At 41.8% G+C, this 57,671-nt stretch carries 57 protein-coding genes (1 of these 57 only partly in view); 10 read left to right on the forward strand and 47 right to left on the reverse strand.

The window, feature by feature from the left end:
* Positions 1-630, forward strand: partial view of a TonB-dependent receptor gene (locus tag ACYVIL_RS10020; RefSeq protein WP_460312358.1) — the 3' portion only. Its footprint begins 2,223 nt before the window's first position; only the last 630 of its 2,853 coding nucleotides appear in the window; the start codon falls outside the window, past its left edge; the stop codon is at positions 628-630.
* Between the two features lie 26 nt (positions 631-656).
* Here ACYVIL_RS10020 and ACYVIL_RS10025 read toward each other — a convergent pair whose 3' ends face one another.
* A complete protein-coding gene (locus ACYVIL_RS10025) occupies positions 657-1,124 on the reverse strand; it encodes a hypothetical protein (protein ID WP_303474671.1) in 468 nt (155 codons plus the stop codon).
* Positions 1,125-1,282: 158 nt separating this feature from the next.
* Complete coding sequence (locus ACYVIL_RS10030; protein ID WP_460312359.1) at positions 1,283-3,901, reverse strand: response regulator; 2,619 nt, start codon at positions 3,899-3,901, stop codon at positions 1,283-1,285.
* Positions 3,902-4,213: 312 nt separating this feature from the next.
* On the opposite strand from ACYVIL_RS10030, the gene ACYVIL_RS10035 reads away from it, so the two are divergent.
* Positions 4,214-4,402: a hypothetical protein gene (locus ACYVIL_RS10035; RefSeq protein WP_303474669.1), complete on the forward strand. Its 189-nt coding sequence runs from the start codon at positions 4,214-4,216 to the stop codon at positions 4,400-4,402.
* Positions 4,403-4,492: 90 nt separating this feature from the next.
* On the opposite strand, the gene ACYVIL_RS10040 is transcribed toward ACYVIL_RS10035, so the two are convergent.
* From ACYVIL_RS10040 to ACYVIL_RS10050, 3 genes are all read right to left on the reverse strand, one after another.
* Complete coding sequence (locus ACYVIL_RS10040) at positions 4,493-5,683, reverse strand: HD-GYP domain-containing protein (protein ID WP_460312360.1); 1,191 nt, start codon at positions 5,681-5,683, stop codon at positions 4,493-4,495.
* 99 nt (positions 5,684-5,782) lie between these two features.
* The gene (locus ACYVIL_RS10045; protein ID WP_460312361.1) at positions 5,783-6,124 is read right to left on the reverse strand and encodes an MGMT family protein; all 342 of its coding nucleotides are present in this window, start codon (positions 6,122-6,124) and stop codon (positions 5,783-5,785) included.
* A 17-nt stretch (positions 6,125-6,141) separates the two neighbouring features.
* On the reverse strand, positions 6,142-8,139 hold the full coding sequence (locus tag ACYVIL_RS10050; RefSeq protein WP_460312362.1) for a tyrosine-type recombinase/integrase: 1,998 nt from the start codon (positions 8,137-8,139) through the stop codon (positions 6,142-6,144).
* Between the two features lie 195 nt (positions 8,140-8,334).
* Between ACYVIL_RS10050 and ACYVIL_RS10055 the strand changes: the two genes are divergently transcribed.
* Complete coding sequence (locus tag ACYVIL_RS10055; RefSeq protein WP_460312363.1) at positions 8,335-8,955, forward strand: tRNA-uridine aminocarboxypropyltransferase; 621 nt, start codon at positions 8,335-8,337, stop codon at positions 8,953-8,955.
* On the opposite strand, the gene ACYVIL_RS10060 is transcribed toward ACYVIL_RS10055, so the two are convergent.
* The 14 genes from ACYVIL_RS10060 to ACYVIL_RS10125 form a co-directional block, all read right to left on the reverse strand.
* Positions 8,956-9,237: a hypothetical protein gene (locus ACYVIL_RS10060; protein ID WP_460312364.1), complete on the reverse strand. Its 282-nt coding sequence runs from the start codon at positions 9,235-9,237 to the stop codon at positions 8,956-8,958.
* Between the two features lie 21 nt (positions 9,238-9,258).
* Complete coding sequence (locus ACYVIL_RS10065) at positions 9,259-10,209, reverse strand: alpha/beta fold hydrolase (protein WP_460312365.1); 951 nt, start codon at positions 10,207-10,209, stop codon at positions 9,259-9,261.
* Positions 10,210-10,242: 33 nt separating this feature from the next.
* Entirely contained in the window at positions 10,243-10,656 is a 414-nt protein-coding gene (locus ACYVIL_RS10070; RefSeq protein ID WP_303474663.1) for a DoxX-like family protein, read from the reverse strand.
* The gene (locus ACYVIL_RS10075) at positions 10,647-11,054 is read right to left on the reverse strand and encodes a hypothetical protein (protein ID WP_460312366.1); all 408 of its coding nucleotides are present in this window, start codon (positions 11,052-11,054) and stop codon (positions 10,647-10,649) included. The genes ACYVIL_RS10070 and ACYVIL_RS10075 overlap by 10 nt, the downstream gene beginning before the upstream one ends.
* A 63-nt stretch (positions 11,055-11,117) precedes the next feature.
* On the reverse strand, positions 11,118-11,537 hold the full coding sequence (locus ACYVIL_RS10080) for a DUF1801 domain-containing protein (RefSeq protein WP_460312367.1): 420 nt from the start codon (positions 11,535-11,537) through the stop codon (positions 11,118-11,120).
* A gap of 104 nt (positions 11,538-11,641) precedes the next feature.
* The gene (locus ACYVIL_RS10085; RefSeq protein WP_303474660.1) at positions 11,642-12,022 is read right to left on the reverse strand and encodes a SpoIIAA family protein; all 381 of its coding nucleotides are present in this window, start codon (positions 12,020-12,022) and stop codon (positions 11,642-11,644) included.
* Between the two features lie 210 nt (positions 12,023-12,232).
* Positions 12,233-12,907 carry a 2OG-Fe(II) oxygenase gene (locus ACYVIL_RS10090; protein WP_460312368.1) on the reverse strand — a complete coding sequence of 225 codons (675 nt, stop codon included), beginning with the start codon at positions 12,905-12,907 and terminating at the stop codon, positions 12,233-12,235.
* A gap of 240 nt (positions 12,908-13,147) precedes the next feature.
* Positions 13,148-13,720, reverse strand: coding sequence for a hypothetical protein (locus ACYVIL_RS10095; protein WP_460312369.1), 573 nt, complete (start codon positions 13,718-13,720; stop codon positions 13,148-13,150).
* Between the two features lie 51 nt (positions 13,721-13,771).
* Positions 13,772-14,494, reverse strand: coding sequence for a ZIP family metal transporter (locus ACYVIL_RS10100; protein WP_303474657.1), 723 nt, complete (start codon positions 14,492-14,494; stop codon positions 13,772-13,774).
* A gap of 81 nt (positions 14,495-14,575) precedes the next feature.
* Positions 14,576-14,779, reverse strand: coding sequence for a DUF3565 domain-containing protein (locus ACYVIL_RS10105; protein WP_303474656.1), 204 nt, complete (start codon positions 14,777-14,779; stop codon positions 14,576-14,578).
* A 39-nt stretch (positions 14,780-14,818) separates the two neighbouring features.
* The gene (locus ACYVIL_RS10110) at positions 14,819-15,088 is read right to left on the reverse strand and encodes a hypothetical protein (protein WP_303474655.1); all 270 of its coding nucleotides are present in this window, start codon (positions 15,086-15,088) and stop codon (positions 14,819-14,821) included.
* Positions 15,089-15,141: 53 nt separating this feature from the next.
* The gene (locus ACYVIL_RS10115) at positions 15,142-15,543 is read right to left on the reverse strand and encodes a VOC family protein (RefSeq protein WP_303474654.1); all 402 of its coding nucleotides are present in this window, start codon (positions 15,541-15,543) and stop codon (positions 15,142-15,144) included.
* Between the two features lie 73 nt (positions 15,544-15,616).
* Entirely contained in the window at positions 15,617-15,880 is a 264-nt protein-coding gene (locus ACYVIL_RS10120) for an RNA recognition motif domain-containing protein (RefSeq protein WP_460312370.1), read from the reverse strand.
* Between the two features lie 214 nt (positions 15,881-16,094).
* The gene (locus ACYVIL_RS10125; RefSeq protein ID WP_460312371.1) at positions 16,095-17,006 is read right to left on the reverse strand and encodes a sensor domain-containing diguanylate cyclase; all 912 of its coding nucleotides are present in this window, start codon (positions 17,004-17,006) and stop codon (positions 16,095-16,097) included.
* Between the two features lie 380 nt (positions 17,007-17,386).
* Between ACYVIL_RS10125 and ACYVIL_RS10130 the strand changes: the two genes are divergently transcribed.
* The gene (locus ACYVIL_RS10130; RefSeq protein ID WP_460312372.1) at positions 17,387-19,741 is read left to right on the forward strand and encodes a TonB-dependent receptor; all 2,355 of its coding nucleotides are present in this window, start codon (positions 17,387-17,389) and stop codon (positions 19,739-19,741) included.
* A gap of 92 nt (positions 19,742-19,833) precedes the next feature.
* Here ACYVIL_RS10130 and ACYVIL_RS10135 read toward each other — a convergent pair whose 3' ends face one another.
* On the reverse strand, positions 19,834-20,103 hold the full coding sequence (locus ACYVIL_RS10135; RefSeq protein ID WP_460312373.1) for a DUF2165 family protein: 270 nt from the start codon (positions 20,101-20,103) through the stop codon (positions 19,834-19,836).
* A gap of 512 nt (positions 20,104-20,615) precedes the next feature.
* Positions 20,616-22,307 (reverse strand): C4-dicarboxylic acid transporter DauA, encoded by a 1,692-nt coding sequence (dauA, locus tag ACYVIL_RS10140; RefSeq protein ID WP_460312374.1) that lies wholly within the window; start codon positions 22,305-22,307, stop codon positions 20,616-20,618.
* 1,050 nt (positions 22,308-23,357) lie between these two features.
* Between dauA and ACYVIL_RS10145 the strand changes: the two genes are divergently transcribed.
* Positions 23,358-24,875 (forward strand): DUF3360 family protein, encoded by a 1,518-nt coding sequence (locus tag ACYVIL_RS10145; protein WP_460312375.1) that lies wholly within the window; start codon positions 23,358-23,360, stop codon positions 24,873-24,875.
* Positions 24,876-24,939: 64 nt separating this feature from the next.
* On the opposite strand, the gene ACYVIL_RS10150 is transcribed toward ACYVIL_RS10145, so the two are convergent.
* Entirely contained in the window at positions 24,940-27,255 is a 2,316-nt protein-coding gene (locus ACYVIL_RS10150) for an FdhF/YdeP family oxidoreductase (protein WP_460312376.1), read from the reverse strand.
* An 82-nt stretch (positions 27,256-27,337) separates the two neighbouring features.
* On the opposite strand from ACYVIL_RS10150, the gene ACYVIL_RS10155 reads away from it, so the two are divergent.
* Positions 27,338-28,264, forward strand: a complete 927-nt coding sequence (locus tag ACYVIL_RS10155) for a bestrophin family protein (RefSeq protein WP_460312377.1) — start codon at positions 27,338-27,340, stop codon at positions 28,262-28,264.
* Between the two features lie 67 nt (positions 28,265-28,331).
* Here the strand turns inward: ACYVIL_RS10155 and trxC are convergent, their stop codons facing one another.
* From trxC to ACYVIL_RS10180, 5 genes are all read right to left on the reverse strand, one after another.
* The gene (trxC, locus tag ACYVIL_RS10160) at positions 28,332-28,778 is read right to left on the reverse strand and encodes a thioredoxin TrxC (protein ID WP_460312378.1); all 447 of its coding nucleotides are present in this window, start codon (positions 28,776-28,778) and stop codon (positions 28,332-28,334) included.
* A gap of 179 nt (positions 28,779-28,957) precedes the next feature.
* Positions 28,958-29,332, reverse strand: coding sequence for an MliC family protein (locus tag ACYVIL_RS10165; RefSeq protein WP_460312379.1), 375 nt, complete (start codon positions 29,330-29,332; stop codon positions 28,958-28,960).
* Positions 29,319-29,570 carry a hypothetical protein gene (locus ACYVIL_RS10170; RefSeq protein WP_460312380.1) on the reverse strand — a complete coding sequence of 84 codons (252 nt, stop codon included), beginning with the start codon at positions 29,568-29,570 and terminating at the stop codon, positions 29,319-29,321. The genes ACYVIL_RS10165 and ACYVIL_RS10170 overlap by 14 nt, the downstream gene beginning before the upstream one ends.
* Positions 29,570-29,872: a hypothetical protein gene (locus ACYVIL_RS10175; protein ID WP_460312381.1), complete on the reverse strand. Its 303-nt coding sequence runs from the start codon at positions 29,870-29,872 to the stop codon at positions 29,570-29,572. Before ACYVIL_RS10175 ends, ACYVIL_RS10170 begins: the two co-directional genes overlap by 1 nt.
* A 302-nt stretch (positions 29,873-30,174) precedes the next feature.
* Complete coding sequence (locus tag ACYVIL_RS10180; RefSeq protein ID WP_303474641.1) at positions 30,175-30,537, reverse strand: DUF4870 domain-containing protein; 363 nt, start codon at positions 30,535-30,537, stop codon at positions 30,175-30,177.
* 249 nt (positions 30,538-30,786) lie between these two features.
* On the opposite strand from ACYVIL_RS10180, the gene ACYVIL_RS10185 reads away from it, so the two are divergent.
* On the forward strand, positions 30,787-30,966 hold the full coding sequence (locus ACYVIL_RS10185; RefSeq protein WP_303474640.1) for a DUF6435 family protein: 180 nt from the start codon (positions 30,787-30,789) through the stop codon (positions 30,964-30,966).
* Between the two features lie 79 nt (positions 30,967-31,045).
* Here ACYVIL_RS10185 and ACYVIL_RS10190 read toward each other — a convergent pair whose 3' ends face one another.
* The 8 genes from ACYVIL_RS10190 to ACYVIL_RS10225 all read right to left on the reverse strand — a co-directional run bounded on the left by ACYVIL_RS10190 (position 31,046) and on the right by ACYVIL_RS10225 (position 40,818).
* Positions 31,046-32,653: a phospholipase D-like domain-containing protein gene (locus ACYVIL_RS10190; RefSeq protein WP_460312382.1), complete on the reverse strand. Its 1,608-nt coding sequence runs from the start codon at positions 32,651-32,653 to the stop codon at positions 31,046-31,048.
* Between the two features lie 130 nt (positions 32,654-32,783).
* On the reverse strand, positions 32,784-33,071 hold the full coding sequence (locus ACYVIL_RS10195) for a Bor family protein (protein ID WP_303474638.1): 288 nt from the start codon (positions 33,069-33,071) through the stop codon (positions 32,784-32,786).
* A gap of 159 nt (positions 33,072-33,230) precedes the next feature.
* Positions 33,231-34,406 carry an aminotransferase class I/II-fold pyridoxal phosphate-dependent enzyme gene (locus ACYVIL_RS10200; protein ID WP_460312383.1) on the reverse strand — a complete coding sequence of 392 codons (1,176 nt, stop codon included), beginning with the start codon at positions 34,404-34,406 and terminating at the stop codon, positions 33,231-33,233.
* A gap of 94 nt (positions 34,407-34,500) precedes the next feature.
* On the reverse strand, positions 34,501-35,436 hold the full coding sequence (locus ACYVIL_RS10205; RefSeq protein WP_460312384.1) for a carbon-nitrogen hydrolase family protein: 936 nt from the start codon (positions 35,434-35,436) through the stop codon (positions 34,501-34,503).
* Between the two features lie 65 nt (positions 35,437-35,501).
* Positions 35,502-36,341 (reverse strand): alpha/beta hydrolase, encoded by an 840-nt coding sequence (locus tag ACYVIL_RS10210; RefSeq protein ID WP_460312385.1) that lies wholly within the window; start codon positions 36,339-36,341, stop codon positions 35,502-35,504.
* 300 nt (positions 36,342-36,641) lie between these two features.
* Positions 36,642-38,072: a TolC family protein gene (locus ACYVIL_RS10215; RefSeq protein WP_460312386.1), complete on the reverse strand. Its 1,431-nt coding sequence runs from the start codon at positions 38,070-38,072 to the stop codon at positions 36,642-36,644.
* Positions 38,073-38,078: 6 nt separating this feature from the next.
* A complete protein-coding gene (locus ACYVIL_RS10220) occupies positions 38,079-39,122 on the reverse strand; it encodes an efflux RND transporter periplasmic adaptor subunit (protein ID WP_460312387.1) in 1,044 nt (347 codons plus the stop codon).
* Positions 39,115-40,818 carry an ABC transporter transmembrane domain-containing protein gene (locus ACYVIL_RS10225; RefSeq protein WP_460312388.1) on the reverse strand — a complete coding sequence of 568 codons (1,704 nt, stop codon included), beginning with the start codon at positions 40,816-40,818 and terminating at the stop codon, positions 39,115-39,117. Before ACYVIL_RS10225 ends, ACYVIL_RS10220 begins: the two co-directional genes overlap by 8 nt.
* A gap of 106 nt (positions 40,819-40,924) precedes the next feature.
* On the opposite strand from ACYVIL_RS10225, the gene ACYVIL_RS10230 reads away from it, so the two are divergent.
* Positions 40,925-41,824 carry a LysR family transcriptional regulator gene (locus ACYVIL_RS10230; protein ID WP_303474631.1) on the forward strand — a complete coding sequence of 300 codons (900 nt, stop codon included), beginning with the start codon at positions 40,925-40,927 and terminating at the stop codon, positions 41,822-41,824.
* Positions 41,825-41,875: 51 nt separating this feature from the next.
* On the opposite strand, the gene ACYVIL_RS10235 is transcribed toward ACYVIL_RS10230, so the two are convergent.
* The 6 genes from ACYVIL_RS10235 to ACYVIL_RS10260 form a co-directional block, all read right to left on the reverse strand.
* Positions 41,876-42,514: a pentapeptide repeat-containing protein gene (locus tag ACYVIL_RS10235; protein ID WP_460312389.1), complete on the reverse strand. Its 639-nt coding sequence runs from the start codon at positions 42,512-42,514 to the stop codon at positions 41,876-41,878.
* 41 nt (positions 42,515-42,555) lie between these two features.
* Positions 42,556-42,963, reverse strand: a complete 408-nt coding sequence (locus tag ACYVIL_RS10240; protein WP_460312390.1) for a hypothetical protein — start codon at positions 42,961-42,963, stop codon at positions 42,556-42,558.
* Between the two features lie 176 nt (positions 42,964-43,139).
* A complete protein-coding gene (locus ACYVIL_RS10245) occupies positions 43,140-43,973 on the reverse strand; it encodes a ZIP family metal transporter (RefSeq protein ID WP_460312391.1) in 834 nt (277 codons plus the stop codon).
* 114 nt (positions 43,974-44,087) lie between these two features.
* On the reverse strand, positions 44,088-44,561 hold the full coding sequence (locus ACYVIL_RS10250; protein WP_460312392.1) for a VOC family protein: 474 nt from the start codon (positions 44,559-44,561) through the stop codon (positions 44,088-44,090).
* A gap of 84 nt (positions 44,562-44,645) precedes the next feature.
* Complete coding sequence (locus tag ACYVIL_RS10255; RefSeq protein WP_460312393.1) at positions 44,646-45,287, reverse strand: NAD(P)H-binding protein; 642 nt, start codon at positions 45,285-45,287, stop codon at positions 44,646-44,648.
* 106 nt (positions 45,288-45,393) lie between these two features.
* Positions 45,394-46,332, reverse strand: a complete 939-nt coding sequence (locus tag ACYVIL_RS10260) for an amidohydrolase family protein (RefSeq protein ID WP_460312394.1) — start codon at positions 46,330-46,332, stop codon at positions 45,394-45,396.
* A gap of 501 nt (positions 46,333-46,833) precedes the next feature.
* Here ACYVIL_RS10260 and ACYVIL_RS10265 point away from each other — a divergent pair.
* Positions 46,834-47,499 carry a cupin domain-containing protein gene (locus tag ACYVIL_RS10265; protein WP_460312395.1) on the forward strand — a complete coding sequence of 222 codons (666 nt, stop codon included), beginning with the start codon at positions 46,834-46,836 and terminating at the stop codon, positions 47,497-47,499.
* Between the two features lie 126 nt (positions 47,500-47,625).
* Here the strand turns inward: ACYVIL_RS10265 and ACYVIL_RS10270 are convergent, their stop codons facing one another.
* The 6 genes from ACYVIL_RS10270 to ACYVIL_RS10295 form a co-directional block, all read right to left on the reverse strand.
* Positions 47,626-48,060: a hypothetical protein gene (locus ACYVIL_RS10270; protein WP_303474624.1), complete on the reverse strand. Its 435-nt coding sequence runs from the start codon at positions 48,058-48,060 to the stop codon at positions 47,626-47,628.
* A gap of 111 nt (positions 48,061-48,171) precedes the next feature.
* The gene (locus ACYVIL_RS10275) at positions 48,172-48,747 is read right to left on the reverse strand and encodes a YdeI/OmpD-associated family protein (protein ID WP_460312396.1); all 576 of its coding nucleotides are present in this window, start codon (positions 48,745-48,747) and stop codon (positions 48,172-48,174) included.
* A gap of 405 nt (positions 48,748-49,152) precedes the next feature.
* Entirely contained in the window at positions 49,153-50,133 is a 981-nt protein-coding gene (locus tag ACYVIL_RS10280) for a transposase (RefSeq protein WP_460312397.1), read from the reverse strand.
* 194 nt (positions 50,134-50,327) lie between these two features.
* Positions 50,328-50,993 carry an ABC transporter ATP-binding protein gene (locus ACYVIL_RS10285; RefSeq protein ID WP_460312398.1) on the reverse strand — a complete coding sequence of 222 codons (666 nt, stop codon included), beginning with the start codon at positions 50,991-50,993 and terminating at the stop codon, positions 50,328-50,330.
* Between the two features lie 46 nt (positions 50,994-51,039).
* Positions 51,040-52,257, reverse strand: coding sequence for an ABC transporter permease (locus tag ACYVIL_RS10290; protein WP_460312399.1), 1,218 nt, complete (start codon positions 52,255-52,257; stop codon positions 51,040-51,042).
* The gene (locus tag ACYVIL_RS10295) at positions 52,254-53,489 is read right to left on the reverse strand and encodes an efflux RND transporter periplasmic adaptor subunit (protein ID WP_460312400.1); all 1,236 of its coding nucleotides are present in this window, start codon (positions 53,487-53,489) and stop codon (positions 52,254-52,256) included. Before ACYVIL_RS10295 ends, ACYVIL_RS10290 begins: the two co-directional genes overlap by 4 nt.
* Positions 53,490-54,441: 952 nt before the next feature.
* On the opposite strand from ACYVIL_RS10295, the gene ACYVIL_RS10300 reads away from it, so the two are divergent.
* The gene (locus ACYVIL_RS10300; protein WP_460312401.1) at positions 54,442-57,420 is read left to right on the forward strand and encodes a ligand-binding sensor domain-containing protein; all 2,979 of its coding nucleotides are present in this window, start codon (positions 54,442-54,444) and stop codon (positions 57,418-57,420) included.
* Positions 57,421-57,671: the final 251 nt, after the last annotated feature.

Raw genomic sequence — 57,671 nt, forward strand, 5'->3', positions numbered from 1 at the left:
CCTTTTTATAAATCGATTGATGATTTCATAGCCCCGAAAGCAAGCTCATTAACCTTTGCAGAAACTGGGTTAGAAAATATATGGGAAACTGACAACCTAACTGATAACTCTGTTATCACCCTAGTCACCAATCAAAATGCAGAATCTGTGTCTTTAGTCGGATTTGAAACAATGTTGCGTTATGAATGGTCTTATTTGCCATCTATTTGGCAACATATGGGCCTCATCGGCCACGTAAACTATACGGATGGAACAAAAAACTACTTTAACAACGATGGTGAGTTTTTGTTTAACAAGGCGTTACCTTTTTTATCCAAAAAAACCGCTGCTATCACTTTATATTACGACGATAAAACCCTTAGCGGGCGAATCTCTGCATCTTATCGAGACAATTATATTCATCAGGTCAATCCAGAGACCTTAGAAGACGAAGATGAAACCGGTTTTCATGCAACCTTGTATATTGACGCGAGTTTTAGCTTACAGTTGAGCAAACAGTGGCAATTCACTTTAGAGGCACAAAACCTCAGTAACGAACGAGAAGAGCAGTACAGTGACGCTGCTGATCGCCCTTACAATTCAACCACCAGCGGTCGTACCTTTTATCTGGGCTTATTATATAAATATTGAACTCGTATGATGTTAATTGGTTACCCCTACAAACATCTTTGCTGCTGAAATTTATTCTCACTGGCAACCCTAATTAAGCGTTTTACATTCTCAATTTTTGACATAAAGCCTTCAATCTTTTGATATTCATCTCGATAGCTCATTCTGCCGAGGACGCCTTTTTTAGCAAATAACTTGAGCTCAGGTTTTAGCTGCTCGTTAATCGATTGAATCTTAGCTAGGGTTTGATTTTGCACCTCGATGCTCTGTTTCGTAAACTTGCTAACAAAACATTGGCATAAATCGACACTTTCGGTTTTACTGGTTTTTCCATCGAATAACCCCAAAAGCTCTTCACCGCTAATATCGTTCAACACTTGAAACTGCGCCATATAATTTACAATGGAGTATTGGTTTTTATCTTTACAACTTGCGTAAAGGGTATCAACGGTGAGCTGTTTACTGCATGCGCTTACCAGGGTAGAGATGAATAATATCAAGGCCAGAACTTTCACTTTACTTCCTTTTAATGAGCCGAGTAATTACGTCGAAGGGAACGAAAAGGCAGTATAACCAATTGGTTAGGTTAGTACGAATACTGAGTGAAACCATTGTTTTTACTGACGCGATTACCCAGCCCCCCAGTGCCGAAATTCTGGTGGCTCGTTTAAGATTAACTTAATTGCGGATTACCGGCACGGGTTTCTCTCATTAATTGGGTTAGCTGTTCAAGGCTTTGAGTCGCTTTGTTGTATTGCTCTTGAGCAAGGTTATCTTCTACTTGTTTAGCTAATTCACTGATGCTGTCAAATCCATAGCTCCCTGCAGAGCCTTTTAATTTGTGCATAAGCTGCTGTACTTCATACCAATTTTGCTGATTAACGGCAACCTGGATATCGGATATTTTGCTCTCAAAGCCTGTTTTATAGTCTTCAATTAAACGCTCAAACTCGCTACTAGGCTGAAGGCCTTGTTGTTCATTTTTATTCAGCGAATCCAAGTCCATTAATTCCCTAAGTTTTGCGTAAAATGCTTCGGTCTTAATCGGTTTACCAAAATGAGCTGTTGCTCCTGCCTGCATCACTTGTTTAATACTTTCGCTGTCGACATTGGCCGTGAGCATTAAAATAGGACATTGCATACCCGAGTTTAATAATTGACGAGTTGTTTCTAAACCGTCCATATCGGGCATTTGCATGTCCATTAACACCAAATCAAAGTGATGTTGCTTGGCTAGCTCTAATGCTTGCAAGCCGCTGCTAGCTAAACTAATTTTCACACCGGTTTTTCTGAGAAGATAGGCCACCAGTTGCAAATTGTCTTGATTATCGTCTACACACAGAATGTGTCCTGACAAACTTGGTATTTTCACCTCGTTGTGCTGATACTGTAAAGCGATGGCGTCGGCCTCTTTTTGGGTTGTGAGCATTGCCTTATTTTGGGCTTCAGACCAAGGTAGATAAACGGCGAACTGGCTACCTTCCCCCTCCTGAGAGGTAACTTTAATATGCCCGCCCATAATTTCAATGAGTTGTTTGCTGATATATAAGCCGAGTCCGGTACCGCCATATTTACGATTAATCGCCGAACTTCCTTGAGAAAAAGCTGTAAAGAGGCGCAATTGTTGCTCTTCACTCATTCCCACACCACTATCAGACACAACAAAAATTAAACGTCGTTTATAGCTGTCAAAATAAACCTGTAACTCCACCTTGCCAACATCGGTGAACTTGATGGCGTTATTGCATAAATTAAGCAGTATTTGTTTTAATCGAGTAGGATCCGTATTGATAAAGCGCGGCAAAGGAAAGTTGAGTTGCAAATTAAACTCTAAGTTTTTTTCTGCTGCAAAACGCCCCATATAAGACTGAACTTCATTTAACAAACTCACAGTACAACTATCCGTATTTTGCAGGTGAATTTTTCCCGCTTCAATCTTAGACAGATCTAAAACATCATTTATAATATTTAACAAATATTGGCCGCTACTGTTTATCGCTTGTGTTGCTTGTTGCTTTTCCAGAAGGCTTGCCTGGGCATCGTCTAACACTTGGGTATAACCGATAATGGAGTTCAGTGGTGTGCGAATTTCATGGCTGACGTTGGCTAAAAACCGATTTTTTGCTTCATTGGCAGACTTTGCCAATTCTTGTTCTTTTTGCACAATTTCAATTTGATATTTCGCTTTGTTAGTTTGCCTGATTTCTTCAGCCTGATCTTTTATCTTTTGTTCACGCTCCATCACCGCTTGCTGCATATTCCCAAACTCCAACGCGAGTTCACCCAGCTCACTTTTCTCTGAGACCTGGATCTTTTCACTGTACTTACCACTGGCAACCAACTTAGCCGCATCAAGAAGTCGGCCTACTGGTCGGGTTATACTGCGTGCGATGTAGTACGAGCCGATAACCGCTAATAGTAAGCCCAAAGCGAAGAAAGGGATTAGCTCAAACATAAACTGGCGTAACGTTTTCAGCCAAGATTGAATTGAGTCTTGCAATACCACCACAAACTGACGACGGTCATCTTCAAATAATACAAATGGCAGTAATACAGTGTCATGGGTGTCTAGGGTTTGGAACTCGATGGCGCGACTTTGGTCAGGCAACATTAAGCTGGAGTTTCTAATGGCGTCATTGAGTAAATCATCATTGCTTACAGTAGATAATGGCAGCAATGCCTGATTATCACTCACAACGGTAAGGTTGATATCAAGGGAAATTAAACTTTTAATTCGGTTAAACAAGGTCAAGTTAAGCTTTTTGCCCATGATGAGCCAGCCAATCACACCGGGGGCTCTAATCGGTTCGGCAGAAACCAAAAATGGCTCATTTCCCATCATGGTGATCCAAGCTTGGTGTTTTTGTTCATCACTTAATTCTCGACCCAAGGCTTGGGCAACTTGGCTGTCTTGCCCACCATATTGAGAAATGAGGGTAAACTTTTTATCTAGCACCAAGGCGACGTCGGCGTCTATACGACTGCCAAAGTTAAATAAAATAGTGCGGATTGATTCTTTGTCTTCTCCTTGGCCAATAGCGCTGCGTAAAGCCCAGTCTTTTGACACAGTTTCGACGTTTAGATCTAACTGGGATTTAGCATTTGCCAGCTCGTTCAAAAATACATTACGGCCGACGTTCAAACGTGATAAAAACTGGCGTTCAGCTTGATTATAGGCGGCGTTGTAAATACTCAATAAGGTTAGCGTAAACACCATACTAAACAGACTCACCACCAGCACAAATATCTTAATTTGTAGCGGCGTCCAGATTAAATGTTTGCGTCTGCCCATAATTGGTTTCACTTTAAAATCGAGTAATTTAATTAACAATGAAAAGAGTTGGCATTGAAGTACGACAGGTTATTTGCCCTCTCTTTAGGTAACTCTAACAGAGTGACCCGAGCCCCTTTACATTACTTTCATTGAATTAGATGTATATTTGACACTACCTGTCAGAGTTTTTAACAGGCCCTTCAAGCACCCACGTCACCTGGAACACCTAACTCATTGTTTTTAATAGAAACACAAAACTTGGTTCGATTTATGCTGCTTTAAAATAGTACAGTTTTTTTGATTGGTAACTCCAGAAGTATCAGGTGAAGTATGTCTTGTTTAACTCGAAAATTGCAGCAAAATTTAACACGTTATGTCAAAAAGCACAGTGCTTATATTGCCGATAAGCCAGTAGAATGTGTAAAAGAAGAGTTAGTAGATAAGGGCCTTTGTCCATCACACATCACCGATGACCAAATGCGCGAAATATTACGATGTGCATATCAGTCTGGAAAATAGCCAGGAAGCAATTTACAACCAGTAGTCATTTCAGTGCACCTAGGTTGTGAATGCTCGATTAGGCATTAGCTCGGATTAGATGAGTGCGCATTAGATGGCAATATTTTCTTCGAAATAGCGATTGAAGTCGATGTCAAATTGACTAGGCTTGACCCCTTTTTCGACCTTCATTTGACTGTGCGCTAGATCGATCTCTTTAATTGGTAAATAGTTACCGGTGCGAGCAGAGTAGAATATTTTCACGACGGGTTTTAATGGCGCAACGTCATTGCAGGTCACCACCATAGCAACTTGTTCGTTATTTAGCTTCACTAAGCTGCCAACCGGGTAGACACCCACACATTTAATAAACTTCTGAACTAAAGTCTGATCGTACATCACCGGTGAATCAGCCAATAGTATTTTTAGGGCTTTTTGAGAAGACATGCCAGGTTTGTAACAGCGATCAGCCGTTATCGCATCGTAAGTATCAACGATGGCTATCATACGACCATAGGAGCTAATTTCATCCCCTCTTAGTCCTTCGGGATAACCATATCCGTCGAGACGCTCGTGATGCTCCGACATGATTTTAATAATATGTTCGGGTAGCCCCATTTCTTCTAAGGTTTGAATCCCATGAAAGACATGATCGCGCATAATATTCATTTCCGGATCGGTAAGTCGACCGGGTTTATGCAATATACTATCTGGAATTTTGATTTTACCAATATCATGTAAAAAACCCGCCAATGCGAGCTCTTGCACTTCAATTTCCTGTAATCCAACAAATTGCGCAAAATTTGCAAGCAATATCGCCACATTGAGGGAATGCTCCAGTAAATAACTGTCTTTTTCTCGGATTTTAGTTAAGCACATCAAGGCATTGGGGTTGCGATCTATTGAGCCAACTAACTGTTCAGTAAATTCTTTAGGCAGTTTCAAATCAATTGGTAAGCCTTTGGCGACCAATTTAAACATCCTATTTTGAATGACTTTACCTTTTTCGTGTAATTGCTTAGCCACAACAATTTCACTATCAAACGAAATATGATCCTTGGGTTTAGCTGGCGCTGTCTGTTCAGGAGAAGGGGGGGTATCTGGGCTTGACTCAGGTTCAGGCACAAACTCTTTGCTGGGATCTATTAACAGCCGGACAATACCTTTTTTCTTCAATTGGCCAACAATAGCGCGCTTAGTCACCTTTCCTTGGCTTTTGATTTTCATATTACCGCGCTGTTCAACAATCCCTTGAACGTACATGCCTGGCTTCAATTCATCAATTGAAATTTCTTTTAACACGGGTCAAAAACTCGTTGCTTAAAACAGTTACACTTAAACATAAACCACGCTGCTGTTTGGTACAAGAAAATTTATATAATCCTTAAATTTATCAGATATTTAGTAGGTCAATTTAAACAGCAGTTCTGCCAAGTCAGGCTGCCATTGAAATTCTTTCAGTTTCACTCTATTACTCAATACTGCAACATTCTCTTGTTGTAATAGCCCAGTTTGCTCATTCGATTTTTCACTTTGCGCCGGAAAGGCAATTTTACCGTCAGAACGAAGCACCCGATACCAGGGTACTTGCAGCGAATCAGGGGCATAACCCAAGGCTTTACCCACTAAACGAGCGCGCCCCGGTAAACCCGCTAAATCAGCAATTTGCCCATAACTGGCAACCCTACCTATAGGGATCTGTAAAACCGTATTCCAAATTCGTTCATAGTGTTGGTGATTCACGATTTTATACTTTTAAGCTAGTCTGCTAACGGATACTGCAAATTCAGTTGCTCAACGTCAACCGGCTCACCACGACGGTTAACCTGACGGTACAAACTTAGATCTGTGGGACTGACAAAACCAGCCACTTGCTCTAAATCATTGAGTCTCGCTCCCTGTAGCACCAAATAGGTTAAATAAGTATGTCGCAACGCCGCTACCGAAAACTGCTCCGCAAATGCTAACCCCGCATCATGGGCAATATTTATCATCATCTGATCAAGCTGTTGCGCGTCTAACCGTCCACCTAATAGCAGACTATCTTGTGCTTGATTCACCCTTAGGTTTTCAATTATTTGCAAACATTCAGCGCTTACACTCACGCTTCTAGCATATTCACCAGGTATCTCTAGAGACTGGGTGTCTGGGTCAATATCTTGGATTTTCACATGGAGCAATTCAGTGGGACTCACACCATTTAACATCAACGAAATAGCCAATTTTCCATCACGATTTGCCACTTTATATAAACTTTCAACTTCAGACTCAGATAACAGTCGAGCAGCGGTTGGTGTAGTGGCTTGTGCCAATTGCAAAGGCGTTTGTTGATGACCCAATTGGGCGTGTTTTTGCTGTTCTAAAGCATGTTGTGCCGCTACTTGCTGCTCCAGGGTTAGTCCAGATGAAGGCGGAACAACATTATAACTAGTCATGGTCGGTGCAGGAGTTTTTTGACGATGGATAAAACTGAATATCAACAAAGCAAATAGACTCACCAATACCGCTGCGGCAAGTGCAATGGCGGAATCACGCCAATAATTTGGCGATATAGGATAAGTGGGCACAAAAGGTTGCTCAAGGACGTTAATCTTAGCTTGGAAGGGTTTTTGGACTTCCGTTTCAACCAGTTGATCCTTTAATTGCTGAGCTTGTTCCTGTAACTGATTTAGGGAACGATTCAAGCGACCATATTCTTTTAATTTCTGATTAAAAATGAGGGCGTCTTTGCCCAATTCATCTAACTGTATTTCCAATTGCTTTTGTTTTTGCTCAGAGGCCACAACCGTGCGTTGCAGGTCTTCTAAATATCGCTTTTGGCTTTCAGCGGCTTCTGCGTCATAACGCGTCTTCAATTCTTGCAGTCGGCGCTTTTTATTCACAATACTCGGATCTAATTCCATGTACTCAGGGGTATACCGTTGCGACAACTCGTAAAGCTCAGCTTCTCTATCTCCGATGGTAGTGCGAATACCGTCTAGCCTATTTTTATCCCCAGGATGAATAACTGAATCTCCTTGGGCGATACTTTGTTTCACACTTTCTAAGGTGGCTGTCGCTTCCGCTTGTTGGGTCTCTGCCGTGTCTAACGCTGCTCCCATACTTTTAATCTTTGACAACGCGCGGTTTTCATCGCGCTCCATAGAAATAATGTTATTTTCTTCGCTATACTGCTCAACTAAATCACGCTGCTCAATGATCTTTTGTTCTAACGCTAGAAGCTTTTCCTGCCCTAATGATAAGTCCTCTACGGTGTTTTCCTGAGTTTCTTCTTCTAATCTGGCTAAATACAAAGCTAACCACTGTTCAAGCACAGGTTGTAGATGATTTTTATTTTCACCGGTTGTAAACAAATTAATAATACGGCTATCAAGGTGCTCTTCGGTAGACACCATATTGGCCAACTCTTCGGTGCTTAAATTTAGCGAATATGATTGAGCAAGCTCAGTACTTAAACTGTCTAAAATTCGGTTGCTGGTGAGGCGTTTATTGTTGAGGGTTATTTGCTCTTCAGGTACTGCAGTTTGTTGATTGTTAAGTTGTTGAGCATAGCTAAAGTGGATTATTGCTTGGCTTTGATAGATAGGTGAACGGCTCCAAATCCAAATCATAGCGACCACAAATACCAGTAGGAAACTGAGACTCAACACCCACCATTTTTGTTTTTGTAGCTTTTTACTTTCTTCCTCTGAACGCCGATCCGAACTGTCCGTTCCGAATTGTGGCGGGATCACTTCCACGTTTTCACTAAATGACATGTTTTATATCCATATTCCATAAGCGTAGGTTTGAGTTTAAAACAAACACACGAAGATTTTTATACCCAATAGATTATCAGCTATAGTAAGGCTCTGCGAATGATATTAAGTTCCCGAAAAAATAACTCTGGATTCTGACTCAAGATAGATAAACTTTACGCTATTTAATCACAACCCGTTACGGAAAAACATGCTATGAAAAAGCGTCCAATTTGTACACGCTGTCACTATCCGAAAACGGTGTGCATATGCGGATTTATCAGCGAAGTAAAAGTGCCACTGCAGTTAACTATATTACAGCACCCGCTGGAATCTAAGCATGGTAAAAACACTGCCAGGTTGCTGCCTTTGTGTATTGAGAATTCGGAAATAATCATAGGCGAAAACCAACAGGACTTTGCTAATATAAAAGCGTCAATTAACGCCCTTGATAACAAGACTTGGGTTTTGTATCCCAATGCTCAAAGTCAGCCCCTCGAAGAGTGTGATAAACATTACCCAAATACGCTCCCCCATAGGTTAATCGTAATAGATGCCACTTGGCGTAAAGCCACTAAAATGTGGCAATTGAATCCATGGCTACACGAATTACCAAGCTGGCACTTTGATGCTTTACCTGAGAATCAATACCGTATACGTAAATCGACACTTGAGCATAGTCTGTCTTCATTGGAAGCCACAGCCCAAGCACTGAAGATCATATGCAATACAGACACCCAACCTCTGTTAACTTTATTTGAGGCTATGCAACAGCAGAAAGAAAGATACTCCCCATCACAGCAACGTGCTAACAAGGACAATATCGATGGCAACTAATCACTGTTGTTTTTGACGTTTAAAATGAAACCAAGTTGGCAGTCGACCAACCAAAACAACATAGTAGGCAAATATCCCCAAAGCAGAAAAAATGATGCCACTGACACCAGGTTCTTGCCAATTTCCAATCAAAATACAGTAAATAGAAAATGCGATCACCATTAGAGTGGGCGATGCAACGAGTGCGATCATGACACGTACATTCGCGGGGATTTTTGCTGTTTGTTTATCACTATTTGGTGAGGCTGGAGATAGTTTAGGTGGTTCTGGTTCCCGTGTCATATTTTACTCTCTGTAATCGTTTTAAGGTTGCAGAAAATCAATCACACTTTTCACAGTGGATTCAGGATCTTCTTCGTGGGGAACATGACCCAGAGTAGCGAAAATAACCAGCTCACTGTTTTCTATTTCTTCTTGAAAACGGCGCCCTAAATCGACAGGAATAAGGCGGTCTTCTTGCCCCCACATAATTAATGTAGGCTGCTTAATTTCAGAAATTCGATTGATTAACTCACTAGGCTGAGTTTGTGCAAAGCGTGCTGCCAACGCCTGCCGGTTGCCCTCACGAGTGGTTAATTGATAATAGCGCTCAACCAACTCAGGGGTGACCTTACTAGGATCACCGTAAACGTTTTTCACACTTTTCACCACTAAACTACGGGGTAACATATCACCGACTAATAATTTAAGTAATGGTTGCTGAGAAATAGTGAAAGCTAAAGGCACAGAAGCAGATTGGTACGGATACCCACTGGCATCCACTAAAATCAGCTTTTCCACTCGTTGCGGATAAAACACCGCCGTTGCCCATGAAATATAGCCCCCCAACGAGTTTCCAGCCAATACAAATCGTTCTATGCCGAGGCTGTTCATAATATCGATAACCGTCTGACTGTATTGCTCAATTGAATAATCATTTTGCGGATGTGGGCCGGTTAAACCAAACCCAGGTAAATCAAAGCGAATCACTCTTCGTTGAGACGCTAATGCTTGTGTCCAGCCTTCCCAGGTATGCAAAGATGAACTGGTACCATGGAGTAAAACAATGGGTAGGGGATCGTTTTTTGGTCCTTCATCACGCAGATGAATTTGCATTCCACCTATATCAATAAATTGCGAAGGGGCCGGCGCCCAGGTAGGAGCAAGTTCTGCTACGGTTTTATCCGGTTGTTGAAACAAAATGAATAACACAACATAGATTGCCACCAGCAACAGAAATAGCGAACCCAATAGGGTTGCTAGTCGTTTTATCATATATCGCCCCGTACTACTTTAATGCCCATAAAACTACTCTCGTTCCTGTTTTGATTGAGTGATAGTTGGCTTTTGCTGAGTATTCTGCAGCAATACAACACTCAAAACCAATAAAGGAATGTTGGTAGTCACTGGATTAAATGCCGACAAAGCTACTTGTGGAATAAAAATTATCGTGAAAACCAGCAAAGCAGCTAAGTTAAGAGCGCTAAAATAAATGAGTAAGGGGTTTTTGTAAAACAAAATTAAAGCGATACCCAACAAGATTTCAGCCACACCTGCACTTTGCGTAAAAACTAAACTGTATTGGGAGTTAAGGCCAAGACTTTCGGTGATAATTCGTTCCAATGGATCCACATGCAATAGTTTAGGAATTAAGCCGTGGTAAATCCAAGCTAAACCTAGGGTAAACCTAGCCAGCTGTACAAGAGACAAATTTAGCAACATGCGAGCTGCTCAAAGCGCAGTTTTTTGCGGTACAAATAAGTAGAAATCAATAAGGGTAAAGGGCTAAAAAAAGCAAAAAGAGGATCATAGTCAATGAAAAATAAAGTACAGAGCACACAACCCAAGGCCCCGCAGAACAAGTGGAAACGATAAAATGAAATACTGTCTTCATAGGCATCGGGGAACAGCAATTTTAATTGCAGTTGCAACATACCCCACACCCCAACTGAACTCAAAATAACCCCAAACACGATTAAGTAGCCTAAATGAAAGCCACGGTTAATCATTTTCATTCCCATAATAAATCCAGAATCAATTACAGCAACCCAAATGGCAATCACTGTAAAAAATCCGCAAAGAGATTCAATCAGGAATAGGTTTTTTCTGGCTTTTTTCACCTTTATTAGAGCCCGTTCAACGATCTATTCTGGCACAAATACTAACATGCACAGACTCTGTTTTTAACACCCCAATAAAGGCAAATGTTTAATGTTGTGGTATTTAAGGGCCAGTTCAATGCAGTGGGATAACGCCTTTTCTGGGAGTGGCTGGTTTAAAGGCAAGGATATAGCTCGGTTGCCAATAAAATTTAAATGGCTAGAGTAAAGTTCTTTGAAGGTTTCTATTAATTTAGTTTGGCAGTGAAGGTACATAAAAATATAATCTGGCTCCGTTGGCTTCCAATCCATACGCAAGGTGCTGCCAGTTTTACAGATATAGCTCGGTTCGCCCCACTTTAACGTCTCTTCAAGTTTTTTGACCTCAGGGCTATTCATTGCCACATGCAAAATCAATTCACGCAAAGCTAACAAGGCTTTGCGCGGTTTTGGCGGGTAACTATTAATTAGCTCTAAAACCAATGGCCCTTGGGTAAACAGCATAGTGATCCTAAGTTTTCGCTATTTCTTCGTTAATATACAAATATTTTTACAAATTGTATAAATAACCCAGTAATCTGACCGAAAAACCTAAGTACAGGACCAAGTTAAGACGCTAACCATTCCATAGCAGCTTCAGGATCATCAAAGAACTTCACTTCGCCGGAAATAAACCAAGAACCAATCTTAGCCACATAATGTTGCCATTTTTTATTGCCATAAATCGCTATTTTGTTAAATTCATTGTTGTACTTCAAACCAATTTTAAAATCATCCCAGGCTGCCCTTAACTCCCAACCTTCAAGCTCTGTAGCATCGATGAACGCATTGACTTTGGGCTCTTTCACCTGGGTTAACGCAGAATCGATTAGCGGTGTGATAATTTCGTAGTCTTCGTGAGTTAATTTTCCAACAATTTGCATGGATAGGAAAAAATTCTGTTCCACTCGTTCAATACCAATAGATAAGCCATGTCTTTTAACTTTCATAGTAGTAATTCCTTATGTCCAGATAAAATTTAAATGCTGTCTCGTTTCATTGACTGCATTGTAAAAGTATACTCGCTGTAAGAAACACATTGCGCCTGACAGGTAAATTTTCAAACTGAAAATTTGATTGAAATCAAAGGAAATGAATTTAATTAGTTGTTATTGCTTTCAGCATGCTCTGCACAGCAAAGTTTAGATTAAACAACAAGCTTATAAAGGAGGATCCACTCGCTCGGTTACTGATGTATTCACTCGATACCATCCTGCAATTGAATAGCGATCTCGTTGTGCTGGTAGCACTTCATGGGGGAAATCTTCACTCAAAAACACAACTATGGTGCCCATTAAAGGCACAACTTTAATCCCCTCAATATCGTTGTCGTCGGTAAACAAAACTAACTCACCTCCGTCATCAATTGCCCAACCAGAGTTAAGATATGTGACTATGGATAGCACACGCTGAGCTTCGCCTTTAAACGCATCATAATGACGTTTGTAATACATCCCAGGGGCATAGTGGGCAAAGTGACTTTCGAAGGAAAATAAGCCAAGAAACAAGCGACTGTTTAAGTATCGTTGCAGCTGGGCTGTCCAGCTTAGCCACTCAACTTCCTCTGCTGATTTTCCAGTGATCCAACAAATTTCATCGGTTCTTACAAATTCATTTTGCAGATAATCATTACCACGTCCAATACCAGCCGCCTTAAAGCGTTGCTCGTCTATTCTCAGCTGATATTGACTCATAGCATTACAAAGACTGCTGGGTAACGAAACCGGTTTAATGCTATAGCCTTGCTGATATAAATCATCAGCAATGGCCGAAAACAAAGTTTCGTCAAAACCACTGTCATCACTGTTCTGAACCAAAGGTTGGATGGCGTTCAAGTCTGTTACCTTATAAAAGCCGAATTAAATTGAAGCGAAAGAAAATTTGGTAATTGCCTGGAGGTACAAAATAGACAAGACGCCAATTAACGCCTAAATCTTGTGCAATACTCGGCAGGGCGGCGAGTATACGTTTAATTGGCTTTTTTGCTAACAGTTATTTATCTAAAATTTAGCAACATGCTGAGCGCCCACCACCAAATTAAAAAACACCGCTACAGAGTTAGTGCGAATAGTTGTTTAACTGGAGCAATTAACCACAACTGACAGGGCCTTTTGCCATGCTGTTTCGGCATCAAAATCATCAATAAGACCATTACTATGTGGCTGCTCTGTAAACGCGCCAATACCATGTTGAATCATATAGCTGGGATAGTACGTTGGCATGCCAATATCTTTTATGTAGTCACAAACACCTTTATTGTCTGTGGTTTTCTGGGTAATTTCCGCTAACAGATGATTGAGCGTTTGTTGTTCTTGATTTGCGAATGCTTCCATTCTCAACACCATAACGGCTTGATGTGCAGAACGATCCGCAACCCTGCGGGTATCAAAATAACCATAGCTCATGGCCACTAAGTATAAATCTGACGCCTTTTCATATTCTTTTTGTTCAATGCATTGAGTTAAACCTGAAAATAAATCCGCTGGCGAGTGGGACGGACTCACGTCATCAATACCGACACATCCCAATGCATAGTTTGATTGTAAATTACCCTGGGTATCATAATTTTTGATTTTGCTAGGCGAGGTTGTCTGGCATGCGCTTAAAACGAATAACAATACACATAAGACTAACTTTTTAGTTTTCATAGACGACTTCTTAGTATCTAAATAATTGATTCACGTGAGTGTTAATCTTAACTAACCCGCACTCACTAGCATGTCACTAAACAATGCTAAACAAAAGCCAAAGACCGCACCCAAAGGCGGTGCCCAGTGTTTGTCTAAACGGGATTGCGGTGCAATGTCTTGAAATATGATGTACAGAATACCTCCTGATGCAAACAACATGATTGCACCTAGCACCGCCTCATAATCTGACAAAAAGATATAACCAAAAATTCCAGCAATTGGGCCTAAGGGAATTAATCCCGCCATGGTAAACAGGGTTTTACGCGAATGATTGCCATTTCTGCTATTAATTTCCCGATAACTGTTAAAGCCTTCAGGGAGGTTTTGTAAACCAATAAACACCGCTAACAATGGTGCTACGGGAGAGCCGAGTGCGACTAAGCCGCCTAACGCAATAGCTTCGGGAATGTAATCCAACATCATGCCCATAAGTTGCGGTGAATCGTGTTTTTTTAACCCCAATCGCCGTTCGACAAAAAAGAAAACAAACCCACCGAGTAACAAAATTGGAATAGAAAACAGCGAATGTCCCATATTGGAAATCCCCTCAGGCACTAACACTACCGAGACTGCGCCCAATAAAATACCACCTCCAAAGGCAATCACAGAATGGCGAACTTCTCGCTCTATCCACAGAGGGCGAATATGATCAAAGGTGGCCAAAATGCCACCAATAAGTATGCAACTTCCAGATAGACCAGTAAGCAAAACGATAGTTAAAATTTCAGACATTGGGTTCCCACAAAATGGCAAAGATTAAGCCAAACTTTAGCAACAGCTAAGCAGCAGCTAAGCAAAAATTAAAGGATATTTTTAATTGTCTTTTGGTTCATTTCTATCACACTTTTTACAATCTAACATAAAACCTATTTTGGCGTTTCTACCTGACGCTGTTTCCACCCAAGGTCGATTCATCCAAGGTGGAGAATGCCTAACATGTTGATTGTGACCACAGTCCAGTTCAGCTACCCAGTGATTTTCATCGTCTTGGTGATATCCCGTAATCCCGCGCTTCATTTTGTATATCAACTTTATAAAAATTGTCGAATCAAAGGCTCAAAATAGCATGAGTATCAGCCCACCTGTGAACATAATCCCGTAGTATTTAAAGCCAGAAGCAAAACGCGACAACAACCAAAAATACAACAAGGATAACAAGGCTAACACTAAACTAAAAAAGAGCGTATGCAAAATGGAAGGGGTAGTAACAAGGCCAATTATAATCAGTGGTAAAATATACAATAACGCTGGTGAAGTGGGCTTATCAACAACATCATGGAGCTTCAGTGCAGCCAGCAACAAAAACAATTTAATCATTAAAAACACAGTGACTCATCCTTGGGGGGTGGGTATCAAGTTAAACACTAGGTACGCACTTTCTATTTTGATTCAATCAAATCCAGTTTATTTCCGTATAAATCTTGAAATACCACAACAGTACCATAGGGCTCTTCCCGTGGCTGCTCATTAAAAACAACCCCTTTGGATTGCATTTTTTTATAGTCTCGCCAAAAATCATCGGTCTGCAGAATTAAGAACACCTTACCACCAGCCTGATTTCCTACTGCAGCAATATCCTGCTCAGACTCTGCTTTGAGCAATAACAAATGACAATCACCGGAATGGCTGGGGGAGATCTGAACAAACCGATTACTATCGCCAGTGTCGACGTCTTGCGTAATGACAAAGTTTAACTTTTCCGTATAAAACTCGATTGCTTCGGCATAGTTTTCTACTAACAATGCCACGCTGGCAATATGTTGTTTAACAGGCTTGCTCATTCAATAATCCCATTTTGTTGGCAGCTTTGGATGCTAGTACCCCATTCGCATACCAAGTTTCAATTCAACTTAATTATTCTAAAGTATCTTCAATATTTTTATCTTCAGCTTTTTTAACTCGTATTTTATTACCGCCAATCATTTTGTAATTTAAGTTTGTGATGGCGGCTTTAGCTTCGCCCGCTTTGGGCATTTCCACAAACCCAAAGCCTTTTGATGCACCACTGTCTTTATCCATAACCAAATTACAAGACTGCACCTTGCCAAACTCTGCAAATAAACGGGTCAATTCATCTTGACTGGTTGTTCGAGCTAAATTTCGGACTAAAATTTTCATTGAGACTCCCTAAAAACGCTGTTGATTGAGGATTCACTTAAATACATGAATATAAAAGCGTCACACTTTGCTCAATAGCAAAACTCGATATTCAGCTAGGCTAATTAGGCAAAAAGTAGCTAGATTATAACATCGATAGGAAATAACACTGACGTTAAAATGAGCCCTTGTACAATCTTTCTAAGCCGATGACGCAATGATTGCTTGCAAGACCTTAAAAAGAAATTTGATTCCTGCCATTTTTTTTCGCCAAATAGAGTAAATCATCGGTGCTACGAATAAACTCACTGACGTTATTATCATGACTCGGATGGGTCGAATACAAGCCAATACTAGCTGTTAGCATAGGGTTACCGGGTGCGTTTTCATTTCGTATATTAAGGGAGCGGATGTGTTCGAGTAACTCATTAACTAACCCTTTGGCTTGCTCTAAATTAGTATCGCCATACACTATCGCAAACTCTTCTCCACCGTATCGGGCACAAATATCACTTGGTCTATGGACATAATTTTGTAGTATTTCGCCAATAGTTTTTAAACACTGATCCCCCACCTGATGGCCATAACTGTCATTTAATAATTTGAAATGATCCAAATCTATCATAGCAAGGCAAATTGGCATGTTATGGCGGTGACAACGTTCCCACTCACTTTTAATAAATTCATTGAAGTGACGACGATTTGCAATTCCCGTCAATTCATCAATTCGAGAAAGTTTTAATACCTTTTCTTCGGCTAATTTACGCTCTGTAATATTTTGATGGGTGATAACAAAGTAATTAGATTCTGATAGGCGAAACGGCGATATGCGCATCATAAACCAGCGAGCTTCATCTGGACTGTGGCATGGATATTCTAGATAAAAAACAGAAGAACGTTGCTCAATGACGCTTCTAATGCCTTCTCCAGCGTTTGCTCCAAAATCATCGCCAATGGCGGCAGCTTTATCACAAACCTCTAAATAATTAACGCCGTGCCAATCATCTCCTACGCTACAATCATTATTGTTACCAAAATTTGACCAGCTTCGATTGACATATTTAATGTCTCCCGTGCTATCAATTACGACAATATGTTCAGTAATCGAGTCGAGAACTAAGCTTAAAAACTCGAACGAATCTTCCACTCCCCACTCCCTAAAAATATGACTAATTGTGCTTATTCGTAAGCCACTAGTGACGCTTTGAATTCATATTGAATTGTTATTACGACAGACCGAAAAAATTTGTTCAGTGACTAAAAAACAAATTCCCAACAAGGTAACGCCGGCGCACGGAGATTAGCAAACAAACCATGGTTGCGCAAAGTGCGCTTAATGTTACGACCAGTGAAAGATAAATCAGGTTAGATTCCCCCAAAAACAGCGCACAACAAGTTAATATGAATTTTACGTTAAATTTCACATAAATGAGGGTCCGCCCCATTCCTGCTAATAGGAAATTAGTTATAATCTGCCGCCCTCAAATATGGGGGCAGTTTATGCTTAACGTTAATATTGGAACACTTATGACTACCCATACAGCACACATTAATCACTTTCGTAAGAAGACAATTTCCCTAGCCGTAAAAAGTATCTTTATGGCGACTGCAGGGCTAGCGGCCTTGCCTTCACAAGTACTTGCGCAAGTAGAAAATATAGAAGATGAAACCCTCGAAGTTGTTACTGTAACAGCTCGTAAAAAAGTCGAATCAATTCAAGACATACCTGGGGTTGTTAATGTACTCGATGCCAAACAACTTAGAGCCAATGGTACCGCCGATGCGCAAGCGTTAGCCCTAAATACTCCAGGAGTAATTTACAGTGAAACCTATGCTGGCGCTTCTTCACCTAGAATAACGATTCGCGGTGTAGGTGATGATGACTTCAACCCGAATGGCTCCTCTTCAGCTGCAATTCACGTAAATAGTGTCTACCAAGGCACTAATGGTTTATTAAATGGCCAGTATTTCGATATTGACAGAGTAGAGGTATTGAAAGGACCTCAAGGTACTTTATATGGTCGTAATGCGACTGCCGGAGCGGTGAATATCCTAACCAATCGACCTGATATAGATTTTGGTGGATATGTGGATTTAGATGTCGGCAACTATGGTTTATTTCGCGGTGAAGGGGCGGTTGATATTCCCATTTCCGAAGATTTCTTAGTTCGTATTGCAGGTCTGTATGAATCATCTGACGGTTTCTACGAGCACTTAGGTACGGGCCCGGGAACGGGATACACTTATGCAGATGGAACCATTACTCCTCAAGAAAGTGTGGCAGCTCAAGGAGACTGGGGCGGAGCTGATCGTATTTCTGCTCGCGTGACCGCTGAATGGACAGTATCAGACAGCACATTAGTAACAACTAAAATAACAATGGGAGAAGATAATTCTGAATTAGCTATCCCAGATGTCAGCGCGGATAATTGGGCGGAATATGCAAGCTCTGCTGCATTTTTTCTTAACCCACAAGACCCTGCACTTATTGAATTTGCCGATGCATTAGACAATGACCCCTTCACGGTATATTCCAATATGTTACCTAAACTAGACTCTGACCAATTTGGCGCAAACCTGCAAATTGAACATGAGTTTTCAACGGATATGACGGGTACCGTTTTAATTGGCTACGAGTCACTTGACCGTGACTATACAACCTCTGACAACCTACCATTTGCAGTCGCTGATTATTTATTCAGAAATGAATTTTCACAATTGACGATTGAAGCTCGCCTAGCTGGAAGCTATTCAGAAAACGTTAACTGGTTACTTGGCGCTTTCGCCTTACAAGATGAAGTCGACTTTGGCACCAACTTATTGTTCTTAAACTCTGGATTGTGGCAAACCGACGTACAAACAGATTATATTCAAGAACGTGATTCTTTTGGCCTGTTTGCCTCATCAGATTGGACACCGGTAGATTGGTTTACCTTAGAAACTGGCATTCGTTACTCATCAGATGAAGTCACGTTCGAGGGGCAAACCCAAAACCTTGACCCTTATGGAGTCTACGGCACAGCCCCCTCTTTTTTCCCTGCAGGAGAGGTGTATATTGGCGTACCTATTGCTCCTTCATCCCCGCTGCTATTCAATGAATCCTTAGATGATAGTGAGGTAACTTGGAAGATCAGCGGAATCTTTACTCCGGCACAACAGTGGCGACTTTATGCAACAGTTAGTACTGGTTATAAAGCTGGCGGCTTCGACGGTTCAACAATACTGACGGCAGAAGAGGCGCTACCAATTGATTCAGAAACCCTAATCGCATACGAAGTAGGTTCTAAATATCGTTCAGACGATGGTTTAGTCTCGGCTGAAGCGAACTTATTTTATTACGATTTTTCTGACTATCAGTCTACGGCAACATTATTCGTCGCAGGGGCCAGCACCAATGTTCGCGCAAATGTGTCAGATGCGACAATTAAAGGTGCTGAATTTGCCTTAACGTTATCACCTATTGACGGGTTAGATATTCGTGCTGGAGCCGCTTTTGTTGAATCACAAATAGATAACTTCAAAGGTGAAGATGCAACTATTGAAGGTAATGATTTACCTTTTTCGCCTGATCTATCTTGGAACTTGGCTGTGGTTTATGCCACCGCCATAAACGATGACTTTACTTTACGTACGCAAATAGATGCCAGTAATACTGGTGAGTACTACCAAACAATCAACAACAATGATGAGGTAGATTCTTACACTGTCGCAAATGCACGTGTGGCATTGGAAACTGAAGATTGGGAAGTGGCGTTGTGGGTAAGAAACTTAGCAGATGAAGACTACAATGTTGGCTTTTTCCCAACAACAGGGTTAACCCCTGATACCTTCTTAAAAGGTGCACCTCGCACTTATGGTGTCAATGTGCTTATGCACTTCTAAGTAGATATACAGCAACCAAAGATTGGTTATTTGACTCTAAAAAGGCGATATGCAGTGTTAATATCGCCTTTTTTAGTTCACAAAAACCAAAGTTAATCTTTCAATGCGACAAAAATCGCAATTAACGAAATCATTCCCCCGTATCGAAAAGCTGATCCCAGCACTGGTGCCAACATTGATTCTGAACGCCATAATTCAAACCAACTTTCAGCAATAATAATAAAACCGCCGAATAACATAATTATCGCCACCGCACATCCGGTTAATGCGATTTGTTTTGCAGCATTGTATGCCGTACTGTTTGCACTTTGCGCTTTCCACATACGGATAGACCCAAGAGTACACATTCCCCCGGTAGTCAACTTCCGCCCCCAGTATTAATAACGCACCAAACCAAATAACAAAGGTATTTGAGGTGGCTTGCCAGCTTTGTGAACCGTCGGGTATGGTAATCATTGACGTTGCAGCTCCCACAGCAGCCAATGTACCATCCCAATCAATGACATTGTGCAAAGCCCCCACGAAGCCCCAAAGAGCTACGCTAAAAATCATGATTGATTTAGCACGTCTCAACATAAAAATCCCTCTTCTATTTTGTGTTTGCTATCCCTACAACACACTGAGATTGCGAGCCAAAAATTGACGTTATGAATATGCACAGATTTGCATAAATCTATTTTTAATAGCATAGACCTTTTTGACAAAAAACTGAAATAGCCAAACCACTATCCATGGATGTCAGAAATGAAAGATATATCAATTCACTAGTAAAAAACCTCTAAGGATAATTGTTAGCTCACTTAGAGGGGAAACGGCAAATGTTAGTAAATTACATTTAACCTCAAGAGCAACTTAAGAGGCTAAATAGTTAAAATTACATTGGCATTTTGCGGGCTAATTCAAAACTATCATTCAAGGTTCTCGAAAATGCGATTTTACCCACTTTTTTCCGGATGCCTGCACGTCTGAGTTTTAAGATCATGCGCGGCTGCAAACTATTAATAATTAACCCTATATTTTTTTGCTGTAGATCATTAGCGATGGACTCCATCGCCACGATGGCGCTCATATCAAGGAGAGTAACCTCAGACATATCAAGAATAACCACCCGCACATCAGGCCTCACTGACGCAATGGTTTTCAGTGCTTTATGTGCAGATCCAAAAAACAATGCTCCGTTTATATCGTAAACAACCGTGTTGTCAGGCATATCGTAGTCGGCATGATCAGCTTCTATCTCAGAGGTTTGCGTCAAACTAATACTTCTTCGAATAAACAGCATGGCAGCTAAGCCAATCCCTACGCCTACAGCAATGGTCATATCAAATAATACTGTAAGGAGGAAACACAAAATCAACACGATCACATCGTCCCGTGGTGCAATTTTTATGGTTCGAATGAAATACTTAGCTTCGCTCATATTCCAAGCAACCATTAACAACAACGCGGCCATAGAAGCCATGGGTATATAAGACAACAAAGGCGTAAGCAGTAAGATACTGAGTAATATGAATAAGCCGTGGATCACGGAAGAAAGGGGTAGACTTCCGCCGGTTTTCACATTTGCCGCTGTGCGAGCTATGGCAGCGGTAGCAGGCAAGCCTCCAAATAATGGAGAAATGATATTACCAATTCCCTGACCGATTAGCTCATCATTGGAGTTGTGTTTTTTCCCCGACATGCCGTCAGCAACCACGGCACATAATAAGGATTCAAGGGCACCTAGAATTGCGATGGTTATTGCCGATGGAAGCAGCAAGCGAACTAACTCAAAGCTGATACCAATTGGCGCACCATCTGCACCAGGTAAATTCCATGGCCATTCGAAGGTTGGCAAAATTGGAGGAATACCATTTCCCACCACACCATTAATATCATACGAAAAACGACTACCAATAGTGGCAACAGAGAAATCATCTACCGTCAAGCTAAGTAACCATGCAGCAGAGCTGGCAATCAACAAAGCCACCAAGTGCCCCGGAATTTTTGAACGAAACTTTGGCCACAGCAATAACACCACTAAGGTCACAACGCCAATCAAGGTTTCTTGCCACGCCAGGGTAGGCAAGGCTAAAACGATAGCCCCTAACTTATCTAAATAATGGCCATCAAGAGACTCAATGCTTAACCCTAAAAAGTCACCAATCTGAAAGGTAGCGATAACGACACTGATCCCTGATGTAAAACCAACAATCACTGGATAGGGTACGATTTCAATTAGCTTACCAAATTTACCAACTCCCATTAAAACTAGGATAAAACCGGCCATAAACCCGCTCACCAGCAAGCCTCCTAAGCCATACTGCTGCACAATGGGCAGCAAAATAACCACAAAAGCGGCTGTAGGACCGGAGATATTCACTTTAGATCCGCCCGTTAAGGCAATGATGATCCCCGCCACTATCGCCGTATAAAGGCCGTGTTGCGGGGGCACGCCGCTGGCAATGGCTAAAGCCATAGAAAGAGGAAGAGCAATAACACCAACAGTTAAGCCGGCAAGAACGTTAGCCTGAATATCATGGTAGGAGGGTTTACTTTGTAGCGATTTTCTAAGTGCAGATAGCATTTTTGACCTGATTTAAGTTGTGCCCTAACGAGGCTTTAGAAAAAGTCGTTAAATTGAGTCACGTCACAGATTCAGTTAATAATTTGATACAAAAACAGTAAGCTTGTTGAAGAAGGACATTGGTGGCAATAAGCTCAAAAAAATAGATACACCGATTAACTCAATAACGACTCGTTAAGGGTCATTTTGAATTAATTTAGTCTCTTTTAACGCTGGAGGGATATGATTATGACCCAGTTTGAAGAGCACTCGAGCTGATCCATGCTTGTAGAATAATACCCTTAGGTATATTAGCCATACAATTTTTTACTCGACTTACCACTACTTTAGTTTTCTGTCCAATTCCTAAAAGCGTATTTACGCTGATATCAATATCGTGCTTTGAACGTGAAACCAACTTTTTCTACTCAATAGAGCTATTTAAAGTGTTTTTTAACCTATACTAATTAGAGCAAAATAGGCTCAGACGACAAACCTGTAGTCTGCTTAAATTATACTCTAAAACTCAATGCCGGCGCAAAAAGAAATTAGCCTTAAACCATCATAAAAAAGTGAAAAATCACATAAATTTGATTGTAGTCTGTGACTCCCCTCATGTTTTAGCAAAAAATGACAACTGGATTTATGATGGATAGAAACAGCTTATTTAAATAAAAAATTTAGACATAAAAAAAATAAGTCATCGGTTATCTATATCTTTTTTGAATACTTGAGCCTCGCTTTGAATTGCAAGGGTGAATTCAAGTAAGCGTTAATTAGTGAACGCTAATGCATTTTAGTAAGAAGGAAATTAGTCGATAGCCTTGTATTTATTCAATTTGACACGCCTTTACACCGCCCAACAGGCTAATCATTTGATTTGTATCTTTAAATTAGTCACTATTTTTCTATTAACTGCAATTTACATTCACAAATTTTAATTAAAATATGTAAGACCTTAGGCTTATCGTAATTTTTAAAAAGCTGATCTATCCTACGCCCTCAACATTCATTTGCTTTAAATAAAGCTATTTTTTATTTTTTAAGAGCAACTATGTTGCCGGGGAAATCATGAATACCACGCCGCAAGATGACGTAACATCTGGAGCTGAACAAGTGACGGAGAGTAAAGCTGTTTCCGATAGCTATGAAAAGCTTCACAAACCGAGTTCTGAATTTGAAACTAGGGATGAATACCTAGAGCACGAACTGCAAATTATGCAACCAAAACGCTGGCGGCCTAATTTACCATTTAGAGATTACCGTTTTGAATTCGAAGATACAATTCCAGCAATGGCTGCCACCATTGGTAAGGTGGTTATGGTTGCCGCCATTGCAGCTACCTTTGCTGGTGCACTTGGGCTTGGTGATGAATTTGTTTTAGAGAATGTGCGCTACGAGTTGCTCATAGTGTCTTTTTTCATTATTTTGTTTTCAGGCTTTATCCTACCCACTGCCAACTTAGCGGGTACCCATGGGCCGTTAATTCCGTTAATTCCCATCGTTGTTGCCACTGGCGGACATCCAATGGCATTTGGACTGCTTATTGGAGCCTTTGGATTGATTTTGGCATTCAGTAAAGGCGGAAGTTTGCTCGCCCGACTTACGAGTAAAGGGGTATGTGGCGGCCTCTTACTCTATTTAGGCTTTATTGGCACAATTTCCCAAGTCAAAAAGCTGTTTGTGTGGGCTGAAGGTATTGATAAAACCCATATTGCTTTCATCGTTATATTGGCCACTATCCTACTTTATGCATTTTTGGAACACTTCAAAAAACGTTGGTTGGCGGTACCACTAAGTTGCGTATTGGGCGGGGCTACCGCTTTTGCATTAGGCGCCCCCTTTGAGTTCCATACCGCGCCTGGATTACCCAACATGAACCCTATGTATTGGTGGGGAGAAAATACTGGCTGGATGTTAGGTTTGCCGACTATTGAGAGTTTTGTTGTGGTATTACCCTTTGCGATACTTGCTGTAGCCATGTGGTCTCCGGACTTCTTGGGTCATCAAGTTTTCCAAAAAATAAGCTACCCACAGCGTACCGAAAAAGTGCAAATGAACATCGATGACACTATGTTAAGCGCATCAGCCAGACAAACCTTTGGTTCGATTTTAGGCGGTGCCAATTTCGCTTCTTCGTGGGGCACCTATATTGTGCCTGCAGCCATTGCTAAGCGCCCGATACCCGCAGGGGCTATTTTAACCGCGTTATTCTGCGTTATTGCAGGTGTATGGGGATACCCAATGGATCTCGCCATTTGGCAACCGGTGTTATGTGTTGCATTAATAGTAGGGGTATTTATTCCACTTCTTGAAGCAGGCATGGAAATGACCCGTGAAGGCAAAACCACCCAATCTGCGGCCATTGTAGTATTCGCTTCAACCTTGGTGAACCCTGCATTTGGATGGTCACTAACTATGTTGCTTGATAACCTAGGATTAATAGGCTGTAAAGAAAGAAGTTCTGAGTTAACTCACATGAGTCGTTGGATTATTCCACTTGTCATGTTTGTTATATTAACCAGCGTAATGGCTTTGGTTGGCATGTTGCCGGGTATTCCCGCTTTAATGCCTAGCTTTAGACACTAACCTTCTGTAACACGGCAAGCGCATATTGAGCGCTTGCCATTGTGTTCCTTTTTCACCATTACGATTAGCTAGCGGCATGCAAACTAATCACAATCGACTTATAGGCTGGTGTGTTACTTTTATCAGCTACACTGCCAATGGGGATCAAATCATTGGTTTCAGGGTAATAGGCCGCGGCACACCCTTTCGGTATAGCATACTCCACTAACGCAAAATCAGTTACTTCTCTGATGCTCGCCTGATCATTCGGCCAATGGCTACGAATCGTGACTTTTTGACCGCTGTGCATCCCCAAATCTGCAATGTCTTCTTTGTTAACAAACAGCACCTTACGAGTGCCACGAACGCCACGATAGCGGTCATTGTTGGTATACACTGTGGTGTTAAATTGATCGTGACTACGAATGGTCATCATTAATAAACAGTCTTCTGGCACATCAATATTGTCGATACTGTGCACCATGAAGTTTGCTTTACCCGTGGCTGTAACGAAGTTTCGCGCGTCCCGCACACCGTTGGGGAGTACAAACTCACCCAACTCATCAATACGTTGATTAAAATTTTCAAAACCGGGGATAACATTCGCAATATGGTCGCGAATAAGACGGTAATCATCCCGTAATGCTAACCAGTTAACACTATCATTTTTAAGCGTCTGCTGTGCAAGCTGAGCAATAATATCTACTTCGCTTTTTAGTAAATCAGATGCAGGAGGGATCTTGCCGTGGGAAGTTTGAATAACCCCCATTGAATTCTCAACGGTGATAGTTTGAATACCACTATTTTGAGTGTCAATTTCAGTGCGCCCTAACGCGGGCAAAATTAATGCTTGCTTGCCAGTGTATAAATGAGAGCGGTTTAGCTTGGTTGACACTTGCACCGTTAACTCACACTGACTTAGCCCTTGTTGATTGGCTTGATGATCAGGCATGGCCCTGAAAAAATTTCCGCCCAAGGCAAACAGTACTTTTATTTGCCCTTGCTGCATACCATGCACAGTCTCAACTGCATCAACACCGTTGTCTCTTGGCGGGTTAAAAGCAAATTCTTGTTCAAGAGCGTCTAGAAATTCCGCTCTAGGTTTTTCCCAAATGCCCATGGTTCGGTCACCTTGCACATTGCTATGACCTCGCACAGGACAAACACCGGCACCGGGCTTGCCTAAATTGCCTTGCAGCATCAAAAAATTGGTCATTAGTTGAATATTGGCCACCGCATTTTTATGCTGGGTCATGCCCATTGCCCAACAGCAAATAGTTTTTTTCGATTCACAGGCAATATCTGCAGCCTGCTCAATGAGCGCTTGGGATAGACCACTACCCTTTACAATATCCTGCCAGCTGGTCTGCTCAATATCGGCCTTAAACTCTTCAAAACCATGGCAATACTGCTCAATAAACTCATGATCCAGTACTGGCTGATGTTTGTTATCACGTTCAATTAAGACTTTACACAAACCTTTTAATAGCGCGACATCCCCATTTATTTTCACCGGTAAATACAAATCTCGAAGCGCAGTACCGTTGCCAATCACCCCGGACACTTCCTGTGGATTTTTAAAGCGTTTGAGGCCGGTTTCATCCAGCGGGTTGATGGCAACAATTTTTGCGCCATTACGTTTTGCGTCCTGCAGTGTTCCGAGCATTCGCGGATGATTTGTCCCCGGATTCTGACCAAACACAAAAATCGCTTCAGCATGTTCTAAGTCTTCAAGACTAACGGTGCCTTTGCCCACACCGATGGTTTCCCCCAATCCGACACCACTGGACTCATGACACATGTTCGAACAATCCGGAAGGTTATTAGTGCCAAATTTACGCACAAATAATTGATATAAAAATGCCGCTTCGTTGCCGGTGCGCCCAGAAGTATAAAACGCGGCTTGATTGGGGCTTTCTAATACATTCAATTGCTTGGCGATGATTGCAAACGCACTATCCCAATCGATAGGTTGATAATATTCCGCGCCCTCCGCAAGCCACATTGGCTCGACTAAGCGACCTTGATCGTTGAGCCAACGGTCAGATTTTTCACATAACTGAGCAATAATGTGTTTAGCAAAAAACTGCGCGTCTGCACGCTTCGTTGTTGCCTCATCAGCCACCGCTTTTGCTCCGTTTTCGCAAAACTCAAACGTCGCGCGCTTGTTTAAGGGATCAGGCCAAGCACAGCCAGGACAATCGAAGCCTTCAATCTGATTCAAATCAGACAGAAGCCGCGTACCTTTAAAGGGCCCAGCTTTCGATGTGACGTTTTTATAAGCAGAAATAACAGCTGGAATGCCAGCAGCCCAGTCTTTCGGCGAACTGATTTCGATACGCTGACTATCTGTTGGATCAAATGAAGGCGGTTTTCCATTGGCTGGTGATGCAGTTTTCATGTTGGCTCCTAATATTAAGGTTCACTGAAATTTGTTCGCCATTTCATTATAATGGCATACAACCATCCAGATAGAGGCACCTATGATTATACGCGATAATCCCCACTCACTGCGCTTGTTTTTTATTATAAGAGGCTCGGTTTTACCGCTCATCTATCTGCGAATTATCTTTATTACTTTATTAGGCGCAGGTGTTGCAGCCATCCAACATTTTTACCCTGAGGCATTTCCCGAGTTCACACTCGCCCCAGTGGCATTGTTTGGGGTCGCCTTATCGTTATTTCTGGGTTTTCGAAATAATGCAAGTTATGACCGCTGGTGGGAAGGACGTAAACAGTGGGGCAAGCTCATAGTCGCTTCTCGTAGCCTCTCCCGTCAGATAACTTCCTATATTGATGACAAGCAAACTGAGGGAGCTGAAACCCAAAAATACATCATCAAACTGATTATTGCATTTAGCCACGCACTGCGACATCAATTACGACACTCTGATCCCTGGCCCGATATTACGCCTTACATTGCACAAAACGATATGCAATTTATACGAGATGCACAAAGCTTATCCGATGGAATTTTGCGTTTAATCGGAATAAGACTAGGAGAGTGTCGACAAAAAAATATGATATCTGACTTTTTAATGCTAAAAATGGATGAACATTTAACAGCCATGGCTGACGTTCAGGCATCGTGTGAGCGTATTCAAAATACCCCGCTTCCCTTCGCATACATGTTACTTGTGCAACGCACCGCATACTTGTATTGCTTTATGTTGCCCTTCGGTATTGTCGCTTCACAAGGCTTAATGACGCCGTTATTCAGCGCCATAATAGCCTACACATTTTTTGGTTTAGACGCATTGAGCGAGGAATTAGAAGAACCATTTGGGGTATCAGCCAATGATCTGCCACTACATGCCATGTCGAGAACGATTGAAATAAACTTGCTCGATATTTTAGGCGAGAAAACACTACCCAGCCCAATCCAACCCCATAATCACCGATTAGAGTAGGCGAAGGTTGTCGAACCGTACTGAGTGAATCAGTTGAAAATCACACTAACGATTTTGTATTCCCAAATTACACTTTCGGTAAGTTTTGTGCTAACCATTGTTTAAACTGAGTTTTAGGTAAGGCACCAGATAGACGAGCGACTTCTTTGCCATGATGAAATATCATTAACGTTGGAATGGAGCGAATTTGATAGCCACCAGCAGTTTGCTGATTACGTTCTGTATCTAACTTTACAAAACAGGCTTGAGTGGACATTTCACTGGCTACTTGTTCAAAGGTGGGCGCAAATTGCTTACAAGGGCCGCACCACGGTGCCCAAAAATCCACCACTACTGGCAAGCCGTTATGGGTAATAAAACGACTGAAGTTTTGGTCAGTAGCAGCAACTGGATGGCTCGATAGAACCGGCTTGCCGCATTTCCCACACAACGGATTATCGGCAAGTTTATTTTGGGGAAGACGGTTTTTTGCATTACAACTTGAACACACGATCTGAATGGTTGAATCTGTCATTTTAAACCTCAGTGAAAAACTAAACTAGAAACCCGCTAACTTCGACCTGGGCTTCAATTTAGTAATATGGGTTTCAAAACGTTCTAATTCAAGCCAAGCAATATTAATCAGTCATAATATAAGTCAAAGGCGGCGGATTTCAGGTTAGAGGGCAGTGCCTTGATGTCTGAGAGAAATACTCACTGTTTTACACACTCGATTGGCATCATTCTGCCAATTTCGACAGTCAAATTATCGCCTTTACCTCGAATAGTGTTAGGCCCATTACTATAAATAAATCCTGATGCACTCTTTTGTTGAGGCAAGGTTATCTCATCTGAATGCCGCAGCAACACAGCGACTTCTTGCTCAGTATAAAATTGCACTCGCAAGCTCTCGCCATTCACACACGTAAAGGCCACATCGTAGTCAGGGCTTGGGCTATTTTGATGCGCAATTGTCGTGCATCCTGCTAACAAACTAAGCAGCACAGAGCTCAACCCGACAATGCTTTTATAAGTAAGAGCGTGCATAGAGTTACTAGGTCGATTGGCAGAAGTATTAATATTTTCCATGGGATAAAACCTCCTTGAGGTATGTAATAAAAGCCTCATCTTCGAGGTTAAAAAAATCAAAACCGGTACGAGTAAAACCATCACTGTCCTCGACTTTGATAAGACCAAGCTTACTGTTTTTCTGAGAATACCCGTATTGCAGGTTATAAATCAGCTGATTAAAACGTAAATCTGGGCTTTTGCTCCACAGCGCGTTGATAAGTTCGAGTAATTCAGTAATGCGTTCAGGATCTCTCATTATTGAGCACCTTTGTATTCAATAGACACAACAGCGCCCCTTAAATCACTAATTATCAGGCAAAGTAAACCAATTGAAAAACTGATCATACTTAACATCCAAACGAAACCTCGATACTCCGCAGTGGTCTTAGAAACCACTAAATCGCCTTGGTCTCCGGTGACCATTTGCGAACCGGCAAACATAACAAGACTTAAAGAGATAATAATAGAAAGATAACCAAAAAAACCAAAGAATCGAACCCTTGGTAATAATAAGAGCCATTTCTCAGATTTTCGTTTTAAGGAAGGATAAAGATTCATTAGCATCCTTAATAGTGTTTTTACAATGTTGGCTTGAGACACCTAATGTCTTGCTTTCACTTCAGACCGACTTCGAACATCATTGAACAATAACAACCACCAATAAATTTGATGATTGTTGATATTCTTATAATGATAGTCAAAATTTTCATGCTAAACCACGCAATGTGGTCGCGCAGGGGAGTGATACACTTGAGGTGTTTTAACTTTTACTAGCCAAAGGCCACAGATTCAAGGTCGTCATAGCCACAGAAAATACAGAGGAGGTCTATCAATTTTTTTCTGTGGCACTGAAGAGCCAATTATTTAAGAAACTTAATGCTAAGGGGATAAACCCAAACCTCACCATTATTGGCTTTGATTGCTGCGATAATAGCAAACACTAAGTTAAGTATGGCCAATATAATTAGTCCAAAAACCCCGACAATTAAAAACACTAAAATACCGCAAACTATTGAATAGATAAAAAGGCTAATTAACCAATTAACCGTGATTTTGCCATGTATATCGATAGCTTCATGTTTATCTTTATTCGTTGCCCACATAACGATAGGTAAGATAAATCCCAACCCTGGAATGATAATACTGGTTAGCTGACTCAAATGAATCAGCATACAATAAGTATTTAACGGCATTCCCCAATATTCTTCTTTCTTATCATTCATATAACTCTCCTTGTGGTAGTGGGTTTGGCAGTTTCTGTAAACTTACTTTGTATTTTTATAGCCATCGTTATGCAGAGTATTCGGTAACGTTGGCTACGCATTTGGAACTCCCTAAGATAGCAAATTTTGATATATATTCTAACTGGCTAGGCATTATTTGTTAGTTTGTTGCACCGAAACCAATAAAACGAATTTTAAACCTTTTCGATGTTTGTACGTAGAAGCTGTAATTTATAAAGGAATTATATAATGTTTTCACTCTTTAAAAGCGACCCGGCTAAAAAACTCAAGAAACAGCATGCCATGAAATTAGAAAAGGCAATGCATGCACAACGAAATGGCGATATCAAAAGCTATTCGCAACTCACCTATGAGGCGGAAGAGATATACTCAAAAATTCGCGCCATCGAAGGTAAAAACGAAAACTAATGGGTTAGTATTATCGAAGGAATATGAACTTCACTCTGATATTCTATTGTTGTTTGAGGCCCCTAAACCTATTAAAAATCTAGAGTTGAGACTTTATTGGCAACAAGCTTAAAAAGTCTACCCAGCGTCGAAGTAACCAACTTGTATCAGGATCGTGGGAATATTTTCTCACATCACCATCATTGTAGTCTGTCCAGATTATATTACTACTTTGCTCATCCCAAGACAGCGTGTAAACACTGTCTTTGAGATCTGAGTCAAACCATTCCCCTAGAATTTGCGCGGCCTCTTTGGAATGAATTAACATGCCCATCTCGGTATTTTCAGTAAAAGACCTAGGGTCAACATTCAACGAGCCGACAAATAAAGTCTCACGGTCAATTGCAAAAGTTTTGGCATGTAGACTCGCTCTTGATGAACCAAAATTTGTTTTGTTAGGCATTTTTAGGGCACTTGGATCTGCTTTCATTTCATACAGCTCAACACCAGCCTTAAGTAGTTTTTTACGGGCATTTTTATAGCCCGCATGCACCATAGAGACATCTGTTGATGCTAATGAATTAGTAACAACTCTAACTTGCACTCCTTTTTGTTCAAGGGCCAGCAGAAAATCTAAGCCCTTATCTTTTGGCACAAAATAAGGTGTAATAATGAGTAACTCTTTATGAATATTATGTATTTTCGGTGCTAATTTACTGATCAGGTGAAGTTCAGTTTGATCCCGACTACTTGAAATTTTATCAGGATCATCGTAAATCAACTCAACATTACCGGAGAAAAATGAAAGCTTGTGCTCCAGTAACTGTTTCAGAAAGTTTGACGCACGAACTTTATCTCCATAAACAGAGTTTTGTTGCTCAAGTGCAAAATCAAACAATTCTTCGCGCTTTTTATCAATGTACTGTTTATCGAACATCTTAGGGCGAAGCAATTCAATTGGGTAAGCTAAAGGGTTGTTCCAATATAAATCGTATACCGATGAAACGTCTGCGACTATTGGCCCAATTGAAAGCACATCAAGATCAGCAAACTCTAACTGACTATTGGCGCCAAAATATTCATCCCCAATATTTCGTCCACCAAGAATACTAACTTGGCCGTCTACCACGAAAGACTTGTTGTGCATTCGCCGGGTGATGTCACCAAAGCGGAGCACCATCTGGCTAACTTTATCCACTTTTCGGTTAAAAGGGTTAAACACTCTTACCGAAACTGTGGGGTAACTTGCAAGTAAGGCGAGTGCATCATCATTGGCAGATGAAAAGTTAATATCATCCACTAAAATACGCACTCTCACGCCCCTTTCCGCAGATTTAATCAATTCATTTACCAGCAGATTGCCTGTAACGTCGTTGTGCCAAATATAATATTGCACATCAATACTGGTTTCTGCCTTGGACGCTAATGCCATTCTGGCGACAAAGGCATCTGCACCGTCACTGAGAAAGACAAAGGATGATTCATTTGGATTTGATGGTGTATTGGCAGATGCAAGTTGACTTAACACTGCGTCGGGAGGTGCGATCACGGATAAACTCCGAACTGAATTATTTTTAGGTAAAGATACACAGCCTGTATTTACCGCAATAATAGCAAGTTGAAATAACCATATAAATGCTGTTTTACCTGCATTGAATCGATACCTGGACGCTATCTGTAAGAGAATAAAGTCGCTTTTTTTAATCAATATATTTTCACTGATCTGGCTGTTTTTTAAGCGTCGAGTGTTTGAAGTTTACAACAGTTTTATCGCGTTTTGTATGCAGAAATTTGCTAAAACTGATAACTATCAGCTTTAGCAAACCTTAATATCAACTTTATTTTATGCAAAAAACTTTAGCTTGCCTTGGAGTATAGATACCCCATGTAATCGCACCTAAAAATCCATTCAAAAATGAAACGTGAGACTCAACTTTAGCTACTTTGTCTGCGCCACCACAGATAGCGGCAGCATCCATTTCTTGCGTTTGACCAATTCCACTAACAAAAAATGGCTGCATTGTTTCTTTCGTTGGCTCAGTACCACCGCCTCCATTTACATTATAAGTTTGTGTCGCGCAGCTACAAATAGTTAAACTCAATAGCGCTATTCCTAAAATCTTCATATTCTTACGTCCTTTTTACTCTAATCGAATTGAATACCAAAATAGGAAGGGCATCCTATTGAGATATTTGCATTTATAATGTTTAGCCTCGCAGCCGACGAATCAAAGTCATACAGCAACTCACGAGGGGGAAAATTGTACCCCTTTAATCTCTTAGTTTCAATTCACCCATTTCTCCATAAACCCAGCAAGTCTTTTTAGCCCTTCCTCTAACTCTGATTCTGCTGAAGCAAATGATAAACGTACAAAGTGGTCGCCTTGGTATTCACCAAAATCATTGCCTGGCGTTAGCGCCACATGGGCTTCCTGTAAAACACGATCGCAAAACGACATGGCGGAAAGTCCGGTGCGGCTTACGTCGATGTAAACATAAAACGCACCGTCTGGTTGAACGGGCACGTCTAAACCGCATTTTTTTAATCCAGCCAACACCAATTCTTTACGGGATCTAAGGGTCTCTCGCCGTGATTCGCAGACGGCAATCGACGCCGGGGTAAAACAGGCTAATGCGGCTTTCTGGGCGAGTGTCGATGGACAAATATAATAGTTTTGCGCCATGCGTTCCATCACTGGCACCGCGCGTTCAGGCACTACACACCAACCTAACCGCCAGCCCGTCATACCAAAGTATTTCGAGAAACTATTAATAACCAGCGCTTCATCATCGAATGACAAAGCCGTAACGGGCTGAGTATTGGCATCGCCGTGATGCAAATTTAGATAGATTTCATCAATAATGCGCCATGCTCCACGGCTTTTTGCGAATTCACACATTGCCGCCAGTTCATCAGGCGCGACAGCCGTACCTGTAGGGTTCGACGGCGTAGCCAACATCAAACCACGAGTCCCCTGTTGCCAATGTTTTTCAAGCAACGCCATGTTCAACTGAAAACGTGTCTGCGCTTGGGTGGGCACCAACTGTACGTTCCCACCAAAACTCTTAATAAATTGACGGTTACAAGGGTAGGAGGGATCGCCCATAATGACCTTATCACCGGGATCGACAAAGGCCGCAGATAACAACAATAAAGCCGCAGAAGCCCCAGCGGTTACCACCACACGGTTAGGATTCAAATCAACATTGTGCGCCGTTTTGTAAAATCCCGCTATGGCCGCCCTCAATTCAGGCAACCCCAAAGCTGAGGTATAAGGAAGAGGGGCTGTGGTAGCTAACTGCTGCATAGAAAGCAACACATCAGGTGGTGCGCCAAAATCAGGCTCACCTATGTTTAGCTTAATAACATGATGCCCCTGGGCTTCTAACTCGGCAGCTTTAGCCCCAAAGGCCATAGCAAAAAAGGGGGAAATACCTTGCGCACGCTGAGAATATTGCAAATGATACAACTCGACTTATTGATGAAAATAATTTGCTAATTAAAGCAAAGATGAAGGTCTATTATTTTGCCATTTTTAGCCAAGCAAAACATCACTAATTGTTATTTTCAGGCTTCACAATGGTTACTGCTGGACGAGCTTGCTCGTTAACGGACAGTTGAAAGATATCGGGACGGGAATAGTGCCCGGCGGGGTCTAAATCATATCGAGCTTTAACAATCTCGTCTAAATCAATCTCAGCGCATATTAATCCCTCTTCATTGTATATTGGGCCTGCTAGTACCTCACCCATAGGTGAAATAATCACGCTACCGCCTCTAATTAGAGGTTTATCTTTTGGCCAAGATGGATCTATGCTGGTTTCTGCAGTCGGTGCAGGTTGATATTGACAAGCACTGACTAAAAAGCAGCGTCCTTCATAGGCGATGTGTTGCATGCTTGCCTGCCATATATCGCGATCGTCGACCGTTGGTGCACACCAAATTTCTATACCTTTGACATACATGGCTGAGCGTAACAATGGCATGTAATTCTCCCAGCATATGGCCGCACCAATACGCCCTGCAGATACCTCTAATACAGGTAATGTCGAACCATCACCTTGCCCCCAGATTAATCGTTCACTGGCGGTGGGCATCAATTTACGGTGCTTATTAATTTCACCTTTTTCGGTAATGAATAACGCCGTGCAATAAAGAGTTGAACCACCGCGCTCGATAATCCCTATCACGATTGACGTATTACAACTTTTTGCCAGTTCAACCAACTCTTGCACTTCCGGACCATCAATATCAATTGCTTGCTGCCAGTAATGTAAAAAGTCTTCACGCCCTTGCTCCGTTCGATATCCCACTTTAGTGCCAAAGTCAGCTCCTTTGGGGTAGCCCCCCAATAGTGCTTCTGGCATCACTAACAAATCACATTTGGAATCTAAAATACGCTCTTTATAACCTAAGATCAGTTGTAACGTTTGCGCCGTTCCTTGGGAGGAAGAGCCAATCTGTAACGCTGCGATAATTTTCTTTTTCATCGGGAATTCTCAACGTAATTTAAGCCAAAATTTGGATTTCTGACCTGCTGATTAAACAAGTATGCTTACTCTTTTTTACTTCTAAATATCTTATCAAATGCGTCATACACGGCTAAATGCAAAGTGTCGCCATGACTTAGTTGCTCAAAATAATTAAAGTAAACGGCATAGTGCGAAGGTGTATTTGCTTTAACTTTTTCAAATAGCGCTTTTGCTACTCGCTCCATAATTTCACCTTCCTTTCCTACACCTATATAAATGGACTTAGGCGAACTAGAGGTTAACGCTGCGAATTCTAATAGTGACTCATCATCCCACCATAAACTCGGACTAATAATAATGTAATTATCGAAGAGATTGGGTGCTTTGAATAAAATCTCAGTGGCCAGCAATCCCCCTAATGATTGACCAATAATGGTTTTTTTCGAGTTTGCACGATAGTTATTTTCGACTAATGGTTGGATTTCTGTGCCGATAAACTGAATAAATTGTTCAGAGCCTCCACTTGTTGGAAAGTCTTTTTGATCTAAAAGGTTAGTAGTGGGATAGGTGAAATCGCGCTTCCTATCAACATTTTCAATACCTACAACAATGCTCTCAGGAAGTTGATTTATCCAAGAAAACGAGCCAAATTGGACTAAGCCCGCTAAATGAATGAAATCTTCAGAAGCAGATCCATCAAGCAGATAGATAACTGGATAATGTTTATCAATAGCCGCGTCATAGCTACTTGGCAGGTAGATATTAAGCACTCTACTTTCATCTAACACAATAGAATGAAATTCGATGGTATCACCAATCGTAAATTGACTTTTAGCCATTATTTCAGGCTTGCTTTGCGCCGCACATAACGCACAACTAGCAATAAAGCATAAAACGATAATTAACAACTTCGGGATATTCATAACACTCCTAATTTGCATTCAATTTTCATGTTATAAAAACGCATATTCAGCAATGTATGCAACAAAATATTATTTCATCCATTGTAAGACTCCATCCATATTTAGACTTATTCGAGCAATTTAATAGCAAGACTTTCAGCTAGTCTAACTGTCTCAAAGCGGCTAAATGTAGTGTTCTTTAGTTTGTTGCGGTGAAGATCAATGTTGTAATCAGTGGCTTCAAAAATTCCACATTTCGTGCTTTGCATTCATTCATTGTTAAATATTGTAAGCAATGAAGCAACGACAAGCATCGCTGCTCTAAACGCGTGTATCGTGCAACATAGCCGCCACGCGATAGAGCATCAATTCCGCATTTAGCAACTCAATGTTGCTTTGTATCACTTTCATTTTCGCTTGAATTTCGTTGGATACTCGCGCATTCAAGGTAAACATATCACTGTCTCCCGCATCGAACCGCTGGCGCTCCATGTTTGATAATTGCTGTGCTAGCTCAGCGTTTTGTTGTTGTAAATCTGCGATATCTTTAGCCTGAATCCAATATTCGTAGGCTTTTTCGAAAGCTTGTTCTAAAGATTGTTTAGTGGAAAGGTATTTATTACTCAATTCGCGTTGTTTCGACGCCAGCTTTACCTGCTCAGCCTTTGCTTTTCTATTTCCCAAGGGATATGAAAATGATAATCCCAATTTACTTTCCGTCCCGTCAAGTGAATTGGGCCCACTACCTATATCTCGTGCAATGGAGGCTTTAAAATCAAGTTTTGGTAAAAGCGCATTTTCCGCCAAAGCATACTTGTTCTGTGCAACGCTTTGATCCATGCGTAACAATGCTAATTCCGGGTGTTGGCCTATTTGCTTGCGCAAAAGCGCTATCTGCGTATTGGTAACATGAAACGGCCACTCTATATTGGCTGGGGGTGTTACTGTAGTAACCAGAGATTGCATTTTTCCGGTACTGTTGCGCCAATAATATGATAACGATTGAGCATGTCCATTGCGCTTTTGCTTAAGCTTTGCCACCAGCAAACGTTGCTCTAGTATATTGGCCCTAAATTCAGTTAACGTGGCGCGTGCCAAGTCGCCCCTCTCAACCCTGGTAGTAAGCGCTCGGTCACGTTCAGTAGCTGTTGCTAACAAAGACTCAACTTCAACAACTTGCAAAGCACTTTCATACCAAGATAAATACTCTGCAATTCCTTTATACAAAAAACCGTTTAATAGCTCCTGTGCTTGGGCTTGCCACTGCATACCTGCAAGTCTGGCATTTTTTAACCATACTCTGCGTTTATCGACTTCTCTATTTTTTAACAGTGAGACAGCGATACCCACGCTGGCTTCTCCACCAGAGAGGGTTTCGTATTCTTGTTCGTAAATAGGAAAGTCGCCATCGGCGATGCGGTACTCGGTGTAAACCTCGCCACTGAAAAATGAAAGTGGTTTTACTGCTCGTTGTTGTAGTGCCAAACCATCATAATATCCACTCACCCGACTCGATGTTTGTTGTTCAACAAAAGGGTCGAACTCACTCAAAGCAATATCCACCTCAGCTGAACTTTGAATTTCGCCTTCAGCAATGGCCTGTGTGTAAGGGTGATGGTATTGCATGGCTTGGATTAGCTCTGAGACCGTTGGGGCGGGCGCTTTTGCTGTTAGAGGTGGCTTAGCAAACACGATATTTAGTAAACCAGCGCAAAACAGGCCTGTTACTATGCTTAGAGGTAATTTAATCATCGTGCGCTACCAACTTGCCGTTTCTGATTGGCTATCAGTTGCTTCAGCCGTTTGCTGGGGAGGAAAGTTATTTAGCTGACGCCATAATTCATAACCTAACTTCACTTCCTCTAACAGTACCCAGGCTTTGACTCGACTTCCCAGACGAGTGGCACTTTCTCTAGGCCATGGTACATCATTTTTATCTGGTACTATCCAGACTTGAAACGTCCCTACATTACTTGCAACGGGCTCCACATATTCCACTTCGCCACCAAACGTACCGATTGAACTACCCGGCCAACCACTAAACTGAAACACGGGCCAACCTTCGAATTGCAATCGCACCTTTGCCCCCTTTTTAACAAGGGGAGCATCTAGACCAGTAACCGTAATACGAATGCTACGCTTAGCATTCAACGGAATAAACTGCCCGAGTACCGAACCTGCTTTAACAAAAGTCGACACGCCTCCCGAATAAAGACGAATTATAGTGCCATCCACGGGGGCCACTTTGGTTTGAATAGACTGCCGAGACAAACTCATACTAACCTCATTGATAGCCGATAATGAACTCGCTGCTTTAGCCTTTAATTCTTGCACTTTGATCTGTGCCGCTTCCACTTCTTTACGAGACACCAATCCTTGTTCTTGCAGTCCTGTTTGGCGGGCTAGATTATTCATTGCATTTGCCACTGCAGTCTCGTTAGCCTGATGACCGGCTTTGGCTGCGGCAAGCTGAGATTGCATTTTTTCCAATCGACCAGCATCAGTATCAATCAAAGTGACAATAGGATCTCCAGCCTTTACCTGCATACCTTCTCGCACATGCCACTGCTTAATTTGACCATCAACTAACGCACTGATAGCTTGCGTTCTATCCACAGGATCTAGGGAATCTACTGCACCAGTGCCGTACGCAGTTTGCATCCACGGAGTAAACCATAGAATCAGGGAGGTACATATCACCAAGGAAATGACTAGGCCACATACAACTTTATGAAGCTTAGGAACATGCTGGGATGAAAGTGAACTGACGTTATTGATAAAACGTTTTTCTGCACTATTCATCAGCAGCCTCCTGTTGCTGTTTTGACTGTTGGTTAAAGTCAATTGTGGGGCCGCGCTCTACGATACTTGCGGTGTCTTCAAGGTAGATAATCCCATCTAAAGAGTCTTGCTCAGGCGTATTGGTGAAGTACAACACTGTACACTTAAGTTGAGTTAACCGCGCAAGTAAACGTAATCTCAATGCTAAAGGTATGGCATCAAAATGCTGATTAATAATAAGTACTTTAGGCTCTTCGATAATTACCGCAACCAACTTCAACAGCAAAAACTCCAGAGGTTGAAGCGGAGCACCTAACACAGAAATTTTGGAGTCAAGGCCATTTGGTAACGCATCAACCACTGAATCTAACTCAACAGCGGCTAAAGCGGCACGTATCTCTGCAAAACTTGCACGAGGATTAGCTAGGCGCAAATACTCTTCAATAGTACATTCAACAATTAAAGAGCGGTCTAGCGTATTAATCCCTTGTCGCAACTCATAGGTATCGAAATCATATAAACTTAAGTCACCTAATAATACTTCACCTTTTTGCGGTTTATCGTAACGCTTCATCAGCCCAATAATTTGTTTTTGCACCCAACTCTTGTTAGTAGTAATAAAGTACTTACTACCGGCTTCAATTTTAAGGTCGATAAAACAAGTATCCTCGCCATGACTTAACCGCAGCTTATTAAACACCAGCTGGGACGAGGTGGGAACGCAATCCGCCTGCTCATTCACATCTTCTTGCGGAATAACCAGAGTCGAACCGATTTTTTCAGCCGCACCATACAATTCATAATACAATTTCAAATATTGGGTAAAGCGCGATAAACCAAAAAACACGGCGGACATGATTAACTCAGCTGCAACTAACTGACCAATAGATAGCTGACCCTGCACCACTAACACACCACCAATGCCCAACAAAGCGGCACTGGCAGAAGCATAAAGAAGTAGAAACATAACCACTTGTGAAAACGTATAGTGAAAGTGGCTTTTGTGTTTATTCAGGTAATTATTGATGAATGTATCCGTGCTTCTGCCGGCGTATTCAACGTGAGCGGCAGATTTAAAAAACTCATGAGCACCGGCAATATCATTTAGCCATTTGGCAGAGTCATACTTCGCATGGGAAAGCTCAATGGCTGAACGCTTAGCCCCAGTACCCCATATTTTCCAAATTGCATACATGACGAGTATGAGGACTAAATTAAATGCAAATAATATCGGGTGATAGAAAGACACCAGCGTAAAACCCACTAGCATTTGCAACACTAAAGCGAATCCGTCGACCATCAGCGAAGGTATATTCTTCTGTAACGTCATAATGTCGAAGTAACGCTGAGTGATGTTGGTATTTTGCCGCCCTTCAAAAAAGCTATGGGCTGCCATAATCGTTTTTAAGCTTATAATCGCAGTAAGGCGGGCGTAAACTTTACGCTCGTAAAACTCCATAATGCGCATTCGAAGCGCACTCAAGATACCTGAGATAAAAAGCGTTAAAAACAACACAATAGCAAGAGTTACTACGGAACGAGTAGAGCCAATATTGGCAATACTATTGATAAGTGTTTGTACCGCAATAGGCACAGCGAGTGTCATTAAACTGATGGCGACACCGTAGGCAATTGCCACCCAGAAAAAGCCCGACTCCGGCTTTAGTAACCCGAACAGTGTTTTTCTGGTTGCTTGTAAATTGATTACTTTTCCCATAATTCCTTCATTAGCATCCAAAACACATGTTGTAGTGAGAGTAAACTGAAAACAATAATACTTAAATCTGTTATATTCTTCCTAGTTCATCGGAAAAACCTGACATATGCATCATTTAAACTATCATCATCTTTACTATTTCTATTTGATTGCTCGTGAAGGCAGTATTGCCAAAGCCGCTAAACTACTTCACGTTACGCCGCAGACAGCTAGTGGCCAACTTAGCACTTTCGAGAATCAACTGGGTTATTCACTTTTCGACAGAATCAATAAGCGTTTATATCTCAACGACAAGGGAAAAGTTAGTTTCCAGTATGCCAGTGAAATATTTCAAAAAGGCCATCAACTAGCAGAAATTCTTAGCAGTGACGACGATGTGAACTCAAAAGAGTTTGTTATTGGGATTACAAACGGCGTTCCCAAAGTACTTTTCTACGATTTTGTTCACGACACGATGCGCAACTTTGCTAACGTAAAATATGTCATAAAAGAAGACAGCTTCGATGGGCTACTTAAAGAACTGGCCATCAATGCCATCGACTTCATAGTTGCTGACCGAGGCATAGCACCAGGCACTCAAATAAACGCCAACAGTCACTTTTTAGGAGAAAGCTCGTTAAGTTTTTTTGCTAAAGAGCCACTTCTCAATCAGCACTCATTTCCAGAATGTTTGAATCATATGCCATTACTTATTCAAGGTAATACATCAGGCATACACCATGCCCTTACCAGTTGGCTTGAAAGTGAACAGCTTTACCCTAAAATTGTCGCCGAATTTGACGACAGCGCATTACTTAAACTGTTTGGAAGTGAAAACTTAGGTGCATTTTGTGCACCTTCTGCCATTTCCGCACACGTTGAAACCCAATACGGCGTGCATTGTATTGGCCAAGCCAATAACTTAAATGAACGCTATTATGCTATCACCGGTAAAAGCCGCGCCGACTACACCATTATTGAGGCAATTATCAAAACTGCGCAATGTATATTGAATAATTCAGACTAAACCTACCGTTCGAAACTTAAAACCTTCACGTTAGTTTAAAGTCGCGATTATTCAATCAACGAGTTGAATATCAAGGCTTTCAAGTAATCTAACCGCCTCAAAGCGACTAAACTTGGCGTTTTTGAGTTTGTTACGATGAATATCAATGTTGTAGTCAGTGGCTTCTGAAAAGTCCACACCCGACAAATTGGTATTATCGAAAAAACTCCCTTGCAGCTCGCTAAAGGTGAAATTTGAATGGCGAAAATCACCTTCACGAAAATCCACATTTTGCGCTTTGCATGCTTCCATTGTTAACTCTTGTAAACAAAGCCCATAGAAGGAGCTATCGTTAAGAATAGATTGATAGAACTTAACCGGAGAGTTATAGATTAATTCTGACCAAGCTACGTTAGTCCAATCTATCCCAATTAATTTAGAATCTCGAAAGCTAACATCAGTGAATATGCAATATGCTATTTGTGCATTACTCAAATTACAGTGGCTAAACTCACAGTCGATAAACGTGCATCTTTTAAATGCAGTGTCGCTGAAATTGCACTTGTCAAAGGTACAGCTTTCAAATTCTTTCGATGAAACCTCTTCACCGGATAAATCTAAACTGTCAAATTTATCAGACCAAAACGCTTTTTTTTGTTCTAAATTCAGCAACTCTTTAAGCTCCTTGATATGCAATACTTGCCGTCTCATTTACCGTTAACTGTCGCCGCAACGAGATATAATTTCATGCTTTAAAATACTTCAATTCCGTGACTGCTTAACCAATATTCGTCTAATTCCCAAGTGACGCGTTTAACGTCCTCTTGTTGCTTTATTAATTCGGCAGCTTTCGACTGAGTAGCAGCTAATGTCTGCTGTGCTTCCACCATTTTTGACGAGCTTTCACTTTCATTGCGAAGCTCAGGAAACAGCTGCCTTAAAACGGTGACTGCTGATACTTTCCCCGAGCGTGGACTCGATATGGTAGCTACACCGTTATCAAAAGAGACGACACTAAAGGGATATGGATAATTATCAATTTCACTGTTGTCTGCCAATACATTATTTAGTTGATACACTCGCAAATCAAAGAAAAAGAACCACCACAAAAAAATGATACCAACTACTATCAACAGACGCTTTTTAATAACTTTGCTCATTTTTATTCCTAAATTTCAAATTGAAGTACAAAGCAGATAATGCACACCTCAAATTAAGCTAAATAGTTAATTCAGTACTTTATAAAGTCATGCCGCGACGAAAGGATAAATACCTATAAATCTAAAAGTGCCGGTACATATTTTGGGTGTCACACTTCCCCTCTTTGTCATACCCATTACAGTGTCACTGCATAAAGAAGGGAAACGCCTAATACAAAAAACACGAAACGTACACCGGTTTCCCGAAGTCCTTCAGCCTGTTTAATCTCAGGAATCAGATCTGCGCCTGCGATATACAGAAAATTACCCGCTCCCAACGCCACCAGAAAATACACATTCATATTTTGCCCAACAGCATAGGCAATAACACCGCCAAGGGGAAAGGTGAGAGCCGAAATAAAGTTATAAATTAATGCTTTGCGACGTGAATAGCCTGCATGAACCATGGCTCCAAAATCACCTATTTCTTGAGGAATTTCATGCAACGCGGCGGCCGTCCAAGCAGCAATACCAGCCCGTATATCGACAAGGAAGATAGCCCCAATAGCCAGCCCTCCAAGAAAATTATGCACCCCATCAGCAATAAGCAACAGCGGACCTAATGGCCGAACATGTTCAGAAGGTAATCGGTGGCAATGGTGCCATTCGAGCAGTTGGTCAAGGGCGAAAAAGGCGGTAAAGCCAGCGACCACCCATAGCATTACCATGCTCTGTGCTTCCGATGCGTTGAGTGCATGGGGAAGCATGTGAAAGAAAGCGCCCCCAAGCAATGAGCCCGCAGCAAAAGCGACTATCGCCTTTAGCCAGCGCTGCAAAATATCTTCAGGCAATAAAATGAAAAGCCCACCAATGATGGCAATAAGACTCATGATGAACCCAAAAACCAGAATAATCAGTAATGTGGTATCCAAATTCCTATCCTTGCTCAGTGATAAACAACGTTTAGCCCAGCGAAGTTTGACAGCGTACTGAATAGCACTGCCACTGCAACTCACCATATTGCGTGACATGACGTCAAATGCTAAACGTCATTGCATGTAAAAATTAAAACGAAGGGAGAGTAGACAACGACTTTCTAATTTCCCCTTATTCACTTACCCAAATGCCCGGTATGGCACTACTTTCTAGTCTAATGCTGACACATGTTGATCGACTAGAATCTGATTCCCATCAGGATATTCAATGATAAAAAATGCAGGCCCGGTGCTCGTCTCATCAGCTTCTGCAAGGGGTACAATGCCTTTTGCTTTAAGTGTTTTTTGTAGCGCCCGAACATCGGTAAATTGCGCTAACTCTTTCCCATCATTATCCCAACCTGGGTTAAAGGTCAAAATATTCTGCTCGAACATTCCTTGGAACAAACCAATAATCGTGCTTCCATTTTGCAGAACTAGCCAGTTTTGCTGCTGATCTCCCGCTCTGACAGTGAACCCTAATTTTTCATAGAACGCTCGAGATTCCACAATATCTTTAACCGCAAGACTGACAGAAAAATTCCCAAGCTCCATGGCAGGTTTATTCGGCTGAGCAGGTATTTGCGAAGTAGGCTTAGCGACACAACCGCATAAAAACACAATTAACAGTAAAATAGGTTTCATCATAGTCTCCAGATTTTTTATGGCTAACCCTTGGTATAGAGTTAGGTTGTGCAACATATTTTGAGCATTAGTTGAGTATAGATATTACCCAAAAAGCTCATCAAGTTGATATATTTGTTTCGCATTTGCCGAAGTATGGCTAATTGAAATCATTTTTTTCGCCACCTCATCACCAGAGATAGGCCGATAGCGTTTTAAAAATGGAAGCTTACATAAAGTAGGCAGGATCCAACTTGCCACGCTTTCCCCTAACCGAAAGGTTTCCCGCTCTCCAATAAGGAGTGAAGGTTGCACAATACTTATACGTTTAAAAGGTAGCACACACACGGCGTCTTCCAACTCGCCTTTCATCTTGAGATAAGGGCTGATGCTCTTCCCATTCGCACCGCTAGATGAAACAAGAATATAGTGATTAACGCCGTTTTCGGCGGCTATTTTGGCCGCGTGATACTGATAATCAAAATCAACTTTTCGTTGTTTTTGTACAGAACCGGCTTGCTTCGCAGTTGTGCCTAAACAAGAAAAAAGCACATCACCTGTAAACACATCGCTGTATTGTTCTAGTTCGTCAAAATTAACCACTTGGTTAACGATTTTGTTAGATTGATACTCAACTGGCCGCCGCGTAACAGCAACGACCTTTTCAACGCCTTCATCTGCCGCTAATCGATTAATTAGATTTTGACCAATTAATCCTGTCGCTCCCAAAACTAATGCTGTTTTCATTAATTAACTTCCACTTTTTAGAACGTCCATATTACAGTCAACTATTGAAAACGAAGTTTACCAGTTATCATAGATTCACAAGAGAATCATTTCCCTGCCTAGCACCTTAGTTTTTGTCCATAGACAATAATCTAGCAGCGTTGTCGTAAAGAATTGCGCGTTTCTGCTTTTCAGATAAAAAGTGGGCAGACTCAATCACCTCAAGACTTCCCGAAATAGCTCCCCAATAATCAGAGCCAAAAACGATCCTATCTTCGTGGCCTGCCTCAACAAAGGTATTGATTGAGCTATGTACTAGAGGAGTGGGAACTAGGGTCATGGGTGATGTCTCAACCATCACATTTGGAAACTTGTCGAGCAACATTAACGCTTCTTGAACAAAATCAGGTCGAAATACGTGATAAAAAACTAAACGAAGTTGGGGATAGCGAGTTAGAATTGGCTCATAAAGTGCGGGGCGTGCTAAACGTTCGTCAAAGTCCGCGCAACATCCCTCAACTCGCCCTTCTGGAGATGGCCCTGCATCTGCGTGCACTAGAACCAACAAGTCATGCTTAGCCGCAAGCGCATAATATGGCCACATACGAGGATCGTTGGGCGCAACGCCAGCATACACGTTATACAATTCGCCAATGGCGCCAATTCTTCCAGCATCAACCTCTTTGCTTAGCCAATCTAAATTGGGCCAATCGCCACAGTCCTTAAAACACGGAAATAAATTTGGATCCACGCCATCCGAACAAGGAAATGCCACACTGCCTATGAGACGGCTAGGATCGGCACTGCGAATCCGCTCTACGTCAGCGGGAGGACCACCAATCACACCTCTGACGATAGAATGGGCGTTCAACGTATCGAGCAAGTAGCGTGTCTGAGCCTCATCCGCAGTCTCGTTTAATTCAGTTGAATACCAACGTGACGCGGAGCTGCTTGGCCCAGCATGAAGGTGAAGGTCGATGACGGATGATGCCATTGTCGGCATAACCGAACAGCCCCACATCAGTACAAGACTTGAAAGTGAGAGAAAGATTTTTGATTCAAACAAGTTGCTACCCCCTTCAAGTTAAAGGCTTTATGAGCAATCAGACGATGGAAATAATGGCTTGCTGGATCAAATCCATCTGGTAAGGCAAAAATTGAATAGTCACTGATATTAATGACAAAATCCGAGCTACCATTAGTATAGTTGATATTTATTTTGTCGAAAATAGAAGCATCGAAAAACCGATGTTTGCTGAGATTATTAAGTTGGCCAGCAGCAACCTTACCCCTTTATATAGACACCCATGACATTAACCCTTTATGTAGACACCCGACACCTCTTTATATAGACACCCATGACATTAACCCTTTATGTAGACACCCATAACGTTTGTGCAACCTCATTTCAACAAAACCACGTACTTTCAATAAGAACTTGTATAATCTGGTTTTTAGCCGATTTCATTCAACCATTGGCGCCCGTTAGTTAGTAACTATTGTGAACACAAGTAGGGATTTAAACACCGGCATCAATCAAAGTAAGAATGACTGTAGGAACCTAAGTATGACAACTCGTATTAACGCAAACTTTGCACAACGTATTGTGATTCGTCCGGATGATTATCAATGGGTTGACTCGCCTATGCTAGGTGTTGAACGAATGATGCTGGACAGAATTGGCGATGAGGTGGCTAGGGCCACTTCAATCGTTAGGTATGCAGCGTTTAGTGAGTTTTCAGCACACACTCATTCTGGTGGGGAAGAGTTTTTTGTACTGGAAGGTGTGTTTGCAGATGAACATCAAGATTATCCCCAAGGCAGTTATGTGCGTAACCCGATAGGGACCTCGCACACTCCTCAAATTGGCAAAGAAGGCGCAATTATCTTTGTTAAACTCCATCAATTTGAACAAGCCGATGATGCACAAAAGGTGATTCATACTCCCACGCAACCTTGGCAACAAGGGCTTGTTGATGGGCTAACCGTCATGCCCTTACATCACTTTGGAAGTGAACACGTTGCTTTAGTTAAGTGGGCGCCAAATACCCAATTTAATAGCCACCAGCATTGGGGAGGCGAAGAAATTTTCGTTTTAGATGGCACCTTCCATGACGAACATGGCAGCTATCCTAAAGGTACTTGGTTACGAAGCCCCCACTTAAGTCGGCATACGCCGTTCACCAAACAAGACGGCGCATTAATTTATGTGAAAACGGGGCATTTAGGATAAGGCCTCGCATTTGCAAATCTCTCACTCTGCAAAATCGTGCAAAGAGGTGAATTGTTCTAGCGCTTTTGGAAAGTCATCTCGTCAAAAACGCGGTAATTTGATGAATTCACGGCAAAGCCCGCAAGACTAATTCCATAACCGCTTTGTACCCAATAAATAGTAAGCCCCATAAACACAGCAAACGCTAGAACTCACCAACCAAAAGGCAATTGAGTTTTGATGCACCACTGGATCTGATATTACAAAAGGAAGTATGAAGCCAGCAATGCCACGAATAAGGTATACGGCCGTGATGAGCAGCAAAGATGTTTTTAAAAACGGTAATTTAAAAATTAAACCCGCACCAGAAAAAGCGTAAAGCCCCCAAACACAAAGGATGGAGGCGATAACTAAGGTAGCAATTGTGGGATAGGAGTCTCCCGCAGCTGCCATTTGGGCCATTCTTTCCCCAGCTCCGAAAAATCGATACCAGTCAGGCCCACCAAAGATACAACTAATATGCAGCAGCGCTGCGAAGAAACTTAAGCAACCAGCGATAATGAGTAGGTTATTTTTTTGCATTCACATCCTTTTTGCAGATAGCGCAGTGTTAAATGGTTTATTTATAATTGAAATATATGTAACGCCGAACTTAGCCATATATTTTGTGTTTGTTTCAACTGTAACTGCAATCTAAAGAGGCTTTTCCTGATGAGCAAGCATCGTCATGTATTTTGTAAATCGTCTTTGTCTCGTTTCAGCTTTCTTCGCACTCGTTAGGCCATAAGCAATAACATATCGGTTTGATTTATTAAGGGTTTCAAAGAACTGTTTTGCGCGGGGTTGGCTTTCAAGTGCTGCGATGAAATCACCGGGCACTTCAATTTCACTCACCACATAAGCTTTTTCCCAACGCCCATCAGCTTTGGCAGCATTCACATGCACAAGACCAGGCTCCATCATTCGACCTTCGCTTATCAATAGTGCAACATGTTCTGTGTTTCTTTTAGACCAATTACTTCGAGCCTTTCTGGGAGTGATTCGCTGCAGATAAGATTGAGCATCGAAGGATTTCTTTATACCGTCAATCCACCCCCAACATAAGATCTCTTTTACCACATCATTCCAAGTCACACTTTGAATTCCAGAACTTTTCTTGAATATATTGATCCACAATTCAGTTTCAGTTGCATGATTTAACTTTAGCCACTGTCTGAGCCCCGTAGGTGCTGCAAATGATTTTATTTTCAATGTGTTAGGTTCAGGCATTTACTTCGATTCTCTATTCATAACATGATGTATAGCAACACAAAACAAACTCACGCCTAAATTTGGCGATGAATTAAACTCAGTTAGTGGGTGCATACCTCACTACATTTGATTGATATGGTAAATCACATTTTAATAATCACAACGTCTAGTATAGAGTATTGAGACACCCAACTTTTTAGAGAAACTTTTTACCTTGACACCCATAGTTAAATCCAATTTCAAACGAATCAACAGTAAAAAGTGTTTTACATCAAGTTGCTTTGAGGTTTGCAATAAAAATATGCGGCGATTTTTGAATATCTGAGGGTTAATGCAGCATTAATATTAATTTAACTCATATTCCTAGCAGCAAGAATTGCCCATCGTGTGGGGTGCTTTAAATGAATTTGGATAGTTAGTTCTTTAGAATTGCTGCAATAACGTTTTGGCCTTTGTTATCCCTCGTATTCGTTGATGGCCTATATGTCGTTTAAATTGTTGCATCATGTGCTCACTGCCTACCGCAGTGTGAAAGTGTTTTTCAAACTCTGTGGTAAGCGTTATCCATTGGGCCGAATTAAGGCCAAGACGTTCTAAAATGGGACTATGATGATTCTCTATATAACCTGCTTTATCTTCTCGAATACAACGACCAGTGCAATCCACTAATTCACAATAATCGATAAGACTAAAGGCGATACCTTTAGGCATATTTTGTTTATAGTTACCCACAAAACGCATCAATTTTTTTGGTTGTTCATCTTTAATTAATGCCCGCATACGTTGTTGAATACTGGTGTGTTTTGAGGTTTCTGGCGTTTTTTCGATTTTGGCTCGAATTGGGTTTAAATCTACATAGGCCATACAAGCTAAAACGGCTGGCTTATCCAATAATGCTTGAGATTTAAATCGTCCTTCCCAAAATCTACCCGTGCAGTTATCTTCTTTATTCGCCTCTCTGGCTATGTGTTCATTGAGGTTGCGCATGAACCAACTGACATCATACAAACGTTGACGATAAATATGAATCGTTTCATTCAATGTGATTAGCTCACTTTGACTGAGCGACTCATCACGCATAAACCGCTGGCTAAGTACTGTGCCTTTGTGCAGTTGATGCCAACGATAAACCACTTCTTTTAACGACCAGTTATCGGCTTCTTCTTTATCCACACACAACACAATATGAGTATGGTTACTCATGACCGCATAAGCACAGATATCAATGGCAAAAACAGAGGCCAAAAAAAGTAAACGTTGCTCGACCCAGCCCCGCCTATGTTCAAAACTTTGTCCCGTAAACTTATCTTCACCGCACAAAAACGAGCGACGAACACAGCGGGAAACGCAATGATAATAGGGCGTATCAATGAGGCTAATTTGAGATTTACGTGATTGAGGCATAGCTAACCATCCTTGGTTATTTTAGTAACTTAAAGCCTAGAACATCTAACAAAAATTACCACTTAATCATCACTTTCTTATGGATGTCTTATTAACCATATATTATGGGTGTCTTATTAAGTCGGTGAAGTTCTTGTTATGGGTGTCTTATTAAGTCCCGCAGTTTTATGGGTGTCTTATTAAGTCCTCTCTTATTAAGTCCCTTTGTCGCTAGCGATGCTGCCGTCTGCTAGCGTTATTATGCGGTCGCACTGAGCGGATAGTTTCGCATCATGTGTTACCAAAAGTACGGCGCAACCAAATTTCTGATTGAACATGCGAAATAAGGCGAAGACCTCGTCTGCAGTTTTGCTATCGAGATTGCCTGTGGGTTCGTCTGCCAGTAACAGGGCAGGTTGGGTTACCAATGCTCTGGCAACAGCCACACGTTGTTGTTGACCTCCAGATAGTTGATCAGGTTTGCGTTGAGCGTAATCGGCCAGGCCCACTTCAGCGAGGAGACTATGCCCAAGCTCGCGCTGCTCGGCGCTAGGCTTTCCATGAGTGACCATCAACGGCATGAGGACATTCTCTAGGGCCGTGAAAGCCTGAATAAGATGGTGGAACTGAAATACAAATCCGATCCTGCTACCACGTAAAGCGGTGCGCCGACTGTCATCACTGGTTCGGGTAGCCTCACCCAGCACCTCGATTTCTCCAGCGGTTGGCGTATCGAGTAAACCAATCAGATTGAGCAAAGTACTTTTGCCTGAACCGGATGTTCCAATCAGCGCGGCAAAGTCGCTGCGCTGAAGACTAAGGTCAAGCCCATGCAACACTTCTACTTCAGTTGGCAGACCTAGGTTGTAACTCTTCCTCAATCCTTTTAGCCGCAGCACCTCTTGGCGCTGATTGTAGGCAGCGACTTCAGACATGACGGATTGCCTCTACCGGATCAAGATGCGCTGCACGGTATGCTGGAATCGAAGCTGAAATGATTCCAGTCAGAGTTGCCAGCACGGTAGCAGCCACCAGCAAGCTGAGATCCACCGGAATGAAAAACAGTCCCGGCCCGAACGTGTTAAAGATCCAGACCAGCATATAACCGCTAATGCCGCCCAGCAGTGAGCCAAACAGCCCAAATAGTGCACCCTGAATAAGGAATACAAGCAACATCTGAGTACGTGTGATACCAATGGCGCGCAAGATACCGATTTCTCGGGTTCGCTGCACAACGCTTACCGAGAGCACGCTAGCAATACCCAGCGCCACGCTCAAACCTACAAACATGCTGATCATATTTGTCGACAAGCTTTGACTCTGCAAGGCATTCAGCAGCTGCGCATTAGTTTCCATCCAACTCTCAACTTTCTGCTCGGTCAGTCGGCTTATGCGTGTCGCCATAATGTCTGCGCGAAAAATATCGGTGACAGTCATGTCGATAACCGTCGCCGCACCAGGCAGGTTTAACAATGACTGCGCCTGACTCATATCTAAGTAAACATACCGCGCATCAAGCTCACGCACCCCTAACTCAAAAATTCCGGCGATACTCAACACACTGTCGCCGCCTTGCCCAGTCTGCAATCTTAGCTTGTCGCCGGCACTGACGCCAAGCTCAATAGCCAGTTGCTTGCCAATCACAGTTTTACCAGCACCGACCTCGAAAACGCCTTCAATGATGTCTTCGCTGATGGGCAGAATCCGCTGGTAACGCTCGCTGTCTATGCCGACCAGTGCCACCGACTCAAGCGCTTCACCACGACGAGCAAATGCTGGTCCGGAAATAATGGGTGATACCGCCGTCACATTTGGCAATGTGTCCAGCACATCACGCAATTGCAACCAATTATTTATTGAGCGCAGTCGTTGCGCACGCTTGCTTTCCAATACTAGCTGTACGCTGTCATCAGCATCAGCTAGCGCTAGAATGTGGTTTACCTCATCGGGGGCCGACAACCTGATATGTGACTGGGTACCCAAAGTACGATCAATGATGTTGTCTTGAAGGCCGGTGATCAGTGCGCTGATAAACACGATAACGGCAACCCCAATACCAATGCCGATTAGAATTAACGCACTTTGTGAGCGACCTTCGCGCAAGAACCTAATAGCGATTGTCGATTCGGTCCATATGCCTGTCATTCAAACTTAACCGGCGTTTCGCGAGCGGTAGCTGCATCAGTTACCTTGGTTGGTAGTTTTACATCATCTTCACGGGTACGCACCCGTCTGCCATCCTCCAGCGCAGAGTCTATGTTGGCAATAATTAGGTCGCCGTTTACTAATCCATTAGTAATCTCTGTTTGCCCCATTCCGCGCAAGCCAATCTTCACTTTCGTGCGCTGCAAGCGACCATTACTGACTTTCCAAACGTGGGCTGAGTTGCCGTCAATATCATCAAGTACATCGTTGGGCACGACAAGTGCGCGCTCCCGTCGACCGGTTTCGATATTAACTGTGACCGTCATATCTTGACGCAGAAAATCTGGAATAGCTTCTAACTGTAAACGAATATCAATACTGCCACGCTCTGGATCCACCGCTGGCGCGATGAAACTCAAGGTAGCCGAAAACGGACGATCTGGATAGGCATCCGTTACGCATAGCGCCGTTTGCCCTAAACCCAAGACCGAGAGATTCCTTTCATCCACCGGCACCAGTAATTCAGTTTGGCCAGCACGAGCAATTTCAAAAAGCACGCGACCAGGTTGCACAACGTCGCCCGGCTCAGCATTTCGTGTCAACACCGTACCACTGACTTGGGCGCGCACTATTGTTTTTTCCAGTGCAGCGCGTGCGGCCGCCAAGCGTTCGCTGGCAGCGACATCACTTGGGTAGCCAGCAGCCAACATCTCAGCAGCAAACTTGGCTTGCTCAAGCGCTGCCCGCGCTTCAGTTTCCTGTTCAACGGCCTGTTCTACAGCTTCATGGGAAATTAGTTTTCGTTGCAATAGATCCTTTCGACGTTGCGCTTCGCGGCTGGACTGCTCAAACCGCGCTTCCGCCTGCCTCAACGTCGCATCGGCCTGCGGTTTACTCGATTCACGAAGCTCTGCAAGCGCAGCTTGTGCTTCTCTAACGCGAGCGAGTTGTTCATTGTCATGCAGCACCGCCAATACGTCTCCAGCCTGAACATCATCCCCTTCGCGAACAAGACGCTCGGCAATCACACCGGAAATTTGTGCGCCTACTTGAGCCCGCGATCCCGACGTAACCCGTCCAGTCGCAACCACAGTCTGCACCAATGGCTTACTTTGGATACGATATACAGCCAACTCTGGCCCCTGCAATTTGTTCACCATCATCCATGCACCCAGCACGATGATGATAATAAGCAAAATTAGGTAAGACGTTCGTTTACCTGTAAGTTTCACTGGAATCTCTCAAGGCGCAGCAAGGGGCGCCACTCTTTAATGATAATTCGGAAAATTAAGCACTGAAGGACGCGAACTAGCGAAGTGGCCTCACGTTGAGCTCGATAGACCATCAATCGCCAAGCCGCCCAAAAGGATGTCACTCCAATTTTATCTTTATGATTTTTCAAGGTAACAACATCGCCTTTACTATCTTTACCTAATAAATTGGCTGAGATATCACCTAATACTGTTTTAGTAATACTATTTAGAGAAAAATCGACAATTAAGAGAAAGATTATTCGAGTGAACATATTTATGACTCTCTTCCAGCTAACATCCGAATTTACTTCACCAATTTGCCTATCGATGCCATGCCGCCATAAGCCGTTAGCATAACAACATTGATTAAAATTATTACCCTAGACTAAACCATACCGTCAGAAAACTGCAACCGTTGATAAAGGTTACAGTGAGCTAAATTTGATAAAATTACTTGAAGGAAACGTATTTATAGTAGGTAAAGCAGTTAGGCGATTACTGAAAAAAGCAGTCGTTAACTCGAAGGAATTCGAAACAGCAAATACAGCAATATAGATAGTCACTGAATTATACGATTTACCAGTTTAAATATATTGACGTGATTTCATTGTTGACAAATTATCTTCACCTTTCATAATTAATTCCCTTGCTGGTATTTTTTACCTTCGTTTGTTGTTGCTTCTGTTGCAGATTATTCTTTCATGCTGCTTCGCACAGGGTGTTTCCAGAAACTCTTTTGTCCAAGAAGAAACCACCTTTTCAAGTAGCATTTTAAAACTAAATGCTAGAGAGATAAGCAAAATCTATCATAGGTACACAATAAGAAAACCATGCCGTCTTTTTCTGTCATCAACGCAAAACTGACTTATAAGATATCTGCGGATTTATAGCCAAGCACTATGTGAAAAACATGTATAAAGAGGTAACAGCATTGCGTTTATGGATTAGCTTCACACTTATTTTTGGCGTCATAGCATATGCTCATTCTTCGAGTGTCAGTGAAGCTTTGCTATTTAAACGTACTTTGACAACTCAAGATGGCTTATCTCAAACAACCGTTTATGACATTGAACAAGATTTAAATGGTTATATTTGGCTTGCGACTCAAAGAGGAATAGATAGGTTTGACGGTTTTTCTTTCGTCAATTTTGAGCAAACAGCTAATTCGGAAAGTGGCTTGCGCTCAACTCGCATTAACGATCTTGAGCTTAATCATGAGAATGGCAACTTATGGCTGGCTACCACAAACGGGCTACATCGATTCAATGCTGAATCAGGACAAATGGAAGATATTCACCTCTCTTCGCAGGTAGGAGAGGGGTATCAACGAATATCTGCTTTGCATTTTGACCAAAATAACGATCTATGGCTTGAAGCAGATACAAAGCTATTCACTAAAGCAAATTTAGCAGAGAGTTTCAGTGAAGTATTAATACCCAACCCTCCCGACCAGTTGACCATATTTGACATAGACTCTGATCAGCAAAATGTACTTTATTTTGCCACTAACGCGGGCGTACTTAGGCTAAACACCCTCACCCAAGAATGGTTACCCACCTTAGTTAGTGATGTTTTGGTATGGTCTGTATTTATCGACTCAAATCAAAATCTTTGGGTTGGAACAAACGGCAAAGGCCTGTTTCATTTTACCTTTGACACGAATTATGAGCTTATCAAAACACAGAATTTTTCCACAGAGCAAGGTCTTTCTCATGGCATTGTTAACGACATTGAACAAACAAAGTCGGGCCAGATTTGGGTGGCCACTAACTCCGGTCTAAATATTTTTCAAAAGATGAAAAATGGGCAAGCACTCACCCTACTGCAAACATCAAAAACAGATTCAGATAATAAATCAAAAATAAACGCTTTATTCATCGATTCATCAGACCAAGTACTATATGGAACCTTAGTCAGTGGTTTTAGTATTGTTTCTCCACAATCATTGCTATTTCGAAAGGTTGTTATAAACCAAAATAAAGTCGCTTATGCTACGGAAGTAGATAAACATGGGACTCTCTGGGCAACCTCCCCTGAAGGCCTTTGGAAGGTAGCACCAAACTTAGATACAAGTGAGTTATTAAACTTTGAAGATGGTGACATTAACCAAGGCACGAATAATATTCTTTTGGGCACATATTATTCAGCTACGAACGACGTTTTATGGATAGGCACGAGAGTGGGATTAGCTCGTCTAAATAGCACTGCAGACGGTATAGTGAGTGTTGGTTTTGAAGGCATACCCATATACTCTGTAGAGAGCGACAAGCAAGGAAATCTTTATGTAGGAACCGTATCGAATGGAATGTACCACTATAACCCAAAAACGGCTGAAATTATTCATCATTATGAATCAGACAGAGTGCTAGGTATCCACGTTAGCGGACCAGAAAAAGTATGGTTAGCAACGCCTAAAGGATTAGTAAAAGTAAACCCCCGTGAACAAACCCAAGTTAACTATGAACACCATGCTAGCCAGCCTAATTCTTTGCCAGGTAACTACGTATCATGGATATCCAAAAAATCTGAAAACCAGTATTTAGTGGCAATTCAATCAAAGGGCTTGTTCATAATGACAGAAGATGAAGAGTCAGGCAGTTTACATTTTTCAGAGCTATTTCCTACTAGCCGTTTGAAAGATGCTTCCATAGCCGCAATAGCGCAAGATCAGCAGCAAAACTATTGGGTTAGCAGTATAAAAGGTATTGCTAAAATAGCAGCAGACTTGTCAACGTTAGAGTTTTACGACAGTGCTGATGGAACAGCTGCAGGCGGATACTTTATTGGTGGAAAATCTATCAACTCAAACGGTCGTATTTTTTTTGCTGGTTCAGACGGCATAACGCATTTTCATCCCGACGAAATTGTAAGACCTAAAAGTAACCCTAAGTTACATATTACAAATATCGATATATTAAATGAAGATCTTGGTAGTCGTGAAATTAACGCAACTAACAAACCTTTAGCATCAATCAATGATTTGTCTTTAGCATTAGAACATCGTGACATAGTAGTAACTTTTGAGTTTGCGGCAACCGAACTGTTTGCCCCAGAGAAAATAAAATATGCACATAGGCTAATTGGCTTTAACTCTCAATGGCAGGAACTCAAAAACAACAAGCGCTCAATCACTTATACATCTTTAGATGCCGGCAACTATGTACTTGAAATTAAAGCCACCAATAGGTATGGAAAATGGATATCAGACCATGTGTCGATGGATATAAAAGTTTCACCACCTTGGTATTGGTCAAATGTCGCGATTGTATTTTGGATAGTATTAGCACTGCTCAGTATTTACTCCTATGCTCGCTGGCGCTCTTACAGTTTCTACATGCGTTCACAGCAGTTAGCGAATGAAGTGACTAACAAAACTCGAGATTTGGCCCTCGTTAACGACAAATTACGTAAACTTTCAGATTTGGACCCTCTGACAAATATATATAATCGCAGGGGCTTTACCCAGGCGGCTATAAATAAGCTAGCAGAATCAAATGGAAGCAATCAGGTTTTCAGTATCGTTTTATTTGATATTGATTATTTCAAAAGTATAAACGATACCTATGGACATGATGTTGGAGATGAGGCCTTAATTGCAATATCTCAAAAAATTGAAAATTCTTTAGGCTTAGATGACAAACTAGGCCGCTGGGGAGGAGAAGAGTTTATAGCACTGTTGAGCACTGAGAGTATTGAAATAGCATTCCAAATAGCAGACAGAGTAAGAAGCCAGGTCGCGGCGCTAACACTTAAATCGGCAGGTGAAAGATTCAAAGTAACACTCTCCGGCGGTATAGCAGTTATGCAAACAGACAACAATTTAGATAACTGTATAAAGCAGGCCGACCAGTTACTTTTTCAGGCCAAAGAAAATGGTCGAAATCAAATTGCTTACAAGAGTACACCCTAGTTTCGTAAGATCGGTGGTAATGGTATTAGCATCCCTATATCAAAAAAAGCTGCAAATCCCCTAAGCACAGGAAGCAGTATTTCACGATTTTTAAACATGGGTGTCTTAATAACTGGTATTAGCATCCCTATATCAAAAAAAGCTGCAAATCCCCTAAGCACAGGAAGCAGTATTTCACGATTTTTAAACATGGGTGTCTTAATAACTGGTATTAGCATCCCTATATCAAAAGAGCTGCAAATCCCCTAAGC

The organism is Aliiglaciecola aliphaticivorans (assembly GCF_054782055.1).

What these genes read in the sequence shown, in the direction of transcription:
- ACYVIL_RS10155 (WP_460312377.1), top strand. Translation starts at nt 27,338, where the DNA reads ATGATTATACGCGATAATCCCCACTCACTGCGCTTGTTTTTTATTATA.
- ACYVIL_RS10120 (WP_460312370.1), bottom strand. Translation starts at nt 15,880, where the DNA reads ATGAAAATTTTAGTCCGAAATTTAGCTCGAACAACCAGTCAAGATGAA.
- ACYVIL_RS10080 (WP_460312367.1), bottom strand. Translation starts at nt 11,537, where the DNA reads ATGCTGTTTACCCAAGGGCCATTGGTTTTAGAGCTAATTAATAGTTAC.
- ACYVIL_RS10100 (WP_303474657.1), bottom strand. Translation starts at nt 14,494, where the DNA reads ATGTCTGAAATTTTAACTATCGTTTTGCTTACTGGTCTATCTGGAAGT.
- ACYVIL_RS10240 (WP_460312390.1), bottom strand. Translation starts at nt 42,963, where the DNA reads ATGAGCAAAGTTATTAAAAAGCGTCTGTTGATAGTAGTTGGTATCATT.
- ACYVIL_RS10180 (WP_303474641.1), bottom strand. Translation starts at nt 30,537, where the DNA reads ATGAATGATAAGAAAGAAGAATATTGGGGAATGCCGTTAAATACTTAT.
- ACYVIL_RS10070 (WP_303474663.1), bottom strand. Translation starts at nt 10,656, where the DNA reads ATGTTGCTAAATTTGTCTCTTGTACAGCTGGCTAGGTTTACCCTAGGT.
- ACYVIL_RS10290 (WP_460312399.1), bottom strand. Translation starts at nt 52,257, where the DNA reads ATGACAGGCATATGGACCGAATCGACAATCGCTATTAGGTTCTTGCGC.
- ACYVIL_RS10275 (WP_460312396.1), bottom strand. Translation starts at nt 48,747, where the DNA reads ATGCCTGAACCTAACACATTGAAAATAAAATCATTTGCAGCACCTACG.
- ACYVIL_RS10250 (WP_460312392.1), bottom strand. Translation starts at nt 44,561, where the DNA reads ATGAAACCTATTTTACTGTTAATTGTGTTTTTATGCGGTTGTGTCGCT.
- ACYVIL_RS10185 (WP_303474640.1), top strand. Translation starts at nt 30,787, where the DNA reads ATGTTTTCACTCTTTAAAAGCGACCCGGCTAAAAAACTCAAGAAACAG.
- ACYVIL_RS10105 (WP_303474656.1), bottom strand. Translation starts at nt 14,779, where the DNA reads ATGAAGCGCGGGATTACGGGATATCACCAAGACGATGAAAATCACTGG.
- ACYVIL_RS10035 (WP_303474669.1), top strand. Translation starts at nt 4,214, where the DNA reads ATGTCTTGTTTAACTCGAAAATTGCAGCAAAATTTAACACGTTATGTC.
- ACYVIL_RS10030 (WP_460312359.1), bottom strand. Translation starts at nt 3,901, where the DNA reads ATGGGCAGACGCAAACATTTAATCTGGACGCCGCTACAAATTAAGATA.
- ACYVIL_RS10235 (WP_460312389.1), bottom strand. Translation starts at nt 42,514, where the DNA reads ATGAGACGGCAAGTATTGCATATCAAGGAGCTTAAAGAGTTGCTGAAT.
- ACYVIL_RS10220 (WP_460312387.1), bottom strand. Translation starts at nt 39,122, where the DNA reads ATGAATAGTGCAGAAAAACGTTTTATCAATAACGTCAGTTCACTTTCA.
- ACYVIL_RS10150 (WP_460312376.1), bottom strand. Translation starts at nt 27,255, where the DNA reads ATGAAAACTGCATCACCAGCCAATGGAAAACCGCCTTCATTTGATCCA.
- ACYVIL_RS10175 (WP_460312381.1), bottom strand. Translation starts at nt 29,872, where the DNA reads ATGAATCTTTATCCTTCCTTAAAACGAAAATCTGAGAAATGGCTCTTA.
- ACYVIL_RS10230 (WP_303474631.1), top strand. Translation starts at nt 40,925, where the DNA reads ATGCATCATTTAAACTATCATCATCTTTACTATTTCTATTTGATTGCT.
- ACYVIL_RS10115 (WP_303474654.1), bottom strand. Translation starts at nt 15,543, where the DNA reads ATGAGCAAGCCTGTTAAACAACATATTGCCAGCGTGGCATTGTTAGTA.
- ACYVIL_RS10210 (WP_460312385.1), bottom strand. Translation starts at nt 36,341, where the DNA reads ATGAATATCCCGAAGTTGTTAATTATCGTTTTATGCTTTATTGCTAGT.
- ACYVIL_RS10215 (WP_460312386.1), bottom strand. Translation starts at nt 38,072, where the DNA reads ATGATTAAATTACCTCTAAGCATAGTAACAGGCCTGTTTTGCGCTGGT.
- ACYVIL_RS10130 (WP_460312372.1), top strand. Translation starts at nt 17,387, where the DNA reads ATGACTACCCATACAGCACACATTAATCACTTTCGTAAGAAGACAATT.
- dauA (WP_460312374.1), bottom strand. Translation starts at nt 22,307, where the DNA reads ATGCTATCTGCACTTAGAAAATCGCTACAAAGTAAACCCTCCTACCAT.
- ACYVIL_RS10050 (WP_460312362.1), bottom strand. Translation starts at nt 8,139, where the DNA reads ATGTCATTTAGTGAAAACGTGGAAGTGATCCCGCCACAATTCGGAACG.
- ACYVIL_RS10095 (WP_460312369.1), bottom strand. Translation starts at nt 13,720, where the DNA reads ATGAAAACTAAAAAGTTAGTCTTATGTGTATTGTTATTCGTTTTAAGC.
- ACYVIL_RS10205 (WP_460312384.1), bottom strand. Translation starts at nt 35,436, where the DNA reads ATGAAAAAGAAAATTATCGCAGCGTTACAGATTGGCTCTTCCTCCCAA.
- ACYVIL_RS10280 (WP_460312397.1), bottom strand. Translation starts at nt 50,133, where the DNA reads ATGCCTCAATCACGTAAATCTCAAATTAGCCTCATTGATACGCCCTAT.
- ACYVIL_RS10065 (WP_460312365.1), bottom strand. Translation starts at nt 10,209, where the DNA reads ATGATAAAACGACTAGCAACCCTATTGGGTTCGCTATTTCTGTTGCTG.
- ACYVIL_RS10265 (WP_460312395.1), top strand. Translation starts at nt 46,834, where the DNA reads ATGACAACTCGTATTAACGCAAACTTTGCACAACGTATTGTGATTCGT.
- ACYVIL_RS10055 (WP_460312363.1), top strand. Translation starts at nt 8,335, where the DNA reads ATGAAAAAGCGTCCAATTTGTACACGCTGTCACTATCCGAAAACGGTG.
- ACYVIL_RS10085 (WP_303474660.1), bottom strand. Translation starts at nt 12,022, where the DNA reads ATGAAAGTTAAAAGACATGGCTTATCTATTGGTATTGAACGAGTGGAA.
- trxC (WP_460312378.1), bottom strand. Translation starts at nt 28,778, where the DNA reads ATGACAGATTCAACCATTCAGATCGTGTGTTCAAGTTGTAATGCAAAA.
- ACYVIL_RS10195 (WP_303474638.1), bottom strand. Translation starts at nt 33,071, where the DNA reads ATGAAGATTTTAGGAATAGCGCTATTGAGTTTAACTATTTGTAGCTGC.
- ACYVIL_RS10165 (WP_460312379.1), bottom strand. Translation starts at nt 29,332, where the DNA reads ATGGAAAATATTAATACTTCTGCCAATCGACCTAGTAACTCTATGCAC.
- ACYVIL_RS10145 (WP_460312375.1), top strand. Translation starts at nt 23,358, where the DNA reads ATGAATACCACGCCGCAAGATGACGTAACATCTGGAGCTGAACAAGTG.
- ACYVIL_RS10245 (WP_460312391.1), bottom strand. Translation starts at nt 43,973, where the DNA reads ATGTCACGCAATATGGTGAGTTGCAGTGGCAGTGCTATTCAGTACGCT.
- ACYVIL_RS10270 (WP_303474624.1), bottom strand. Translation starts at nt 48,060, where the DNA reads ATGCAAAAAAATAACCTACTCATTATCGCTGGTTGCTTAAGTTTCTTC.
- ACYVIL_RS10225 (WP_460312388.1), bottom strand. Translation starts at nt 40,818, where the DNA reads ATGGGAAAAGTAATCAATTTACAAGCAACCAGAAAAACACTGTTCGGG.
- ACYVIL_RS10170 (WP_460312380.1), bottom strand. Translation starts at nt 29,570, where the DNA reads ATGAGAGATCCTGAACGCATTACTGAATTACTCGAACTTATCAACGCG.
- ACYVIL_RS10255 (WP_460312393.1), bottom strand. Translation starts at nt 45,287, where the DNA reads ATGAAAACAGCATTAGTTTTGGGAGCGACAGGATTAATTGGTCAAAAT.
- ACYVIL_RS10060 (WP_460312364.1), bottom strand. Translation starts at nt 9,237, where the DNA reads ATGACACGGGAACCAGAACCACCTAAACTATCTCCAGCCTCACCAAAT.